The organism is Klebsiella sp. M5al, assembly GCF_002090195.1.
Lineage (GTDB): Bacteria > Pseudomonadota > Gammaproteobacteria > Enterobacterales > Enterobacteriaceae > Klebsiella > Klebsiella grimontii.
This window is the reverse complement of the sequence record NZ_CP020657.1, coordinates 1,153,431-1,211,101: the sequence shown is the minus strand read 5'-3', so window position 1 is coordinate 1,211,101 and position 57,671 is coordinate 1,153,431. Positions and strand designations below refer to the sequence as shown.

50 protein-coding genes and 3 pseudogenes (2 of these 53 cut by a window edge) are annotated in these 57,671 nt (G+C 55.6%); 27 read left to right on the top strand and 26 right to left on the bottom strand.

Going from position 1 to position 57,671, the window contains the following annotated elements:
• Together fabF (BWI76_RS05755) and BWI76_RS05750 are read left to right on the top strand one after the other, a co-directional pair.
• Positions 1–783, top strand: partial view of a beta-ketoacyl-ACP synthase II gene (gene fabF / locus BWI76_RS05755; protein ID WP_049085663.1) — the 3' portion only. It extends 489 nt beyond the left edge of the window; only the last 783 of its 1,272 coding nucleotides appear in the window; the start codon falls outside the window, past its left edge; the stop codon is at positions 781–783.
• Positions 784–1,053: 270 nt separating this feature from the next.
• A complete protein-coding gene (locus BWI76_RS05750; RefSeq protein WP_064371563.1) occupies positions 1,054–1,749 on the top strand; it encodes a DJ-1/PfpI family protein in 696 nt (231 codons plus the stop codon).
• 72 nt (positions 1,750–1,821) lie between these two features.
• Here BWI76_RS05750 and BWI76_RS05745 read toward each other — a convergent pair whose 3' ends face one another.
• Both BWI76_RS05745 and BWI76_RS05735 read right to left on the bottom strand, forming a co-directional pair.
• Entirely contained in the window at positions 1,822–3,060 is a 1,239-nt protein-coding gene (locus BWI76_RS05745; protein ID WP_004132572.1) for an IS110 family transposase, read from the bottom strand.
• A 366-nt stretch (positions 3,061–3,426) separates the two neighbouring features.
• Entirely contained in the window at positions 3,427–3,795 is a 369-nt protein-coding gene (locus tag BWI76_RS05735; protein ID WP_004132581.1) for a winged helix-turn-helix transcriptional regulator, read from the bottom strand.
• A gap of 99 nt (positions 3,796–3,894) precedes the next feature.
• Between BWI76_RS05735 and BWI76_RS05730 the strand changes: the two genes are divergently transcribed.
• Positions 3,895–4,641 (top strand): NADPH-dependent F420 reductase, encoded by a 747-nt coding sequence (locus tag BWI76_RS05730; RefSeq protein ID WP_004132583.1) that lies wholly within the window; start codon positions 3,895–3,897, stop codon positions 4,639–4,641.
• A 453-nt stretch (positions 4,642–5,094) separates the two neighbouring features.
• On the opposite strand, the pseudogene fabF (BWI76_RS05725) reads toward BWI76_RS05730, so the two are convergent.
• From fabF (BWI76_RS05725) to BWI76_RS05710, 4 genes and pseudogenes are all read right to left on the bottom strand, one after another.
• Positions 5,095–6,381: pseudogene (gene fabF, locus BWI76_RS05725) on the bottom strand (beta-ketoacyl-ACP synthase II).
• Positions 6,382–6,462: 81 nt separating this feature from the next.
• Positions 6,463–9,552, bottom strand: a complete 3,090-nt coding sequence (locus BWI76_RS05720) for an efflux RND transporter permease subunit (protein WP_004132585.1) — start codon at positions 9,550–9,552, stop codon at positions 6,463–6,465.
• Positions 9,549–10,658: an efflux RND transporter periplasmic adaptor subunit gene (locus tag BWI76_RS05715; RefSeq protein ID WP_004132586.1), complete on the bottom strand. Its 1,110-nt coding sequence runs from the start codon at positions 10,656–10,658 to the stop codon at positions 9,549–9,551. The genes BWI76_RS05720 and BWI76_RS05715 overlap by 4 nt, the downstream gene beginning before the upstream one ends.
• Before the next feature lie 68 nt (positions 10,659–10,726).
• Complete coding sequence (locus BWI76_RS05710; RefSeq protein ID WP_004132587.1) at positions 10,727–11,347, bottom strand: TetR/AcrR family transcriptional regulator; 621 nt, start codon at positions 11,345–11,347, stop codon at positions 10,727–10,729.
• Positions 11,348–11,435: 88 nt separating this feature from the next.
• Here BWI76_RS05710 and BWI76_RS28410 point away from each other — a divergent pair.
• Positions 11,436–11,708 (top strand): annotated as a pseudogene (locus tag BWI76_RS28410) (TolC family protein); the annotation flags it as partial.
• Positions 11,709–11,812: 104 nt separating this feature from the next.
• On the top strand, positions 11,813–12,298 hold the full coding sequence (locus BWI76_RS05700) for an NAD(P)-binding domain-containing protein (protein WP_004132589.1): 486 nt from the start codon (positions 11,813–11,815) through the stop codon (positions 12,296–12,298).
• A gap of 165 nt (positions 12,299–12,463) precedes the next feature.
• On the opposite strand, the gene BWI76_RS05695 is transcribed toward BWI76_RS05700, so the two are convergent.
• The 4 genes from BWI76_RS05695 to BWI76_RS05680 all read right to left on the bottom strand — a co-directional run bounded on the left by BWI76_RS05695 (position 12,464) and on the right by BWI76_RS05680 (position 17,070).
• Complete coding sequence (locus BWI76_RS05695; protein ID WP_004132590.1) at positions 12,464–13,753, bottom strand: anaerobic C4-dicarboxylate transporter family protein; 1,290 nt, start codon at positions 13,751–13,753, stop codon at positions 12,464–12,466.
• Positions 13,754–13,865: 112 nt separating this feature from the next.
• A complete protein-coding gene (locus BWI76_RS05690; protein ID WP_004132591.1) occupies positions 13,866–14,714 on the bottom strand; it encodes a fumarylacetoacetate hydrolase family protein in 849 nt (282 codons plus the stop codon).
• A 143-nt stretch (positions 14,715–14,857) separates the two neighbouring features.
• A complete protein-coding gene (locus BWI76_RS05685) occupies positions 14,858–15,787 on the bottom strand; it encodes a dihydrodipicolinate synthase family protein (RefSeq protein WP_004129307.1) in 930 nt (309 codons plus the stop codon).
• Between the two features lie 251 nt (positions 15,788–16,038).
• Complete coding sequence (locus BWI76_RS05680; RefSeq protein ID WP_049085676.1) at positions 16,039–17,070, bottom strand: LacI family DNA-binding transcriptional regulator; 1,032 nt, start codon at positions 17,068–17,070, stop codon at positions 16,039–16,041.
• Between the two features lie 438 nt (positions 17,071–17,508).
• On the opposite strand from BWI76_RS05680, the gene BWI76_RS05675 reads away from it, so the two are divergent.
• Both BWI76_RS05675 and BWI76_RS05670 read left to right on the top strand, forming a co-directional pair.
• On the top strand, positions 17,509–18,906 hold the full coding sequence (locus tag BWI76_RS05675; RefSeq protein WP_004132593.1) for an MFS transporter: 1,398 nt from the start codon (positions 17,509–17,511) through the stop codon (positions 18,904–18,906).
• 123 nt (positions 18,907–19,029) lie between these two features.
• Positions 19,030–20,370, top strand: coding sequence for a carbohydrate porin (locus BWI76_RS05670; protein ID WP_049088521.1), 1,341 nt, complete (start codon positions 19,030–19,032; stop codon positions 20,368–20,370).
• Positions 20,371–20,473: 103 nt separating this feature from the next.
• Here the strand turns inward: BWI76_RS05670 and BWI76_RS28405 are convergent, their stop codons facing one another.
• The 4 genes and pseudogenes from BWI76_RS28405 to BWI76_RS05655 all read right to left on the bottom strand — a co-directional run bounded on the left by BWI76_RS28405 (position 20,474) and on the right by BWI76_RS05655 (position 22,939).
• A complete protein-coding gene (locus BWI76_RS28405) occupies positions 20,474–21,220 on the bottom strand; it encodes an SAM-dependent methyltransferase (protein ID WP_004132597.1) in 747 nt (248 codons plus the stop codon).
• A gap of 360 nt (positions 21,221–21,580) precedes the next feature.
• Positions 21,581–22,006 (bottom strand): annotated as a pseudogene (locus BWI76_RS28400) (class I SAM-dependent methyltransferase); the annotation flags it as partial.
• 113 nt (positions 22,007–22,119) lie between these two features.
• Complete coding sequence (locus BWI76_RS05660; RefSeq protein WP_004132606.1) at positions 22,120–22,671, bottom strand: GNAT family N-acetyltransferase; 552 nt, start codon at positions 22,669–22,671, stop codon at positions 22,120–22,122.
• Between the two features lie 10 nt (positions 22,672–22,681).
• Complete coding sequence (locus BWI76_RS05655) at positions 22,682–22,939, bottom strand: YjhX family toxin (RefSeq protein ID WP_004132607.1); 258 nt, start codon at positions 22,937–22,939, stop codon at positions 22,682–22,684.
• A 583-nt stretch (positions 22,940–23,522) separates the two neighbouring features.
• Between BWI76_RS05655 and uxuA the strand changes: the two genes are divergently transcribed.
• The 5 genes from uxuA to foxA all read left to right on the top strand — a co-directional run bounded on the left by uxuA (position 23,523) and on the right by foxA (position 30,549).
• Positions 23,523–24,707 (top strand): mannonate dehydratase, encoded by a 1,185-nt coding sequence (gene uxuA, locus BWI76_RS05650; protein WP_004132609.1) that lies wholly within the window; start codon positions 23,523–23,525, stop codon positions 24,705–24,707.
• A 76-nt stretch (positions 24,708–24,783) separates the two neighbouring features.
• A complete protein-coding gene (locus BWI76_RS05645; protein WP_004132611.1) occupies positions 24,784–26,259 on the top strand; it encodes a fructuronate reductase in 1,476 nt (491 codons plus the stop codon).
• Positions 26,260–26,395: 136 nt separating this feature from the next.
• On the top strand, positions 26,396–27,172 hold the full coding sequence (gene uxuR / locus BWI76_RS05640; RefSeq protein WP_004132612.1) for a Uxu operon transcriptional regulator: 777 nt from the start codon (positions 26,396–26,398) through the stop codon (positions 27,170–27,172).
• A 154-nt stretch (positions 27,173–27,326) separates the two neighbouring features.
• The gene (locus BWI76_RS05635) at positions 27,327–28,319 is read left to right on the top strand and encodes a helix-turn-helix transcriptional regulator (RefSeq protein WP_004132613.1); all 993 of its coding nucleotides are present in this window, start codon (positions 27,327–27,329) and stop codon (positions 28,317–28,319) included.
• Between the two features lie 121 nt (positions 28,320–28,440).
• Entirely contained in the window at positions 28,441–30,549 is a 2,109-nt protein-coding gene (foxA, locus tag BWI76_RS05630; RefSeq protein ID WP_098067474.1) for a ferrioxamine B receptor FoxA, read from the top strand.
• 40 nt (positions 30,550–30,589) lie between these two features.
• On the opposite strand, the gene BWI76_RS05625 is transcribed toward foxA, so the two are convergent.
• Entirely contained in the window at positions 30,590–30,841 is a 252-nt protein-coding gene (locus tag BWI76_RS05625; RefSeq protein WP_004133790.1) for a zinc ribbon domain-containing protein, read from the bottom strand.
• Positions 30,842–31,093: 252 nt separating this feature from the next.
• On the opposite strand from BWI76_RS05625, the gene gabD reads away from it, so the two are divergent.
• The 13 genes from gabD to BWI76_RS05560 all read left to right on the top strand — a co-directional run bounded on the left by gabD (position 31,094) and on the right by BWI76_RS05560 (position 46,440).
• A complete protein-coding gene (gene gabD, locus BWI76_RS05620) occupies positions 31,094–32,542 on the top strand; it encodes an NADP-dependent succinate-semialdehyde dehydrogenase (protein WP_004133793.1) in 1,449 nt (482 codons plus the stop codon).
• Positions 32,543–32,862: 320 nt separating this feature from the next.
• Entirely contained in the window at positions 32,863–34,266 is a 1,404-nt protein-coding gene (locus BWI76_RS05615; protein WP_004133794.1) for an undecaprenyl-phosphate glucose phosphotransferase, read from the top strand.
• Complete coding sequence (locus tag BWI76_RS05610; protein WP_004133795.1) at positions 34,256–35,542, top strand: outer membrane beta-barrel protein; 1,287 nt, start codon at positions 34,256–34,258, stop codon at positions 35,540–35,542. Before BWI76_RS05615 ends, BWI76_RS05610 begins: the two co-directional genes overlap by 11 nt.
• Entirely contained in the window at positions 35,539–36,093 is a 555-nt protein-coding gene (locus BWI76_RS05605) for a polysaccharide biosynthesis/export family protein (RefSeq protein ID WP_004133796.1), read from the top strand. Before BWI76_RS05610 ends, BWI76_RS05605 begins: the two co-directional genes overlap by 4 nt.
• Position 36,094: 1 nt before the next feature.
• Positions 36,095–38,182, top strand: a complete 2,088-nt coding sequence (locus BWI76_RS05600) for a GumC family protein (RefSeq protein WP_004133800.1) — start codon at positions 36,095–36,097, stop codon at positions 38,180–38,182.
• Positions 38,183–38,187: 5 nt separating this feature from the next.
• Positions 38,188–39,405 (top strand): capsular polysaccharide biosynthesis protein, encoded by a 1,218-nt coding sequence (locus BWI76_RS05595; RefSeq protein ID WP_004133805.1) that lies wholly within the window; start codon positions 38,188–38,190, stop codon positions 39,403–39,405.
• The gene (locus BWI76_RS05590) at positions 39,396–40,778 is read left to right on the top strand and encodes a hypothetical protein (RefSeq protein ID WP_004133807.1); all 1,383 of its coding nucleotides are present in this window, start codon (positions 39,396–39,398) and stop codon (positions 40,776–40,778) included. The genes BWI76_RS05595 and BWI76_RS05590 overlap by 10 nt, the downstream gene beginning before the upstream one ends.
• A complete protein-coding gene (locus BWI76_RS05585) occupies positions 40,771–41,796 on the top strand; it encodes a glycosyltransferase family 2 protein (protein WP_004133808.1) in 1,026 nt (341 codons plus the stop codon). Before BWI76_RS05590 ends, BWI76_RS05585 begins: the two co-directional genes overlap by 8 nt.
• On the top strand, positions 41,777–42,991 hold the full coding sequence (locus tag BWI76_RS05580; RefSeq protein WP_004133809.1) for a glycosyltransferase family 4 protein: 1,215 nt from the start codon (positions 41,777–41,779) through the stop codon (positions 42,989–42,991). The genes BWI76_RS05585 and BWI76_RS05580 overlap by 20 nt, the downstream gene beginning before the upstream one ends.
• Positions 42,988–44,103, top strand: a complete 1,116-nt coding sequence (locus BWI76_RS05575; protein WP_004133810.1) for a glycosyltransferase family 4 protein — start codon at positions 42,988–42,990, stop codon at positions 44,101–44,103. The genes BWI76_RS05580 and BWI76_RS05575 overlap by 4 nt, the downstream gene beginning before the upstream one ends.
• Positions 44,100–44,510, top strand: a complete 411-nt coding sequence (locus BWI76_RS05570; RefSeq protein WP_004133811.1) for a hypothetical protein — start codon at positions 44,100–44,102, stop codon at positions 44,508–44,510. Before BWI76_RS05575 ends, BWI76_RS05570 begins: the two co-directional genes overlap by 4 nt.
• Before the next feature lie 2 nt (positions 44,511–44,512).
• Positions 44,513–45,931: a DUF4832 domain-containing protein gene (locus BWI76_RS05565; protein ID WP_049088535.1), complete on the top strand. Its 1,419-nt coding sequence runs from the start codon at positions 44,513–44,515 to the stop codon at positions 45,929–45,931.
• 2 nt (positions 45,932–45,933) lie between these two features.
• Complete coding sequence (locus tag BWI76_RS05560; RefSeq protein WP_004133814.1) at positions 45,934–46,440, top strand: serine acetyltransferase; 507 nt, start codon at positions 45,934–45,936, stop codon at positions 46,438–46,440.
• A 76-nt stretch (positions 46,441–46,516) separates the two neighbouring features.
• On the opposite strand, the gene crl is transcribed toward BWI76_RS05560, so the two are convergent.
• From crl to gpt, 3 genes are all read right to left on the bottom strand, one after another.
• On the bottom strand, positions 46,517–46,915 hold the full coding sequence (gene crl / locus BWI76_RS05555; protein ID WP_004133815.1) for a sigma factor-binding protein Crl: 399 nt from the start codon (positions 46,913–46,915) through the stop codon (positions 46,517–46,519).
• A gap of 57 nt (positions 46,916–46,972) precedes the next feature.
• Complete coding sequence (frsA, locus tag BWI76_RS05550; protein WP_024359130.1) at positions 46,973–48,217, bottom strand: esterase FrsA; 1,245 nt, start codon at positions 48,215–48,217, stop codon at positions 46,973–46,975.
• A 106-nt stretch (positions 48,218–48,323) separates the two neighbouring features.
• The gene (gene gpt / locus BWI76_RS05545; protein WP_004129200.1) at positions 48,324–48,782 is read right to left on the bottom strand and encodes a xanthine phosphoribosyltransferase; all 459 of its coding nucleotides are present in this window, start codon (positions 48,780–48,782) and stop codon (positions 48,324–48,326) included.
• Positions 48,783–49,040: 258 nt separating this feature from the next.
• Here gpt and pepD point away from each other — a divergent pair, with 258 nt between their 5' ends.
• Complete coding sequence (gene pepD / locus BWI76_RS05540) at positions 49,041–50,498, top strand: cytosol nonspecific dipeptidase (RefSeq protein ID WP_024359131.1); 1,458 nt, start codon at positions 49,041–49,043, stop codon at positions 50,496–50,498.
• Between the two features lie 111 nt (positions 50,499–50,609).
• Here pepD and BWI76_RS05535 read toward each other — a convergent pair whose 3' ends face one another.
• Together BWI76_RS05535 and dinB are read right to left on the bottom strand one after the other, a co-directional pair.
• Positions 50,610–51,098, bottom strand: a complete 489-nt coding sequence (locus BWI76_RS05535) for a GNAT family N-acetyltransferase (protein ID WP_406565776.1) — start codon at positions 51,096–51,098, stop codon at positions 50,610–50,612.
• 5 nt (positions 51,099–51,103) lie between these two features.
• Positions 51,104–52,159: a DNA polymerase IV gene (gene dinB, locus BWI76_RS05530; protein WP_049086427.1), complete on the bottom strand. Its 1,056-nt coding sequence runs from the start codon at positions 52,157–52,159 to the stop codon at positions 51,104–51,106.
• A 159-nt stretch (positions 52,160–52,318) separates the two neighbouring features.
• Between dinB and BWI76_RS05525 the strand changes: the two genes are divergently transcribed.
• The gene (locus tag BWI76_RS05525; protein WP_064342200.1) at positions 52,319–53,176 is read left to right on the top strand and encodes a glycerophosphodiester phosphodiesterase family protein; all 858 of its coding nucleotides are present in this window, start codon (positions 52,319–52,321) and stop codon (positions 53,174–53,176) included.
• A gap of 32 nt (positions 53,177–53,208) precedes the next feature.
• On the opposite strand, the gene nqrM is transcribed toward BWI76_RS05525, so the two are convergent.
• The 6 genes in view from nqrM to BWI76_RS05495 are tightly spaced (at most 11 nt apart) and all read right to left on the bottom strand, a layout consistent with a single transcriptional unit that may run on beyond the window.
• Entirely contained in the window at positions 53,209–53,424 is a 216-nt protein-coding gene (gene nqrM, locus BWI76_RS05520; RefSeq protein WP_004133833.1) for a (Na+)-NQR maturation NqrM, read from the bottom strand.
• A 2-nt stretch (positions 53,425–53,426) separates the two neighbouring features.
• Positions 53,427–54,650, bottom strand: coding sequence for an NADH:ubiquinone reductase (Na(+)-transporting) subunit F (nqrF, locus tag BWI76_RS05515; protein WP_004133836.1), 1,224 nt, complete (start codon positions 54,648–54,650; stop codon positions 53,427–53,429).
• An 11-nt stretch (positions 54,651–54,661) separates the two neighbouring features.
• A complete protein-coding gene (gene nqrE, locus BWI76_RS05510) occupies positions 54,662–55,258 on the bottom strand; it encodes an NADH:ubiquinone reductase (Na(+)-transporting) subunit E (protein ID WP_024359136.1) in 597 nt (198 codons plus the stop codon).
• A 6-nt stretch (positions 55,259–55,264) separates the two neighbouring features.
• On the bottom strand, positions 55,265–55,903 hold the full coding sequence (locus tag BWI76_RS05505; RefSeq protein WP_004133840.1) for an NADH:ubiquinone reductase (Na(+)-transporting) subunit D: 639 nt from the start codon (positions 55,901–55,903) through the stop codon (positions 55,265–55,267).
• Complete coding sequence (locus BWI76_RS05500; RefSeq protein WP_004133842.1) at positions 55,896–56,690, bottom strand: Na(+)-translocating NADH-quinone reductase subunit C; 795 nt, start codon at positions 56,688–56,690, stop codon at positions 55,896–55,898. The genes BWI76_RS05505 and BWI76_RS05500 overlap by 8 nt, the downstream gene beginning before the upstream one ends.
• Positions 56,683–57,671: the 3' portion of an NADH:ubiquinone reductase (Na(+)-transporting) subunit B gene (locus BWI76_RS05495; protein WP_064371488.1), read on the bottom strand. 250 nt of this gene lie beyond the right edge of the window; the window shows 989 of its 1,239 coding nt (coding positions 251–1,239); its start codon lies beyond the right edge, outside the window; its stop codon occupies positions 56,683–56,685. Before BWI76_RS05495 ends, BWI76_RS05500 begins: the two co-directional genes overlap by 8 nt.

The following is a 57,671-nucleotide window of genomic DNA, read 5'->3' as shown; positions in this document are numbered from 1 at the left end:
TTCCGTGGCCCCATAGGCGCGCCGGTAACCGCCTGCGCGGCAGGCGCGCAGGCCATTGGCGATGCTGCACGGATGATCCACAGCGGCGAGGCAGATATCGCCCTCTGCGGTGGTGCAGAAGCGGCAATCCATCGTGTTAGTCTTGCCGGGTTTGCTGCAGCAAAGGCGCTTTCCAGCTCCTCCAACGACCATCCGGAAGCCGCTTCCCGCCCCTTTGACCGCGACCGCGATGGTTTTGTAATGGGAGAAGGTGCCGGGCTTATCGTGATTGAGTCGCTGGAGCACGCGCTAGCGCGAGGCGCCACGCCGCTGGCCGAGCTTGTCGGCTACGGCACCAGCGCTGATGCTTATCACTTGACCGCTGGCCCGGAAGATGGTGATGGCGCACGCCGGGCCATGGAAATGGCCATTCGTCAGGCGGGGATCTCAGCAGAAGAGATTGACCATATCAACGCTCACGCCACTTCGACTCAGGTTGGAGACAAAGGTGAACTTGCGGCGATTAAAAAACTGTTTGGCGCACATCCCGTCGCCATTACCTCGACGAAATCAGCAACCGGCCATCTATTAGGCGCAGCTGGCGGGATTGAGGCTATTTTCACCATTCAGGCGTTGCGCGACCAGATGGTGCCGCCGACGCTGAACCTGCATCACCCCGATGAAAACGCGGAAGGTCTGAACCTGGTGGCGCTAGTGGCCCGCCCACAGAAGATGCGTTATGCGCTTTCGAACGGTTTTGGTTTTGGCGGTGTCAACGCCAGCCTGCTGCTGAAACGCTGGTAATAATAGTTCAGCTCCCCCTCTGGAAAGGTCGGTGGGGGACTTCCACCAGAGCAAAATATTCAGTCACTGATTTCCAACTAATACTCAGAAATGTATCCTTGAGAAAACATAAAGAAGTTCGCCTGACCAACTGGCGACAGGTAGCTAAGATCATTTGATGAGTTACACTACGATCCCCTCGTCAAAACAGACAGGCATTCGTCCTGTCGAGACATGCTTCAGTGCATTGACAAACCTATTGAAACAATCATTTTTAGAGAAAGGACTTTTATGAGTCATTCCACAGATATATCAATCGGTCTACTCCTGTTCCCTGCTCTTACTCAGCTTGATTTGACTGGTCCATATGAAGTCTTTACACGGGCTCCAGATACAAAGGTTCATCTCATCTGGAAAAACCTGGACCTTGTGGTTTCAGATCGCGGTATGGCGATTCAACCAACCACCACATTCAATGCGTGTCCCGCACTGGATGTAATTTGTGTCCCCGGAGGGCCTGGCCAGATAAACCTGATGGAGGATGAAGAAGTCCTTTCGTTTATCCGGGCTCAAAGTAAACAAGCAAAGCTGATAACCTCTGTTTGCACCGGAGCGCTTGTGCTGGGCGCCGCAGGGCTTCTGGATGGATATAAAGCGACGACGCACTGGGCTTCACTGGGGCAGTTGGAGTTGTTGGGCGCAGAGCCGGTAAATGAGCGCGTAGTACGTGACCGCAACCGTATCACGGGCGCAGGAGTGACTTCAGGTATCGATTTTGCCCTCAATGTCGTATCAGAAATATTCGGATCTGATATTGCACAAAATATTCAGTTGCATATGGAATATGACCCAGCCCCTCCCTTTAACTGTGGCTCGCCCCGCTCCGCATCTGAAGAACGACTAAAAAAAGCCCAGCAACAAGTTGCGCCATTTATTGAAAAGAGACTGCAAGCTACGTTGAAAGCAGCAGCCAAACTTCATAAATAAGGGAGTAGCGAAAGGCGTTTCCCTTTTCATTTTCAACGTCTGCTTCACGCCCTGAGACATTCGACAAGCTTTTTATGGCTTCAGTAAGGGCGACTTTCGCGCTTCCAGTGCCAGCAAATATTTCGCTTCGTCGTACCGGGTTCTGGTCTTCCAGCAGCGGTAAATGATCCTTATCCATTTAAATGCCAGAGCCCGGAGCGCTGACTGATGAGATTTCCCTTTTTCTCGCTGGCCCTGGTAATAAAGTCTGGCCCAGTACGATGAGTTAACCGTCTTCGCAGTCCATTCCACGAATGTCTGTCGGACGAACTTCGCGCACTGCCAACGCCAGTGTACCCAGGATTTTTGACCACTTCGCTCGGTTACTGGTGCGATGCCAGCGTAGTTTTGAATTTCTTCGGCGCTGTTGAAGCGGTCGCGGTTATCACCCAGTGCTGCAAGCATCCGTGGGCCCATACACGGTCCCATTCCAGGAAGTGATTTGAACAGTTCTGCATCCGGAAGCGTATCGAATAAGGATTCAATACGTTCATCGTAGGTTCTGATTAGGTCGCCTGTCAGTTTGATTTGGGATGCTAGTGCTATTGCCATCAAGGCATTTGCCTCGATGACAGTTTTATCTGTGGTCAGGGGAATAGCGCTGGCAATACTTGCAACCCGCTGTTCGGTATATGCAACAGCAGGACCACCTTTAGCATTCATAAAATTACGGACAGTATCGCTGCGAGCCCGTTTGAGTTGTTGCAGACTCGGCCAGCGAATGATTAGCTCGCAGAACAGTGAGCTGTCCCGATGGGAGAACCATTCCAGGGGCTGAGGGTAATACTGCTTAAGCGTATTGATGAGCCGATTAACAAAACGACGCTTGTCTTCGACCAGCAGTCGGCGCTGCTCAACTAATTGCTGGAGTAATCGGATATCCGGATTGTCGGCTTCAATGGCTTTTATCTTGTGGGGATAACGTAGCATCAGGTCTAATGCCAGCTCAGCATCCTGCGGATCATCCTTCGCACCGCTGGGCCAGAAAGCCTGTCGGTAGCGGGCCAGTGACAACGCGTGTACTGGAAAAACAGTGACAAATGGGTACTTCTGGAGTGCATACACCACCGGGCCTTTCTTCAGCTCAACGGCAATAGCAATCCTGCCTTTCGCCCTCTGGTGTAACTCATTGAGCCAGATATCAAGTGCCTCAGGCGTATGTTCAATCACATGGAATATGCGATCACCGTTTTTAAACTGAACGCAGACATCGTGTTTTTTATCCGCCCAGTCCAAACCAACATGAGCAGCAAACTGATCTTTCGCAGTCATCACCAACTCCTTTTTATCGGGGATTGGTATGCATTCCACGCTCTTCGAAAGAAATATAGTCAGCAGTTTTTCTGCATGCCCTGAGTATTCGTTAGCGAACGTGGAGCACTTACTGGCTCGAAAGCAAAGCGGAAATCATCAAATCACATGATTCTGGCACAATATTCGTAACCAATAAGCGCATACCCTGAATCACTTAAAAGTGTAACTCTCAGGGTGTGAATGACTATATCTGGCACTAAGCTGACCATCTGACCGAGCTTGAGGTCCGCTAAGAGCAGACAGCGAACGTCGGTTATGACGAAACAAGTCTCGAAGATCATTGCGGAAAATATTAACAATTCGGGATATACCGGCCTGATTATCTCAACCAGGCTCAAGGCCAAGCGTTTCCCGACGCAGCAGGGCCCATTCAATCAATGCCGCCATAGATGGGCCCAGTGCTGTTCCCAGTTCCGTGAGGGAGTATTCAACACGAGGCGGGACTTCAGGATAAAGCGTCCGTAATATAATCCCATCTTTTTCCAGCTGCTTAAGCTGCTGTATAAGCATCTTTTGATTTACCCCCTCGATCCTACGTTCAAGCTCAGAAAAGCGCAGTGGAACTTTAGCGGCGAAAAGCTGGCATAAAATGATTGTTTTCCATTTACCTTCAATAATCTTCAGGGCTTCGCTGGTAACCTGCGCCCATACGAGCCGTTGTTCAGGTATATCACAACGCCAGTCTCTTTCCATACTTACCTCCAGTAAGCTACCCACTATTTTGTGTGTTCTTGTCGTTACCACAGTAAGGGATTAGTGTACCCCCTATTGCAAACGACTTCAGGAGTGAAGATGAGAATCGGCGTAATTGGTACAGGCAATATTGGCGGTACGCTTGCACGTAAGTTAAGCGAAGCTGGGCATGAGGTAAAAGTGGCAAATTCACGCGGTTTAGACGCGGTAAGGGAATTTGCCAGTGAAATTAACGCAGTGCCGGCGGACATATATGGTGCAGTGACTGACGTAGATGCCGTTATTCTGTCCATTCCATTCCCGGCGGTGAGTAGCCTGCCTGATGGGTTTTTCTCGGGTTTACCTCCACATGTCCCTGTCATTGATACGAGCAACTATTATCCAGGTCTGCGCGATCCGCAGATTGCTGCGCTGGATGAAGATCGGACGGAAAGCGAATGGGTTCAGGAGCAGATTGGGCATCCCGTTATCAAAGCCTTCAACAATATACTCGCCGACTCTCTGGCAGAACTGGGACTGCCTGAGGGGAGCCGCGGTCGCCTGGCAGTCGCAGTAGCAGGAGATCATCCAGCCGCAGCACAGGTCACGATGTCCCTGGTTAACGATACCGGCTTTGACCCCGTATTTTCCGGGTCTATCGCTGAATCATGGCGTCAGCAGCCGTGCACGCCATCCTATTGTTGTGACTGGGAGGCTGCCACCATGCTTCGCGCTTTCCCCCTGGCGAAAAAGGGAGAAGGACGGGCCCGTCTGCCTTTACTTTATGCCAGCTTCGGTAAGCTGGGTGAGGCGCCAACACACGAAGATATCATAGATAATAATCGAGCCATCAACTGGCCTGTATAACGTGGCTGCCGATGATGACGAAAGCGGTGCCTGCCTGAGCGGCGGCAAAATGCACATTCTTTAGAAGAATCGATGGTCAGAAGCTGGCTTAGCAATCCATTGCAAATCATTGTTGGAAAAGGTGAACCACGCTTTAAGATCGCCACTCGCCCTAAGAATGCCTGTTATACAGCAAATAAGACATTATTTGACTTTAGGGTTAACCGATATTTTTCTATAAAAAAAACCACTGCCAGTGGCGACAGTGGTTAATAGTACAGCTTTTATTATATTATGCAGAAATTAGCGTTGGGCACTGAGGCCCATATCTTTATTCAGGCGTTGATCTGTAGACGATACGGACAACAAAAAAATAAAGCTGAATTATGATGATAAGAACCAAATGGCCAAAATAAAAACGACTCCCCCGGGCTCTTATCAATAAACGCTTCATGATTAAGTCGTGGCACGCCATCACGTCGTTTCCCAGCGACGAAACAGAAGACTCGCATTGACGCCACCGAAACCAAAACCGTTTGATAATGCATAGGTTATAGCAGCAGGACGGGCCTTTAATGCGACAAGATCCAGGCCCTGCCCCGCCTCATCCGGATGATGCAGATTCAACGTCGGCGGTATAACCTGATCGCGTAAGGCAAGTACGGTAAATATGGCCTCAACACCCCCTGCGGCCCCCAGCAGATGGCCGGTGGCAGACTTTGTCGAACTAATAGCGACACCCAATCCCCCACCGAACACAGACCTGATGGCCGCCAGCTCGCCCTTGTCTCCAATCTGCGTAGAGGTGGCATGGGCGTTGATGTGCTGGATCTCATCGGCCTTCACCTGCGCCTGAGCCAAAGCCAGTTCAATTGCCCGACGTGCGCCGCTACCGTCTTCCGGCCCGGCGGTAAGATGCCATGCATCGGCGCTGGTGCCATATCCCACCAGTTCAGCCAGAGGGGTCGCGCCGCGCGCAAGCGCGTGCTCAAGAGATTCAATCACTAATAACCCGGCACCTTCCGCCATAACAAACCCGTCCCGATCGCGATCGAAGGGTCTTGACGCTTCAGCCGGGTTTTCCGAAAACCCGGTGGAGAGCGCACGCGCCGCGGCAAAGCACCCCAGGGTAACGCGATCGATTGCGGCCTCCGTCCCCCCACAAATAGCGATATCAGCTTCGCCGCCTCTGATAAGCCTGGCCGCATCGCCAATCGCCTGCACGCCAGCCGCACATGCTGTGATCGGCGCGCCAAGCGGCCCGCTGAAACCATGTCGGATCGAGATATGGCCTGCAGCCATATTGGCGAGAAAAGAGGGCGCAGTGAACGGCGATAGTCGCCGTGGGCCGCGCGTATCGGTAGTCCTTACCGCATCAGCAATCGCGCCAAACCCTCCCACACCGGATGCGATAATGGTTGCTGTGCGTTGCTGCGAGTCATCATCCACCGGGCGCCAGCCTGCCTGCGTCAGCGCTTCCTCGGCCGCCATGAGCGCAAACTCAATGAAACGGTCCATTTTCTTTCGCTCTTTTGTCGGTATAAACCGCTCCGGGTCATAGCCGGCTTCCGAATCTTCGACAACAGAAGGTACCAGGCCTGCGACAGCGACACCGGTTCCGTCGCTGACGTCTGGCGAAAGACGCCTTATCCCCGATTAGCCCTTAAGAAGCCTGCGCCAGGCTATCTCTGTATCGCATCCCAGAGGGCCGATCATGCCGCATCCGGTTACGACTATTCGCTTTCGCCTTTCGAGAGCCATCGTTAAATCCTCATCATTCGGGTCGATATTTTCAGGGCCGCCGGAACGTCGTCTGGCGACCCTTTCTTTAGTGCATCACGGTCAAACTGCAGCCTGCGGTTCCGCAGGTTTCTGCGTATCAGGACGTATTTTGAACCAGATGGCATACATGGCGGGCAGGAACACCAGCGTGATAATGGTGCCGCCAAACGTCCCGCCAATCAGCGTGTAGGCCAGCGTCCCCCAGAACACCGAGTGCGTCAGCGGGATAAACGCCAGTATGGCCGCCATCGCCGTCAGCAATACCGGTCTAGCCCGCTGCACCGTTGCCTCCACCACCGCATGGAAGGGTGCCAGCCCCTCCTGCTCGTTGTGATGGATCTGGCCTATCAGGATCAGGGTGTTGCGCATCAGAATGCCGGACAGCGCAATCAGCCCGACGAGGGTATTGATGCCAAAAGGCTGGTTGAAGAGCAGCAGCGTTGGCACCACCCCAATCAGCCCCAGCGGCGCGGTGAGGAAGACCATCACCATCGCCGCCATCGACCGCACCTGCAGGATGATAATCAACAGCGTCATGGCAATCATGATAGGGAACAGCGGCACCATCGCTTTGGTGGCTTTCCCGGACTCTTCGATCGAACCCGCCTGCTCGATGCGGTATCCGTCCGGCAGCGTATCGATGACCGGCTGCAGCGCCTTCGTGATGGCGGTAGAAACATCCGGCGGCTGCAGATTTTCGGCTATATCTCCCCTGACAGTTATGGTCGGAATACGATCGCGACGGCGCATAACCGGCTCTTCCATTTGCACCTCAATCTCGCCAATCTGAGACAGCGGAATGCGCTGCCCGGCAGCCCCCACCAGGGTAAAGCCGGCAATTTTTGCCGGGTCAAGCCGGATATCCCCCGCCGCGCGTCCCATGACCTGTACCGAACGGATATCTTCCCGTACCGAGGTGATCGGAATCCCTGAAAGCAGGAACTGAAGCTGCTGCGCGGCCGCATTCGAGGTCAGCCCCACCGCCTGCAGGCGATCCTGATTGAGCGTGAAGTGCAGCGCCGGTACTCGCGGCCCCCAATCGGTGTTGACGGTTCTCATCATTGGACTGGCCTGCATCACTTTTTCGACCTTATCTGCGATTTCGCGCAGCGTGGTAGGGTCAGGCCCCATGACGCGATAAGCCACCGGATAGGGTGAATAGGGTCCAAACACCAGCTGGGTCACGCGCACGCGCGCCTCGGGCGTCAGTCCACCGGCCACCGCTTCACGCAGTCTGAACTTAAGCGCCTCGCGGGCTTCCGGGTTGTCCGTCAGCACGACTATTTTCGCAAATGACGGGTCAGGCAGCTCGGGGGCCATGGCCAGAAAGAAACGCGGCGCCCCCTGCCCGATGTAGGAGGTGACGATTTTTGCCTCTTTCTGCTTTCTCAGCCAGGCTTCGATTTTCGCCGCGGTGGCATTGGTCTGCTCGATAGCGGTGCCATAGGGCATCTGCACTTCAACCAGCACCTCAGGACGGTCGGAGGTGGGGAAAAATTGTTTTTTCACCAGCCCCATGCCGAGTATCGCGACCGTAAAGACGGCAATCACGGTACCCGCTACGATCCACTTGCGCGCGATAACCCAGGCCAGCAACCGGCGAAAACGGTTGTAATGACGGGTGTTGTAAATCGCTGCGTGTCCCCCCTCTACCTTTTTGATATCGGGCAGCATCTTCACGCCCAGATAAGGCGTAAACACCACCGCGACAATCCAGGAGGCAATAAGGGCGATACCGACGATCCAGAACATGTTGCTGGTATATTCGCCGGCGGTGGACTGGGCAAAACCGTTAGGCATGAAACCAACGGCGGTGACCAGCGTACCGGCGAGCATCGGGGCGGCGGTGTGGCTCCAGGCATAGGCGGAGGCTTTGATGCGGTCGTAGCCCTCTTCCATTTTCACCACCATCATTTCGATGGCGATGATGGCATCATCGACCAGCAGCCCGAGCGCCAGGATCAGCGAGCCCAGGGTGATACGGTCAAAGTTTTTACCGGAAGCTTCCATCACCACGAAGACAATCGCCAGCGTTAACGGTACGGCAGCGGCGACCACTACGCCCACGCGCCACCCCATGCTGACGAAACAGACCACCATCACCACCAGCAGCGCGACAAAGAACTTGATCATAAACTCGTCAACGGCGGAGCTAATGTTGACCGACTGGTCGGTGACCTTGGTCAGGGTCATGCCGAGCGGCATACCCGCATTAATTTTGGCCGTTTCCGCATCCAGCGCCTTACCCAGATCCAGCCCGTTCCAGCCGTCCCGCATCACGATGCCCAGCAGCAGCGCCGTTTCCCCCTGGTTGCGGTTCTGGAAGGTTGCCGGATCTTCGTAGCCCCGCTCAACGGTCGCCACGTCCGATAGCTGCAGGGTCCGGCCCTGGACAACAATGGGGGTTTCGCGGATTTTCTCCAGTTTGTCAAAAGCGCCATCCAGGCGAATAAAGACCTGCGGTCCTTTAGTGTCAATCGATCCAGCGGGCGTCAGGACGTTCTGGCTGTTAAGGGCGGAGAAAATATCCTGAGGGGAAACGCCCAGCGTGGCCAGCCGGTCATGCGAGAACGAAACAAAGATGCGTTCGGCCTGTTCGCCGATAATATTGACCTTCTTCACCCCCGGCACGTGCAGAAGACGCTGACGCAGCGATTCCGCATCGCGAACCAGCAGCCGCTGTGGCTCTCCTTTCGCCTTCAGCGCAAAGAGCGCGAAGGTGACGTCGGAAAATTCGTCATTGAACATCGGTCCGATAACGCCTGCCGGCAGGTTTTTGGCCTCATCGCCGAGCTTCTTGCGCGCCTGATAGAACTCTTCCTGCACCTGTGAAGGCGGCGTGCTGTCCTGCAGTGACAGCATGGTATAAGCCAGACCGGGACGGGTGTAGGTTTCACTACGGTCATACCACTTGAGCTCCTGCATCCGCTTTTCAAGCGGTTCAGCAACCTGATCCTGCATCTCCTGCGCGGTAGCGCCCGGCCAGGCAGAAATAATCGTCATCTGCTTGACGGTAAACGGCGGGTCTTCCGCGCGCCCCAGTTCGAAAAACGACAGAACCCCGGCCACGGTAATCAGGATAATGAGGAACAGCGTGATGGAACGCTCGCGAACGGCCAGCGCTGAAAGATTGAATTTGCCGTCGCTCATGGCCGACTCCCGGCGACGCTGGCATCGTTCTGTACAGCCATGCGTACGGCCTCACCGTCATGCAGCAGATGCGCCCCGAGCGCGACCACCTTCTCGCCAGGCTGGAGATTACCGGATACCTGCGCCGCATCATCACTCAATCCCAGCACCTGAACGGACCGCCACGTCACTTTGGCTGGCTGACCTGAAATCTGCCAGACGCCCGGCCCTTTGCCCGGATCGTAGAGGGAGGCTAATGGCACCTGCATCACCTGGTTCGGTAATTTACCGTCTGCAATGTGCAGCGTCACGGTGGATCCCAGCGGCGCATTCGCCAGCGCCCCTTCAAGCACATATCTCGCCTCGAAGGTGCGGGTGACCGGATCGGCCGCATCGGAAAGGAGACGCAGTTTCGCCGGGACCGTCTGTTTACCGGTGCCGTACAACATGGCCTCGGCCTCGCTTGCGGGAGCCGGACGTAACGTTTCGGGTAACTGCACGCTGGCCTCACGCTGGCCCGCTCTGGCCAGACGAACCACCGGCTGACCGGCGCTAACCACCTGACCGGGTTCAGCCAGAGTCTCCATAACCACGCCGTCGGCGTCGGCCAGCAGCACCGTGTAGCCCGTGGCGTTTTGCGCCACATTCGCCTGGGCCTGAGCCGCATTGAGTTCAGCTTTGGCCGTATCGGCGGCCGCCTTAATCTGGTCGTAGGCCGATGCCGACACCGCCCCTGCCGCGACCAGACCGCGGTAACGCGCCTCATCCGCCGCAGCTTGTTTTGCGCGGGCCCGTGCGGCCGCGACAGCCTGTTGCTGAGCCTGCGCCTGCAGGCCGAGGTCCACGGGATCCAGACGCATCAACGGCTGGCCGCGCTTGACGTTCTGACCGGTATCGACCAGACGTTCAAGAATTTTGCCCTGCACTCTGAAACCGAGATCGCTTTGAACGCGGGCGACAACAACGCCGGTAAACGCGCGGGAGGCATCCATCGCACTCACTACGGTCGCAGACCTGACCAAAGGAGGCTGAGTGCGGGGATCGTCTGTGCCGGAAACGTCACCGCAGGCCGCGAGGGCAAACGGCAGCAGGCAAACGGCAAGAGGGGCTGATTTGAGCCTGAGCATGGAGTTCCTTAAACATTTTGACAGGACAGTTGAACCATACTCTTTCATGTGACCAATTAAGTCAATGGTCACTTTTGGATTGCTAAACTTCTGAGTATTAATGAGGAGAGCAGGACGGCCGCAGTGGGTGCGGTATCGAGGTTAAATTGCAGCTGTAACGGGCAAATATAAGGCTGCATGACCAGACAGATGGCATCAGCGGTCTCGTCCAGCGGGGTTTTGCGTTCAAACTCCCCCGCCTGCCGACCTTCCTGAATGATGTGCTGTATTAACTGACGCAGCTGCTGCTGATAGACGGCGGCGGAAGGCCAGCGCTCCCGGGAGGCAACGGCAGCAATGTCATAAAGCTTGCGATCGTGAAAGAACAGCTCGTTACCGGCTTCGATCAGCGCGTTCAATAACCGCCTCAGTTTTTCGGAGGCGGTAGGCGCATCGGCAATCGCGTCATTGACGACCTCAGAGATTTTCGCCAGCCTGTTAGCACAAATGACTTCTCCAATCGCCTGTTTTGAATCGAAAAATTTGTATATATAGGCTTTTGAAAAACCAATCGTTTTCGCCAGATCTGACACGGTGGTCTTCTCGTAGCCGAAATACCCGAAGTGCTCCGTAGCGGCTTCCACAATCCGATCGCGGACGCAATGGTCCGACGGTCCCCGTGAGGAGTGTGCATTTGTGTATTTTGTCATTTTTCCAGCTTAGCCCAGAAGGCCTCGATTGACAACTTGTGACCATTTGGTAATATAGTCACAAATCAAAGTTGACTCAAGGCACATCATGTTTCTCCTGCGTACTCTTGTCCTGGCCGTAACGGCTGGCTTACTGGCGGGCTGTGCCGTCGGGCCGGATTATCATCGTCCCGATGCACCGCTTTTGAAGCACTATCACTCTCAGCCTGCCGTCCAGCAAAGAAGCGCCTCGCGGATCGCCAGTTTTGATGTGTGGTGGGAAGGGTTTAACAACCCGATGTTGAGTTCATTGGTGTCTGACGCACTCGCGCAGAATCTGGATCTTGCTCAGGCAACCGCGCGGATGGCCCAGGCCCGCGCAGATCGCCTCTGTGGGGATGCCGGCCGACCTGCTTCGCCGGAGACCGGATATTATCGTGGCGGAGCGTCATCTCGCCGCCTCTCATGCACGTAACCGGGGGACGAATGAAAAGAATAGGCGTTCTGGGCGTGGATGCGTTAAGCGAAAAACTGATCGCAGGATTCTTTCAGGCGGAAACGGGCGCCCAGGTGTTTCTGTCCCCGGCAAACAGCGAACGGGCTCAAAGGCTGGCAAGGAAATTTCCCTGCTGGACCCTGGACAATCACCAGGCGGTCATTGATGAAGCGGATGTCATTATTATTAGCGTTAACCCTGATACTTTAAATGAACTCGCGCGCGGTGTGCGGTTACGCGATTCACACACCCTGATTTCGCTTGTACCAGGTATTCAGTCCCGAACCCTACTTGAGATATTCCAGCCTGCAAACTGCGTCAGATTACGCCTGGCATATAGTGATGGAATAAATCAATCCGCAGTCATCCTCACCGCAGCGGATGAAGAAATTCAGCGCCTGTTTGCTTCGTTAGGGCCGCTCTTAGTGGCGGCCGACGAATCGGATTTTGATTCAACAACCGAAGGCCCTGTCTGAGCGGTGATTTCTATTTGGTTTTACAACAATTCTGACCAGCACGGGAATGATAACTCCCTGAAAACGGCTCATCTGCCCCCTCGAATAAACGTGACAATTTTCGCCATGTTTTAGAGATAATCACCGGCCTGCTCCCCAACCTATCGCAGGCCGGATTGGCGTGATTCACCGAATCAAAAAAGCCAGCCCCGCGGCGAAGAGAATAGAAAGCAGCACCGATGCCAGGCCAGGCAGCAGAAAAGGATGATCGATAATATGTCGCCCCAGTTTGGTGGAGCCGGTATCGTCCAGCTCTACCGCTGCCAGTAACGTCGGGTAATTTGGCAAAATAAAAAGAGAAGCCGTAGCCGGAAAGCAGGCGACCAAAATAGCGGGAGCAACGCCCATGCTCAGCGCGGCAGGGAATAAAATTTTTGTTGAAGCCGCCTGCGAATACAAGAAACATGATGCCGCCATAATAATGAGCGCCAACATAATGGGCGAATCCAATAAATGTGACGAGACCGTGCTTTGCAGCCACTGTTGATTGCTGTCCATAAAGGTGGAACCCAGCCAGGCGACGCCAAGGATACAGATACAGGAGGTCATCCCGGTTTTAAACACCGAGCCGGACGGGACCTTGTGGACGTTAACCCGGCAGCACACCACAATCAGCAGCGCAACGCCCATCATCACCCCTACCCGCGCCTGCCCGCTGCTCATGACCGGATGGGCAATCAGCCCTAATTTTGGACTGGTGACAATCGCATAGGCCAGAACCGCAACCAGCCCAACGATAAAGATCAGCACCGAACGACCGGCATAGGGCGGGATAGCCCGCTCAGTCCGTGCCTTAACCTGAACCGGATTGTCACAGAGCCGATCCTGCTGGCGGATTCTGTCCCAGAACAGGTAAAAAAAGGAGGTGACCAGCAGCGCAAGAAAGGTGGACGGTATTGATACCGCGATGAGCTCAATATAGCCCCAGCCGTTATGCCCTTTTTCCAGTATCCCCGAGAAGAAAATCACCGCCGCGGAAATGGGCGACGCCACAATACCCAGCAAAGACGCGCTGACGGAGAGGGCAAGCGCGCGGGTGGGTTTTATATTGTTCTCTTTCGCCACGCCGACAATAACCGGCATACAGGCAAAGGAGACCTGCCCGGTGCTGGCCATCATAGTTAATAGCCATGTGGAAAGCGGCGCGGTGATGACTAACAGTCGCGGATAGCGGCGCAGCAGGCGCTCGGTGAGGTCAACAAGATATTCAATACCGCCGGCCTCCTGCATGGCGGCAATCGCCACGATCACCACCATGATAAACACGATAACCAGCATCGGCATATCGCCCGGCGTCGCGCCGAGCGCGCTGAGGACAATCACGCCGGCGCCGCCGGCAAACCCCACGCCGATCCCCCCAACCCGCATGCCGATGTACAGAAACAGCAGCACCACCAGAAACTGGACCAATATCATATATTGCCTCCACGGCTCCCTGTCCGGCATTAACCCTTCGCAAGATGACATGGCCGCCGGGCAAACGCGCGCTCACCATATCTTTGGATGTAACCTGCCGGTGAACGACAATTTATCGCGATACAGCGGCATCGCTGCACACGGTGTGAATCAGGCATCCGATCTGCTCAATCTCAACTTCCACCTTGTCCCCGGGCTGCATAAAGAGCGGCGGCGTACGTTTTTTTCCGATGCCTCCGGGCGTGCCGGTCAGAATGACATCTCCCGGAGAGAGCGCGCTGAAGGTGCTGATATACGCAATGAGTTCGGCAATTGAATACAACATGCTGCCCGTATTATCCTGCTGCACCGTCTGGCCATTGAGCCGGGTGGTAATATTCAGATTTTGCGGGTCGGGGATATCATCCGCCGTCACCAGCCAGGGGCCGAAGCCGCCCGTTGCTGGCCAGTTTTTCCCGCCGGTAAAGCAGGTATGCTGCCAGTCGCGCACCGAGCCATCCATATAGCAGCTGTAGCCGGCAACATACTGCAGCGCCTCCTGCTCAGGGATATTGCGCCCTCCACGGCCGATCACCAGCGCCATTTCGCCTTCATAGTCAAACTCATTGCTACGTTCCGGCTTGAGGAGTGGCGCCAGATGCCCGGTCTGCGAATCCGCAAAGCGGATGAATAGCACAGGATTCGCGGGCTTCTCGTTACCCACAACGTTTTTATCGCGATAATTCACGCCAGCGCAGATGATTTTTTTCGGTTCAGTAATGACCGGCAGGAAAGCGATCTCGTTGAAGGAATAATGCGTTTTCTTCGCGGACGGCGGTAGAGTATCAAGCAGATGAAGGTGCGGCAGAAATTCAAGCAGACTGCCATATTGAGGGAATAGCGCCTGCAGATCGATGACGCCATCGGCGGTCGCCAGACCATATTTATTTTTATCATTAACGCGAAAGCTTAATAGTTTCATAAATCACCTTGGGTAGAGACAGAGGTGAAAGCCCCGACGTGATGATGAAGAGAATGAAATAATACCGGGGCGAAGTAACCGATTATCCGCAATACAGTAAGGCCGATTTCTGCATTGCGGATTCACAACTGATTCAGAATGAATTAACGGACGCGGCCCAGCTCGGCGGCGCGCATGGCGTCGTGGATCTCTTTTTCAGCCCCATTCTCGAGCGGCAGCAGCGGAGAGCGAACGGTGGCATGTTCAAGGATCCCTCGCGCAACCAACGCATGCTTAAGGGCCACGGTACCTTCCATGTGAGAACCGCGGTGGTAGACGCTTTTGGTCACCGGCAGCAGTCGATCGTGCAGCTGACGCGCTTTAACGTAATCGCCCGCTTTACCCGCCTTAATCATTTCAATTAACGGCTCAGGTGCGATATTACCGTAGCCGACCAGGAAACCATCCACATCAAACGCGGTATGCAGCAGATACTCATCGTGGCAGCTTAAGATTTGCAGATCCGGACGCTCGCGACGAATCACCGGAATTTCAGTATCCCAGCGGCGCATATTACGTACGCCATTTTTCATGGCAAATACGCCCGGCTGCGCGGAGATATCCAGCAGGGTTTTCAGGTTGTAGGTGGCTTTAGTGACATCCGGATACTGGAAAAGAATCAGCGGCAGGCCGCTTTCTTCATACACCACGCGGTAGCGATCCTGGGGGGCGCCATCCTGATAGCCAAAACGCAGCCAACCGTGAGAAGGATAGAGCAAACCTGCGGATGCCCCGGCGGCAACGGCGCGCTTCGCCTCCAGCGCAGCCACTTCGGTCCCTTCCCCGGTGATACCGGCAATGATAGGAAGCTTATCATCCACCGACTTCACAAATGCGCGGATCACATTCGCCTGCTCTTCCTGGGTCAGAAAAGTCCCTTCCCCCGCGTGTCCCAGAACCACCAGACCTTTCACGCCGTCGATGCTGCCGAGCCAGTTACCGAGGCGCTGAATGGCATCATAGTCTACGCGTCCATCGCGAGTGAATGGCGTAACCGGAGCCGGAGTTAAACCTCTCAGATCGATGTTAATCATAAATATCCCCTTGATGAGTAAGCATTTGTTTGCGGTTAAGCGATGATTTGAAACGAAAGTGAAATCGTTTCTGCAATCGTTTTCACGTAATTGACATTGAACCTCAAAAATAAAACCGTCAACGCCGTGTTGGTTAAAAATGCAACGCAGATCACAAACTAAACAGCAATCTGCATCCGGGATGAGATCCGTTATACAAAATTCAACCCTCCCCGCTTTCTCCAGGAAAGCCGGGGAGGATCGCAGGCGGATTATTTACGTGGAGACGCGGTAGACTTACGGGGAATAAGGGAAGGCGTGGTAATCCGCATATTATTATTTATCTCTGGATTCAATAACATATCAACCGCATTGCTGGCGATATGCTCCAGCGGCGTTCTGACCGAAGTCAGCGCCACGGGCAGTCTGCTCACCAGCGGAATATCGTTGTATCCCACCAGCGAGAGATCTTCGCCAATCACCAGGCCCTGCTGGTGCGCGGCCGCCAGGACGCCAATCGCCAGTTCGTCATTGACGGCAAACAGCGCGCTTGGGCGGTGAGGCTGGCTGAGAATTTTCATTCCCTGCTGCTCTCCCGAGGCGATGTTAAAATCTGAATGGCAGCACCAGTCCGCTTCGATCCTGAGCCCGGCTTCCTGCATTGCCCGCTCAAAGCCCTTACGCCGGTTGCGCGCGTTGGAGGCAAAATCAGGGCCGCCAATCAGGCCAATATCGCGGTGACCTAAATCGATCAGGTGCCGGGTTGCCAGATAGCCGCCAAGCTCATCGTCGCCTACCGATGAGGGGCTAAAACCGTCGGTACGCAGCGCCAGTACGTGGGGAACATCCCGTTCACGCAGGGCTTGCGGCAACGGATCGTCCAGCCGGCAGGTGGACATGATCAGCCCATCCACGCGGCGATCCAGCAGCGACTCAACGGCGTTTTTCTCCTGCTCCTTGCTATCCCCGCAGGTCGCTACAATCGCGAAATACCCTCGTCTGGCCGCGGCCCGGGCTATCTCTTCGAAAAGCATGGCGGTGACGGCATCGGTTAGCCTGGGAACCAGGACGCCAAGCGTCCCGGTATCGCCGCGCCGCAGGCTGGAAGCAACATAGTCCCGACGGTAGCCCAGCTCTCGGGCAACCTGGCGAATTTTATCTGCCGAGGCGCTGCGCGAGGTGGGTAATCTTTCATCGAGTACCCGTGAAACGGTCGAGACGCTAACGCCCGCGGCGCGAGCAACATCCCGCATTGTCGCCAGCTTTTTTTCCGGCAAATCGTTCAGTTCACTTTCTTGATCCATCTGCTGCTCCAACTCATCAATGCGGGTAAAAATCCGTGTTGCCCGTTCAACGGATACCATCGTGCAAACCGTGGGGTTAAAGGATCTTACGTCAAACCTCGCCCGGACAAAAGGAATGGTGCTTCACTTTGCCTGGGTGCGCCCGGCAGGTCGTTCATTGACCCTTTTTATTCACTTTGCCCTGCGTTCACCGCTTCGTTTTTTTACCGGTTAGTTTTTTCAGATTGTGAACTGCTCGACAATTATACAACAGGCGCAATTGACTTAGCGGTGAATCCAGCAAAGGATTAACTGAAAGTGAAATCGATTGCAGTAACGTTACCACAAACGAATTCAGAGAGCATTATATGCAGCACGTCTTTGGATAAGGGTCCGTTGCCCTGTTGTTATTCAGAACCTTACGTGTATGCCCCAGACAACGTTTAACAGGGTAATACTATGTCAACTCAGGCCATTGCTTCAGATTACGCCGTTGCCAGCGGAACGGCGTCAACACCGGACGCGCTGCTGGCAAGACTGGAACGTCTGCCCATCACCCGGCGGCTGAAGGCGATCCGCGTTATCGTCGGCTTATCGACGTTTTTCGATGCCTATACCATTATTGCTATCGCTTTTGCGCTTCCCCAGCTCACCCAGGAGTGGGGCCTTACGCCGACGTTTGTCGGTCTTATTATTGCGGCCAGCTACGTGGGCCAGCTGTGCGGCGCGCTGTTTTTTGGTTCGCTGGCGGAAAAAATAGGCCGTATCGGCGTATTACGTATCACCATCATCATGTTCGTTCTGATGGATGCGGCGTGCCTTTTTGCCTGGAACGGCTGGTCAATTCTGATTATTCGCTTTTTACAGGGGGTGGGTATCGGTGCGGAGGTTCCCGTTGCCAGCGCCTATATCAACGAATTTGTCGGAGCAAAGAAGCGCGGGCGTTTCTTTTTGTTGTATGAGGTGATTTTCCCTATCGGCATGATGTTTGCGGGCCTGGTCGGGTATTTTCTTGTGCCTATCTATGGATGGAAGGTCATGTTTTTAATTGGCTTAGTTCCCTCAGCGCTGACCGTTCCACTGCGCTGGCTGATGCCTGAATCACCGCGCTGGTTGGCTGCAAAAGGTCGGCTGAAGGAAGCGGACAACGTCGTATCGACGCTGGAATCTGAGGTGATCAGGCGTGGGATGACGTTGCCCGAACCTGAAATAAAAGCCCCCGCGGTGCAAAAAGCGGCTCCGGAAGGGGTTAAGGCCCTCTTCGGCGGTATTTATAAATCCCGCACCTTTATGCTGTGGGGGCTGTGGCTGACGGTTTACAGCGTCAACAACGGAATGATCACCTGGTTCCCGACCCTTTACAAAACCTGGTTTAACCTCTCCCTCGATACCAGCCTGGCCTACGGCTGGATCACCTCCTCCTGCGGCGTCGTCGCTTCGGTGATCTGCGCCTTGCTGATCGACCGCGTCGGGCGCAAGCGCTGGTACACATGGGCCTTTTTACTGGCCGTCGTTCCGCTGATTGCGCTTTCTGTTCTGGGCGCAAAATCCGCCGTTGAAATTCTGATTCTGGGAAGCATGACCTACGCCATTCTTCAGACCATCGCCTTCTCGCTTTATCTCTATGCGGCTGAGCTTTATCCCACCCGGCTACGCGCCATTGGCACCGCGTACTCCAGCGCATGGCTACGCGCGGGGTCATCCATTGGCCCATTAATGGTCGGGTTTATCGTCAGCGGCTTCGGGATCCGTTTTGTGTTTGTCACTTTCGCGGTCATCGCGCTGATTGGCGGCTTGATTACGTGGATTTTTGCCATTGAAACCAAAGGGAAATCGTTAGAAGAGCTGTCGCCATAGACGGCCTGTGGCTCCGGGATTCGCGGAGCCACCTCTGACAGGAGGTCGGCGTAGTCGGCTGATTCAGCTGCGCCCTATCGGGAACACTTCATAGACCTGGCTCATCAACGGGCGGTGAAAAACATGAACACACTCATTAAAAGCGGCATGATGCTGCTGGCATTTCTCTATCCTTTACTGGCTCTGGCCAACGATACGCTTTTTTCTCCAACAGCAAAAAATATGACCGGAGAGTGGGGAGGCGTGCGGACGGATCTGCGTCAGCATGGCTATGATTTTACGCTGGAATATAGCGCGATGACGGCCACGAATATTTCCGGCGGTTACGATCGCGATAAAACCCTGCGCTACAGCGACCAGTATATTCTCGGCGTAGATATGGACCTGGAAAAGATTTTAGGTATTCGCGACGGTGAATTTAAAGCGTCGGTGAATAATCGTAACGGACGAGATCTGACTCAGGATCGGCTACAGGATCCGCGCGCGCCGGTAATAGGCTCCGGTGTCCAGAGTAACTACGGGCGGGGGCAAACATGGCACGCGACGCAGTTTTGGTTCAAAAAAAGCGGGTGGGAGAAGAAGCTGGATATCAAGGTGGGACTGATGCCGCCAGGAGAGGATTTTGATAATAACGGCTGCTTTTTTCAAAACCTGTCGCTGTGCGGTTCTTTAGCCGGACACGGCAGCGGCGTCTGGTATAACACCCCTATAGGCCAGTGGGGTGGCCGCGTCAAATACAGCCCTACCCCAGCGCTATACGTCCAGGCCGGGGCGTTTCAGTACAATCCTAACTACGCCACCCGCCACGGAAGCTTCGAGCTCGATGGAACCGGGCATCTGGGGTACATGTACCTTTTTGAGCTGGGATACTCACCCACCCTCGGCGCGGCAAAACTCCCCGGCATCTGGAAACTCGGGGGCTGGTATAACACGGCGGAGGCCAACGATGTGCTGGATGATGACAATGGCGACCCCTATGTCCTCACGCACCAGGCCGCCCGGCGACACGACGGCCGCTACGGAGGTTATCTCTATATCAGCCAGCAAATTACCCACTCGAGCAGCCATCAACAAAATGGCCTTAACCTTTTCGCGCATCTGGCAATGAACGATAAAGATACGGCGACAATGGACTATCAGATGCAGGCAGGCGCCATTTATAAAGGTCCTTTCGCCAGTCGTCCGCAGGACTTTATCAGCTTCGGCGTCAGTAAAATGCACGCCAACGACAGAGTCGCCCGTCGGGCGCAGCTCCTGAACCAGATGCGGGGGATCGAGGATTACGATAATCCCCTGTATGTCCCGGTTCGCAAAGCCGAGTACGCCGCAGAGCTGCATTATAGCTTCCGCGTTACGCCCTGGCTGACCGTGCGCCCTAACCTGCAGCTGCTGGCCCACCCGGGAGGAAGCGAGGAGATTAAAAACGCGTGGGTGATCGGCAATCAGGTGACCGTGAAATTCTGATAACACGGGCTGCCGCCGTCAGGCCTGACCCAAGGTGCCCTTTCCTGCGGTTCTGAATCCCCCTGACCCCGGCATAGCCTTGCGGCTATGCCGGGTATTTCAACTACCGCTTGATTAACGCAAACACACCCCAGCCAAAATACTCACGCGTCCAGGTGACATGGCGTTTTGGCGCCATCGTCAGCTCCGCCCTGACTTCTGACGCAAAGTCATCATCGGGGTTTTCCTCTAACCAACGGCGCAGGGTGAGCCATTTCGCCGCTTCGTAGCGGTCCCAACCTTCCTGGTCCGCCAGCACCATTTCGACGAGGTCATAGCCAAGCGCATCGTAAGAGGAGACCAGGTCGGGAAGCGTCAGAAAGTCGGCGAGCGAAGAGGCGCCACAGGCCTGTGCTATCTCTTCCGTTGCCGGAATCTTGCGCCAGTACGGTTCGCCAATCAGCAGCATACCGCCGGGTTTGAGGCTTTTGCTCAGCAGCGCGATAGTCCCGGCGACGCCGCCACCGATCCAGGTCGCACCAATGCAGGCGGCGATGTCGCATTTTTCCTCGGCGACGTACCCGGCAGCATCCTGATGAATAAAGGTTACGCTGTCGGCAACGCCGAGCTCTTCTGCCCGCCGCTGAGCCTGCTGGCTGAACAGCGCGCTCATATCAACGCCGATACCGCGGATGCCGTGATCGCGCGCCCAGGTACAGAGCATCTCCCCGGAACCGCTGCCGAGGTCGAGTAGGCGGGTTCCGGCCTTCATCCGCAGCACGCGGCCAAGGGCGGCGTATTTTTCCGGCGTAAATGGGTTATGGATGCGGTGAGCGCTTTCACTAATGGTGAAAATACGTGGGATATCCAATGGTTGAATTCCTTTTATGGGTGTTGCACAAAGAGAATCGGGAACGTTTTTTTCGGCCAGCAGCGCGTACAGCTTGCCGGCAAAGGTTTCGCTGACCGGCCATTCCGCCTCATCCGGGCGGGTAATGGTGGTCAAACCCGCCGTACGCAGCAGGTCGAGATAAGCGTCATCGCGCCATGCGGTCATCTGGCTGCCGAAGCGCGTCACCTTGCCGCTCTCTTCAATCGCCATAAACAGCGTGGAGCTGGTTTGCGCCGCCGGATCCCAGGCGTGCTCGGTCAGCAGCAGGTGCGGAACATCCAGAAACAGCCCCTGCGGACAGCGCTGCCAGCCGGGCTCGGCCATTCCCTGACGTTTAACTTCGGCATAGGTATGAACCTCGATGAGCAGCTTTCCCCACGGAACCAGCCACTGCGCGCAGCGGTTGACCAGCGAACGGGCCTCAGCCGCGCTGAACACATTCAGTTCACCGAAGGTCATCATGATGAAATCAAACGGTGTTTCCGGCGCGTAGTCGCGAACGTCCTGCTGGTGATAGGCAATATCAAGCCCGGCCGCCTGAGCCTGCTGGCGGGCCCAGGCGATCGACGCCGGTGAAAAATCCACGCCCGTACAGCAGAAGCCGCGCTCGGCCAGCAGGCGCGTGTAAAGACCCGGCCCGCAGCCGAGGTCGAGAATGCGGGCGCCGGCGGGCAGCTGTCCGGCAATCCACGCCACCTGTTGTTCGATAACCGCCCGCCTGCGGCTGGCCCAGTCGTGCTCCTGCGACAGATGGTTCTCTAGCATACGCTGGCTAAACGCCGGGTCATCCCAGGGGATTTTGCGCTCCCGGGATGACAACACGATATGCCTGGAACCTGTAATAATCGTGCCAATAGTCATCATCATTTCCTTATTGATTACTCGCGCCAGTGCTCGGGTTTCATTAACGCCCGGGCGCACTGTATTTGACCCGTTCGTCCCAGCGGCTGAGATGAAAGCGGCTGCAGCATCCAGCAGGCTTTGAGCGCCTCGGGAATGGGATAAGGCGCCGGATAGCCTTTATCTCCCGCGCATGGCTCAAACCCATGCCTGGGGTAGTAAGTGGCGTGGCCCAGAACAAATACCGTCTGGCTTCCCATGGCTTTCAACTGCTCAATGCCGTGACGGATAAGCCCTCCGCCAACGCCCGCGCCCTGGTATTCCGGCACCACCGCAAGGGGAGCAAGGATGTGCATCATCGGCGAGTCCGGCTCCCCTTTGAACGTCGCCCGGGTGAATAAAATATGCCCAACCGCCTTTCCGTTATGCCTGGCCAGCAGCGATAACGTCGGGCAGGCGCTCTCATCGTTGAGCAAATCGGCCACCAGCCTGGCCTCTTTGCTGTAGCCGAAAGCCCGGGTTTCGACATGGAGAATGTCATTGGTATCGCCTTCAGAGGCGACATGAAAAGTGAAGCTGTGGTTTGTCATCAGAGGCTCCTTAGCGATTATCCAGCTGTGCGCGGACATTATTCAGCCCGGTGGTATTGATGCGATAGGGCTGTCCGTTGACGGACTTAATCAGCTTTTTGGTTTTGAGTTTTTTGAAAACGGCGAGCGTGCAGTCGCTGAGCAGGAGCCCTTCGCGGCTGTAGCATTCAACAGAAGTGACGCGGCCTGATGCATCGCGAACGTGCGCGATCCGGCCACCTTTAGCGAGAACGTGTAAGGTACGTTGTTCCTGACGGGATAGATTCATACTGAAGAAACCTGTTCATCATCATGCGTAAAAACGAGCCAACACCCGCAGGTGTTCGCGTAAGGTTTAAGCGCAGCGATAACCAGTCCGGCCTGAAAAGGTCGGGAAGCTGATTATCTAATGATGACATTCTCCAGCATCAAAGCCTCGGTGAGAGTTGAAAAGGTATTTATCAGCGAAATGATAACACGCAGTTTTTATATGGAAATCGTTATAGTCAAAAAGTGTGATCTACGGCGAGTCCGCACGCTTTCTGGCGCTTATGGTCGACATGTTGACGCTATTGGTTAACCATTTATCAAGACGTGACGCACAGGGCCCTACGCTCTCCTGAGCGTCAGCAGAATCTACAGACGCTACTCAGCAGGTCTGAAATGATGTTGAGCCTTTCACTTATGCCATTAGCGAATCTCCATCACATTTTGGTTTACCAATTTACCTTTCATGGTTGACTTGTTCGACCAATTGGAGGAATTTATACGCCATATCGTCTGGTTTCTCCTCCGTTACGATGGTTGACCGGAACCGACGCTCCCATCAAAGCAGCGGCCTGAAGCAGGTCAACAACGTGAAGAGGTTAAGCATGGAACAGACATGGCGCTGGTATGGCCCTAACGATCCGGTCACTTTAGCTGACGTCCGTCAGGCGGGCGCGACCGGAGTGGTTACCGCCCTGCACCATATCCCGAACGGCGAAGTGTGGACGGTTGACGAGATCCTCAAGCGTAAAGCCATCGTGGAAGAAGCCGGCCTGGTATGGTCGGTGGTCGAAAGCGTACCGATTCACGAAGAGATCAAAACCCATACCGGCAACTACGCGCAGTGGATCGCTAACTATCAGCAGAGCCTGCGCAATCTGGCCCAGTGCGGTATTCGCACCGTGTGCTACAACTTTATGCCGGTCCTCGACTGGACCCGTACCGACCTTGAGTACGTCCTGCCGGATGGCTCCAAAGCCCTGCGCTTCGATCAGATTGAATTCGCCGCCTTTGAGCTGCATATCCTCAAGCGTCCGGGCGCGGAAGCGGACTACACCGCCGAAGAGGTCGCCCAGGCGAATCAGCGTTTCGCCGCCATGAGCGATGAAGATAAAGCGCGCCTGACCCGCAACATTATCGCCGGTCTGCCGGGCGCGGAAGAGGGTTATACCCTCGACCAGTTCCGCCAGCATCTGGCTACCTACAAAGATATCGATAAAGCCGCCCTGCGCGAGAATTTCGCTGTCTTCATGAAAGCGATTATTCCCGTCGCCGAAGAGGCTGGCGTGCGTATGGCGGTGCACCCGGACGATCCGCCGCGCCCGATTCTCGGCCTGCCGCGCATCGTCTCGACCATTGAAGATATGCAGTGGATGGTCGACACGGTAAACAGCATGGCGAACGGCTTTACCATGTGCACCGGCTCCTACGGGGTCCGCGCCGACAACGATCTGGTTGATATGATTAAACAGTTTGGGCCGCGCATTTACTTCACCCACCTGCGATCTACGCTGCGTGAAGAGAACCCGAAAACCTTCCACGAAGCCGCGCATCTGCACGGCGACGTGGACATGTACGAAGTGGTGAAAGCGATTGTCGAAGAAGAGCACCGCCGTAAAGCGGAAGGCAAAGAGGATCTTATTCCGATGCGTCCTGACCACGGCCACCAGATGCTCGACGACCTGAAAAAGAAAACCAACCCCGGCTATTCCGCGATTGGCCGCCTGAAAGGGCTGGCTGAGGTCCGCGGCGTCGAGCTGGCGATTCAGCGCGCTTTTTTTAGCCGCTAATTCCTGACTGGCGGGGCCGACAGCGCCCCGCCTTTATCCCTTCGGTCGCCCGTTGCGGCCCACCCTGGAGTTTGCTATGACTGCCACCCTTGCCGACAGCAACCTGCCGGTTACACGCCCTGCGTGGGATCGTTCTCGCCTGGAATCCCGCATCGTTCACCTGGGCTGCGGCGCGTTTCACCGCGCGCATCAGGCGCTTTACACCCATCATCTGCTGGAAACCAGCGATAGCGACTGGGGCATCTGCGAAGTCAACCTGATGCCGGGCAACGACCGCGTCCTGATTGAGAATCTGAAAAATCAGCAGCTGCTTTATACCGTGGCGGAGAAGGGCGCTGACAGCACCGAGCTGAAAATCATCGGTTCAATGAAAGAGGCGCTGCATCCGGAAATCGACGGCTGCGAGGGCATACTGCGCGCCATGACGCGCCCGCACACGGCCATCGTCTCTCTGACGGTAACGGAAAAAGGCTACTGCACCGATGCGGCCAGCGGTCAGCTCGATCTGAATAATCCGCTGATTCAACACGACCTCGCTAACCCGGCGACGCCGAAATCCGCCATAGGCTATATCGTCGAAGCGCTGCGCCTGCGCCGCGAAGAGGGGCTAAACGCCTTTACGGTGATGTCCTGCGATAACGTTCGCGAGAATGGCCACGTGGCGAAAGTGGCGGTGCTTGGCCTGGCCCAGGCGCGCGACCCGCAGCTGGCGGCGTGGATTGAAGCCCATGCTACCTTCCCGTGCACCATGGTTGATCGCATCGTGCCCGCGGCGACGCCCGAAACCCTGCAGGAGATTGCCGACCAGCTTGGCGTCTACGATCCGTGCGCCATCGCCTGCGAACCGTTCCGCCAGTGGGTGATTGAAGATAGCTTCGTCAACGGCCGCCCGGCGTGGGACAAAGTCGGCGCGCAGTTTGTTGAAGACGTGGTGCCGTTTGAAATGATGAAGCTGCGAATGCTCAACGGCAGCCACTCTTTCCTCGCGTATCTGGGCTATCTCGGCGGCTATGAAACCATCGCCGATACCATGACCAACCCGGCCTACCGCAAAGCGGCTTTGGCCCTGATGATGCAGGAGCAGGCGCCGACGCTGTCGATGCCGGAAGGTACCGATCTACAGGCTTACGCCACGCTGCTGATCGCCCGATTCAGCAACCCGTCCCTGCGTCATCGCACCTGGCAGATCGCCATGGACGGTAGCCAGAAGCTGCCGCAGCGTCTGCTGGATCCCATCCGTCTGCATTTGCAAAATGGCAGCGACTGGCGTCACCTGGCGCTCGGCGTGGCGGGCTGGATGCGCTACACCCTGGGGATCGATGAACAGGGGCAACCGATTGATGTCGTCGACCCGCTACAGGCGGAATTCCAACAGATCAACCAGCGTTATCAGGAAGCGGAACGCGTCCCGGCGCTGCTGGCCATAAGCGGAATTTTTGCCCACGATCTGCCGGACAATAGCGAATTTGTCAATGCGGTAACCCAGGCGTACCAACAGCTGCGCAAACGCGGCGCCCGCGAGTCCGTTGCGGCAGTCAGGGCCAGCCTGTAATCGCCCTCCTGTTACGGGTCAACTGAAGCATAATTTGGTTGACCCGTTTTGAGTATCCCCAGCCGAGAGAGATGCTAACCCTCCAGCCAAATGCTATAGTCAGCCACCGGGCTATCGCATCTCACAACATAACATCATGAAATCACAAACTTCTCAGCACAGACCCTATCAGGAAGTCGGCGCGTTGATCCGCGACCTGATCGTCAAGACGCCCTATCGCCCCGGCGATCGCTTACCGCCGGAGCGCGAGATCGCCGAGATGCTGGACGTCACCCGTACCGTGGTTCGTGAAGCGCTGATCATGCTGGAAATTAAAGGGCTGGTCGAAGTGCGCCGCGGCGCCGGGATCTACGTGCTCGATAACGCCGCCGGAGAAGGCGCGGCGGAGAGCGCGGACATGAACCACTGCAATGATGCCGGTCCGTTTGAACTGCTGCAGGCCCGCCAACTGCTGGAAAGCAATATCGCCGAGTTTGCCGCCCTGCAGGCGACCCGGGAAGATATCATCAAAATGCGCCAGGCCTTACAGCTTGAAGAGCGCGAGCTGGCCAGCAGCGCGCCGGGCGGCTCCGAAAGCGGCGATATGCAGTTTCACCTCGCCATCGCCGAAGCGACCCATAACAGTATGCTGGTAGAGCTGTTCCGCCAGTCATGGCAGTGGCGGGAGAATAATCCCATGTGGATCCAGCTGCACCGCCATCTCGGCGATACCCACTACCGCCAGGACTGGCTGGTGGATCATAAACGGATCCTCGCCGCCTTAATCAAAAAAGACGCCCGGGCGGCCAAGCTCGCCATGTGGCAGCATCTGGAAAACGTTAAACGGCGCCTGCTGGAGTTCTCCAACGTCGACGATATTTACTTCGACGGCTACCTGTTTGACTCCTGGCCGCTGGACAACGCGGACGCCTGACCCCTTCTGCAAACGCGCGGACATCGCCCGTCCGCGCGCCCCTTGCCGCTGCGCCGCAATCATTGATAATGATTCTCATTTTATTGTCGCTCTGCCCGCGCAATGGTAAAGTTACCCTATCTGATGACGCCCCCTTTCCGGTGCCGACAACCGCATGAACAAGACAACGACGCACGACGAACCCGCCCGCCAGGCGCCGAGAAAAACTTTCTCCGTCAGCGAGTTTATGGCGTTTGGTGAACGATACGGTATCGACTACCGCTTCCCGCTGCTGCGGCAAACGCCGGCCCCCTCGCACGCCAGCCCGGTACTGCGGGGAGAAGTGGAAGAGATGACGCTGCCCTGCGGAATGTGTGTGACCCATTCCGATGTTCAGGTGTTGCAGCCCTATGAGACCACCTCCCGCCACAGCAGCCCGCTCTATATGCTGGTGGTGCTGGAAGGCTGTGTCGCCCTGACCCTCAACGGGGAGCAGCACCTCGTCCGTTCCGGGATGGCGTTCACTTCGCGTCTTAGCGAACAACAGACGATGCGCGCCCGCCACGATGCCGACAGCCGGCTACGTACGCTCTCCCTCGGACTCTACCCGGACGGCGCGTGGCGCGACGGCCTGCTCGATTCATTGATGCGCGAATGGGAAAGATGCCAGACGCCAACGCTTATCTGGCAGATACCGGGGTTTCTGCTGAGCGGGCTGCAGTACGCACAGCAGAGTTCGCCTGGCCGCGTTTCCCGCCAGCTGATGCTGGAGGGGCTGATTCTTCAGCTGTTCGGTCACGGGCTGAGCGTATGCCAGGACGAAAGCGCGAAGCACGTCGCCCCGGCGGGCGGCGAGCGGCAGCGGCTGGAGAGGGTTCGCCGCCTGCTGGAGCAGTCGCCGGAAAATGACTATAGCCTCAATGAGCTGGCCCAGCGGGCGGCGATGAGCTCCAGCAGCTTGCGCAGCAAGTTTCGCCAGACATACGGCTGCTCGGTCTTCGACTACCTGCGCGACTGCCGCCTGGCGCGGGCAAGAGGCTATCTGCTGGAGGGTTATAGCGTACAGCAGGCGGCCTGGATGTCGGGCTATCAGCACGCCACCAACTTCTCTACGGCTTTTCGTCGGCGCTACGGCATCTCGCCCTGCGATGTGCAAAAGGTGGGCTAATCCATTTTTCCCTTTTTTGCGAAAAATAGTTAGCGGCTTTGGCAGCGCGCATACGTATCCTGGCATTGCGCATAGCTATAGAGAGCATCAAAAAGGTAATAATTCTTATTAACAATTAGAAATGCCTTTGGAGATGTTCATGTTTGCGAAAACTCGCCTGGCGCTACTGGTGGGATGGGTGACCGGCGGCGTCGCTTTCCCCCTGCTGGCCCAGGAAACAACTAAAAACGAAACCATCGTGGTCACTTCGCAGATGCAGAGCGGCGCGACCAAAATTGCCACGCCGGATATTGAGACGCCGCAGTCGGTGTCCATTATCACCCGCGAGCAGTTTGAAGAACAGGGCGCGATCAGCGTCCGCCAGGCCGTGAGCTATACCCCCGGGGTTTACAGCAACCAGATTGGCGCCTCCAACCGCTTTGACTATATCGTCCTGCGCGGCTTCTCCGACGGCAGCCTGGATAACGTCTATCTCGACGGCCTGAAAATGATGGGCGATACCAACTCGCACAGCTCGCTGGTGGTCGATCCGTGGTTCCTCGAAAATATCGAAGTGGTGCGCGGCCCGGCCTCGGTGCTGTACGGCCGCTCTTCGCCCGGCGGCATCGTCGCCCTCACCTCGCGTAAACCCTCATTCGATCCCGGCGGTGAAATCAAGCTGTTTGCCGGGAATAACAACCAGCGCGGGGCGGCGTTCGACGTCACCGGGGCGCTGGACGATAACGATCGCGTGGCGGCGCGCTTAAGCGGCATGACCCGCTATGCGGACTCGCAGTTTGATACCTTAAAAGAGCAGCGCTACGCGATCATGCCCAGCCTGACCTGGCGCATCACCGACCAGACGCGACTTGATTTAATGGCCTATCTACATCGCGATCCGGAGGGCGGCAGCCACTCGGGCCTCCCCTATGAAGGCACCGTGGTGCCGCACAACGGCAAGAAAATCGCGAATACCTTCTTCGAAGGCGAAGATGATTACGACAAGTACGATCGCCGCGAAAATATGGTCGGCTACAACTTCGAGCATATGTTTGATAACGGCTGGTCGGTGCGGCAGAAGCTGCGCTACCTGCATACCAAAGTTGAGCTGAATCAGGTGTATGCCGCGGGCTGGCTGAACGAAAGCGAGCTGAACCGCGGCTATTCCGGCTCGGACGAAAAGATGAACGCCATCACCCTTGATAACCAGCTCGACGGCAGCGTCGATACCTGGGCCGTCAACCATCGCCTGCTGATGGGGATCGACTATCAGGACCGCAGCAACGACACCACCGGCTACTATGGCGCATTCCCGGCTATCGACGCCTTTAATCCGGTCTACGGCGCGAAGCCGGATTACATCACCATGTACAGCCGCGAGAAGCACAAGCTGCGCCAGACCGGCTACTATCTGCAGGATCAGATGTCCTGGGAGCGCTGGCGCTTCACCCTCGGCGGGCGCTACGACCAGGTCAGCGTGTCGAATATCGATAAGCTCAATCAAACGCGCAGCGATCTGGATAAGAACAACTTCAGCACCCGCGCCGCGCTGCTGTATCTGTTCGACAACGGGTTTGCCCCGTACATCAGCTACTCTACCGCCTTTACGCCCACCAGCTTCGCCGATGAAAACGGCAACGTGCTCGATCCGATGAAAGGCAAGCAGTGGGAGGCCGGGCTGAAGTATGAGCCGGAAGGAATGAACAGCCAGTTCAGCGCCTCGGTATTCCGCATCAATCAGACCAATATCGCCACCAAAGAAGAACCGACCGATCCGTATCGTTCGATCGGCGAAATTGAGTCGAAAGGGGTGGAGCTGGAGGCGATCAGCCAGCTAACGGACAGCTTCCGCCTGCAGGCCGCCTATACCTATACCGACATTCGCTATAAGAAAAGCAGCCCGGAAGAGCAAGGCAAGCGCGCCGTCTACGCGCCGCGCAATCAGGCCAGCGCCTGGCTGAGCTACGATGTGAAAAGCGGTCCGCTGGATGGCCTGACGCTCGGTTCCGGCGTGCGCTACGTCAACGGCATTACCAGCGATCGCCTGAATACGCACACTCTGCCGTCCTATACGCTGGTGGATATGGCGATTGGCTATGACCTGTCGAAGGTGGGAATTAAAGGCCTCAGCGCCCAGCTGAACGTCAATAACCTGACCGACAAGAGCTACATTGCCGCCTGTAACTCGCTCTCCTACTGCTACTTTGGCGCGGAGCGCAGCATCGTCGGCAGCGTCTCCTGGAAGTTCTGATAACGTTAAAAAGCCCGGAGTTTTGGCTCCGGGCCGCCGGTTAATCTTCCGCTTTATGGGCCCACGCGGGCATGGCCGTTAAATAACGCATCGCCCGCTTGCGTGATTCCACGGGCCCGACCTTCTGCCAGGAATCGAGGTACTCGGCCAGGCCGGAAACGGCATCCTCCCAGGACTTAAGCTTCCCCTCGCTATCGCAGCACCAGGCGCAATAATCGTCGCTTGCGCTTTTCGCACCTTCGGCGGACATCGGCATTCCACAGGCCTGACAAAACCTTTCTTGCTGTGACATAGAGCGCTCCTTTCTTGCCAGTTGAGCATAAAAAATACCGCATTTTTTGCACAATAACGTACCGCCAGTTCAAATAACCGTAAATTAATGATGGTTATTGCGGCCGAAAAACGCCCGGCGCCCGGCTTCCTCAACGCGTTCGACTACACTAAACAGGGACAAATGTTTGACGCCGCTGGGTCTGCCGGGAGTATCAGTCCCCGCCGAGCCGGACGCATTCACTGCTAAAACAGATTAAGACAGGACGCAATCATGCAACTTAACGACCCTACCCTTTTTCGCCAGCAGGCAATGATTAATGGACGCTGGCGCGACGCCAGCGGCAAAGAGACTCTCGCGGTGACCAACCCCGCCAACGGCCAGCCGCTGGGCAACGTACCCAAAATGGGCGCCGGGGAAACCCGTGAAGCTATCGATGCCGCCGCCCGCGCGCTGCCCGCATGGCGCGCCCTTACCGCCAAAGAACGCTCCAGTATCCTGCGCCGCTGGTTTGAGCTGATGATGGAACATCAGGACGATTTGGCGCGCCTGATGACGCTGGAACAGGGGAAACCGCTGGCGGAAGCAAAAGGCGAAATTAGCTACGCCGCCTCCTTTATCGAGTGGTTTGCCGAAGAGGGCAAACGCATCTACGGCGACACCATTCCCGGCCATCAGGCCGATAAGCGGCTGCTGGTGATTAAGCAACCGATAGGCGTGACCGCCGCGATCACCCCGTGGAATTTCCCCTCGGCGATGATCACCCGCAAGGCGGGCCCGGCGCTGGCCGCAGGCTGCACGATGGTGCTCAAGCCCGCCAGCCAGACGCCGTTTTCCGCGCTGGCGCTGGCGGAGCTCGCCAACCGCGCCGGGATCCCCGAAGGGGTATTTAACGTCGTTACCGGTTCGGCCAGCGAGGTCGGCGGTGAGCTCACCGGCAACCCGTTAGTGCGCAAACTCTCCTTTACCGGCTCGACGGAAATTGGCCGCCAGCTGATGGAGCAGTGCGCGAAAGATATCAAGAAAGTCTCGCTGGAGCTGGGCGGCAATGCGCCGTTTATCGTTTTTGACGACGCCGATCTCGATAAAGCCGTCGAAGGCGCGTTGGCCTCCAAGTTTCGCAACGCCGGACAGACCTGCGTCTGCGCCAATCGCCTGTACGTCCAGGATAGCGTTTACGATCGCTTCGCCGAAAAGCTTCAGCAGGCGGTCAGTAAGCTGCAAATTGGCGATGGCCTGCAGCCGAACGTCACTATCGGGCCGCTGATTGACGAGAAAGCGATCGCTAAAGTGCAGGAGCATATCGCCGATGCGCTGGGCAAAGGCGCGCGGGTAGTAACCGGCGGGAAAGCCCATGAGCTGGGCGGTAATTTCTTTCAGCCAACGATTCTGGTGGACGTCCCCGGCGATGCGAAAGTGGCGAAAGAAGAGACCTTTGGCCCCCTCGCCCCGCTATTCCGCTTTAAAGATGAGGCAGATGTTATCGCTCAGGCCAACGACACCGAGTTCGGCCTCGCGGCCTATTTCTACGCCCGCGATCTGGGCCGCGTTTTTCGCGTCGGCGAGGCGCTGGAGTACGGCATTATCGGGATTAACACCGGCCTTATCTCCACCGAGGTCGCCCCCTTCGGCGGGGTTAAATCTTCCGGCCTGGGTCGGGAAGGGTCGAAGTATGGGATAGAGGATTACCTGGAAATCAAATACATGTGTATTGGGATTTAGCCGATGAACGCGCCAGCCCCCGCTGGCGCGGATGATTTCACCCGCGATCGCGGATCGGCCGGAACATGAAGCCCGCACGGCCGCCAGTTTGCCCACCGAGCCTCTGTTACTCTTAAATCCGGATCATCATTCATTATGCTTAATGGCAATGATAAAAAGTTATCGATTATCAGTCATGGACAGGTTCGACATAAGATTAATCGTAGGCTACAATAATCAACGCCAATCTAAAGCTTAATTTTTCAATAGATTCATAGACATAAATTCAGCTTTAAAGAAGGACAGGACATCATTTTATTGACTATAAAACGAGCAAAAAGATGACGGATAGTACCATTAAGATTTACAATGCCCGCTATAGCAAGCTGATGAAGCTAATGGATTTTTTTGCCGTCAACCTGTTTATTTTCGCTTATTTAAAATACTTTTTCGTCGAACCCTCAACGGCCTCTCTGTTCCTGGGAATAATATATTCACTGATTTTTATCCGGGCTAATGAACACTTTCAGTTATATTCCGGTCAGTTCAAGGGACAATATTTAAAAAAATTAACCAAGCTGTTCTTCAGCGTCTGTATTAGCGGACTGTTGTCATTTTTATTATTCGTAAGCGCCGAACTATTGCTGAACAATCACGCCAGCACAAACGCGGTGCGGTTGGCTGAAATAATTGTGCTGTGTTCGATGGCCATATTTATTAGCATGTTTCTTATTCGCGTTATCTCCAGCCGCTATTTTTTCAAATCCAGACTCAAGGTGGCTATTTTAGGCATAACGCCGGCCGGACTGGCCATCGAGCAGGCGCTGTTTAAGGAGTATACCCACGACGGGATAGACATTACCTTCTTTGAGGACCGCGCCGTTCAGCGCGACAGTCGCCTGCTCAGCATTGAGAAAAAAGGCAACTCAAGAGACCTGCTGGCGCTGGCGAAAGCCGGAGAAATCGATGAAGTCTATATTGCCCTGCCGATGGTCGCCCAGCAGCGTATCCGCCAGTTCCTGAACGAATTTTCCGACACCACCGTAGACGTATTCCTGGTGCCGGACCTCTTTTCCTACAGCTCACATATTTCTCAGCTGCGGATGTTCGGCAATATTCAGACCATCAGCATTTTTACGTCGCCATTTGAAGGCGAAGGCGCGGTGCTCAAGCGTATCGAAGATATCGTGCTTGGCGCTTTTTTTACCCTGGTCAGCCTGCCGGTGATGCTGGCGGTAGCGATCGGCATTAAGCTGACTTCGCCGGGCCCTGTTCTGTTTAAACAAAACCGTTACGGCCTGAACGGTAAACAGATCCCCGTCTGGAAGTTCAGAACCATGCGCGTAATGGAGAACAGCGCGGTAGTGACCCAGGCGACGCGTAACGATCCGCGCATTACCCGCTTTGGCGCTTTTTTACGCAAAACCTCGCTCGATGAACTGCCGCAGTTTTTTAACGTACTGCAGGGAACCATGTCGATAGTGGGTCCACGCCCTCACGCGGTGGCCCACAATGAGCAATATCGCCTGCTGGTGGAAAATTACATGATCCGCCATAAAGTGAAGCCCGGCATTACCGGCCTGGCGCAAATTCACGGCTTTCGCGGCGAAACCGACACGATTGATAAAATGGAAAAACGTATTCAGTACGATCTGGAATATATACAGTCGTGGTCGCTGCTGCTGGATATCAAAATCGTTTTTTTAACGTTTTTCCGCGGATTTGTGGGGAAAAATGCGTTCTGAACTCACTTTCCTCGCGGGTCTACTGGCGGTTCCTTACGCATGGGCGGACCTGCAGGCTAAACCACATACCGGTGTGGCTGGCATCGATTTCGAGAGCCAGGTGGGTTATGACGTAGGTTACAATGACAACGTGACCTGGCAACGCTACGGCGGCAATGAAATCGGCTCCGCTTATCAAGGTGTTAAGCCGATTTTCAAAGCCATCGGCGAGCGCTACGAAGACCGCTATTTACTGATGTACTCCGGCGATTACCGCCGCTACGCCAGCGATAGCGCAGATAACCGCGACAACCATTTTTTTATGTTTAACGGCAAGTGGCGCTTCGGCAGCATGCACGGGCTGTCGTTGGATCTCGATGAAACGTTTGGTCATGAAGAGCGCGGCCGCGATACCACTGAGGGGTTTCTCCCCGAGCAGTTTACAGAGTTTGGCATTAATCAGCCTATCGCCACGCGCTTCTTTAACAGCGAACTGCGCTATAGCTACGGCGCCCCGGAAGGGCGCGGCAAAGCAGAAGTCGCGCTCATGCACAAGCAGTTGCGCTTTCGCAATCTCGACAGCATCGAGGACGCCAGCGCCGACTTTCATTACTACATGCACGATCAGGAGTGGCATGAAAACAGCCTGGTCGCCGAGCTGTTTGATCAAAAAGCCAAAACGCTGCGCTATCGCTATAGTTTTATCACTAACCAGCGTCGCTATGAGCTCAACCCGTTAAAAGACAGTAATGAATACTATCTATTGGTCGGCATGAAAAACCGCCTTTCCGGCAAGACCGAGATCCACGGCAACGTTGCCTGGCTGTATAAAGATTTCATCCATAACCCCGACTCACAGGGGTTCAACGGCCTGAACTGGGATATTAACGCCGACTGGAAACCGCTTGAACAGATAAAGCTCAACTTACACAGTTCGCAGCGTATTAAAGATCCCACCGACTCCGGCGGCTATATTCTGGTATCAAATTTCGGTGTGGGGTATGAGCACCACTGGCTGGTCGACAGATTCTCCACTCTGGTTGATTACTCTTATATTACAGAGGATTACAAGCACCAGACCAACGGACGCAAAGATCAATCAAATCTCGTGTCGCTCACCTTCAACTACGACTACCGTCCATCCGTTAATTTTCAGCTGAAGCTGCAATGGAACACGATGCATTCTAATAAAGAAAAAGATGCCTTTTATATTGGCCCGGACTATGACCATGAGGTCGAGCGCACGCTGGGCTATAACGACTCGGCCATTATTTTTATGACGCAGGTACAAATATGATCCTTACCTATGGAAAACGGGCGATTATTCCTCTTCTGGCGCTATGGCTGGCGGGCTGTTCGGCTCCCCAGCAGACGATCCGAACGCCGCCGGACGCCGTTTATCATCTGGATCAGGGCGATGAGATCAATATCGCGGTTTCCGGCGAGCAGGATCTCACTATGCGCGTAAAAATCGATAATAGCGGCAGCGTTGATTATCCTTATATAGGCTCGCTGATGCTGAAAGGAAAAACGCCGGAACAGGTCGGCAACGAAATTGCCGATAAGCTGCGCGGTAGCTATCTACAGGCGCCAATGGTGACCGTGAGCATTGCCGAATACCGGAAGATTTATCTGTTAGGCGAAGTCAAAAAACCGGACGGCTACGCATGGGAACCCGGCTTAACGGCGGAAAAATCCATTGCGCTGGCCGGCGGGTTTACCGATCGCGCCGATCGCCACGACATCCGCATTCGCCAGTTTCGCGGCGGTAAACTGCTGGAAAACGTCGCCGCCGACTCTGCCGTACAGGCTGGGGATACCATTATCATTGGCATGAGTTTCTTCTGATATGGCAATTTCATTGGTTGAAAATGGAAAGAAGAAAGAAGGCTTTATCGACTTCACGCCTTATTTCAACAAAATTAAGCACAAGCTCATCTGGTGCCTGGTGGTGGTCGTGGTGGCGGCAGCGGCGTCATGGATCCTGACGCGCTTTATGTCATCCAGCTATACCGCAACCGCGACGGTGCTGTTTAAAGCGCAGCCGCAGGACGTCACTCCCCTGCCGCGGCTGGAAAACTACGATTCCACCCGCAGCGATTACTATGAAACCAAATATGCGCTGATGGGCTCACGCGTGGTGCTTGAGGCTGCAGTGAAGGCGATGAAGTTGGAACAAGACCCCGAGTTTAACGGCGGGGATAATCTTGATCTGGCCACGCGCGTCAATAACGCGGTTCGCGCACTGCAAAAAAACCTGACCATCTCCGGCGTGCGCACCACGCAGCTGGTTTCGGTTTCCATGGAAGCGAAATCGCCGCAAAAAGCCGCCGATATCGCCAACGGCGTGGCGCAGGCGTTTATCGATTACAGCCTGGCGCAGAAGCAAAAAACCTTGCTTCAGGCGCAGGGCTGGAACGAAAAAATGATGGACGATCTGCGCGCTAAGCTCGATCGCCAGAAAGCCGATATCGATGATTTTCTTAAACAGAACGGCCTGCTGACCTTCCGCAGCATGGATGGCTACGAGACCGAGCGGCTGGGCATCGTGATTAACCATCTTGCCGACGCCACCCAGCGCCGTCTGAAAGCGCAAACGGTATGGGATAAAGTGCGCCGTCAGCAGGGGAAACCGCCGGAAGCGATCATCTCGCTGCCGGAAATTTCCGGCCATCCGCAGATTCAGGATTTGCGCATCGCGCTAATCCAGACCCGGCGTAACCTGTCGGAAGCGGCGAAACACTACGGTCCTAAGCATCCGAAATATCTTCAGGCCCAGGCCCAGCTACAGGTCGTCAACGGGCAGATAGGCCAGGTGTTGGGCGAACTGCTTAACGGCTTACGCCAGCAGTATCAGATTGCGCTGGACGATGAGCAGCACTACCAGAAGATGCTCGACGACCAGAAAGCCGATTTCCAGGCGCTGGGGGCCAAGCGCGACAAATACAACACCATGATGACCGCGCTGAACAAAACCGAGGAGCTGTATAAATCGCTGTATCAGCGGGCGAATGAGCAGAAGCTTTCCGAAACTTTTTCGGTTCCTGACGAAGCGATCTACGATGCCGCCGTGCCGCCAAATCAGCCCTCTAAACCGCAGCGCGGTCTGCTTATCGTGATGGCGACCCTGATGGCGCTGGCGCTGTATATCATGTACCTGATTGTCAGCACCGCGCTCGACAAAACGGTGAACAGCATCAGCGAACTCAAAGCCAAAACGGGCCTTGATGCCAGCGGGGAGTTTCCGCTGCTGCCTCAGGCGAACAGCGCGCAGCTGACGTTCCAGAATCTGCTGTACGCCGATATGATCCACAGCCTGCGCCTGGCGCTGCTCGGCCAGACTGAGTCACGCGGTACGATACTGGTGACCTCGGCGCAGACCCATGCCGGCAGCAGCCTGATAGCTGAACTGTTGGCGTGGTCGGCCAGTAAGTCAGGCAAAACCTTGCTCATCGACCTGGATTATCTGGCCAACGCAGGGCTCTCCGCGCGCTATCCGCAGCATAAAACAGGGTTCAGCGCGCGTCTGGAAGACCGCTGCGCCACGCCGCAGGCGGTCGTTTCTCTGGCCGACAATCTTGATTTTATGCCGCGCGGCGAACTGAACGACTCGACGCTGCTGCTGTTAACCTCGCAACGGCTCCCGGCCCTGCTGACCACGCTGCGGCAGACCTACGATTCGCTCATTCTTAATGCGCCATCGCTCGGCCTCGCGCAGGACGGCCTGCTGCTGGCCCCGCACGTCGATATCTCCCTGCTGGTGGTGAAAGCCAGCGAGCAAGCGTCCCGCGTCCGCGACGCGCAAAGCCGTCTGCACGCCGCTGCGCCAACGCCTGTCGCCATCATGCTTAACCAGGTGAAAGAAGAGAACCTGGAGACTCAGGAAGGCAAACGCCTGCCGGAGCGCGGCATGGGTGAACTGATCTCACCGAAGTAGCGATCATGAATTTAATTAAGAGTATTTCATCCATCGCCAGCTCCTCGGTCCTCTCGCAGGCGATCGGCGCATTTTCCGTGTGGCTGATTTCCCATCGCTACGGCATGGCGGAAGTCGGGCACTACGCGATGATCTACAGCAACGTGCTGATTGGCGCGCAGGTTTGCACTTTTGCGTCGCAGCTGCTGATCCCGCGCCAGGAGGAGCATGAACTGGGGCAGAACGTGGTGTTTTGCCTGCTGCAAAGCCTGCTCCTGGCGCTGCCGTGGGCGGTCATCACCGGACTGATATTCCATCTCAATATCGCGTTTCTCTATCTGCTGACCTTCGGCTATGCGCTGGTTTTGATCGCCGAGAACCTCTCGCTGCGCGGCGGCAACTATCCGTTTCTCACCTTTCAGCGCATCGCCGTGTCGCTGGTGGTGGCGATAGCCCTGCTGGCGATGCCGAACGCCACCCTGTTCTATATTGCCTGGATGGTGGGCATTTTGCTGCTGCTCAGCCTGTGCCTGCTGCGTTTATTTCACTTCAGCACCCTGACGCCGGCGCATTTTTCTCCGCGCGCCAACGGCCTTTTCGCACGCCAGCACTGGCAGCATCTCAGCCGCGTCGGCAGCGCGGAAGTGCTGGCGATGGCCAGCAACAATCTGCCGACGATGCTGATTAACGTCTGGTTTTCACCGCTGGTCGCGGGTTATTTCTCGGTGGTGAGCCGCTTCTGCTTATCGCCGGTGATGATTGTCGGTAACGCGGTGCGCAATTCCATCTTTTCAAAATGGTCGATGGATTTTCGCAACAACACCTTTAACTATGCGGAATACAAAAAAATTCGCCTGCTGCTGTTGGCCGCGGCGCTGATCTGTATCCTTGGGATCTGGATTTTCTATCCGCTGGTTATGCGCCTGGGCTTCAGCCAGGAGTGGCTCAATTCGATCCCGACCTCACGCTATATGCTGCCTTATCTGTTCGCCGCCCTGGCCGTCAGTCCGCTGACCGTTATCGAGCTTATCTTTGGTTCTAAACGCTATTTTTTACGCATTCAGATAGAGCAGCTGCTGATCATTATCGCCGCTTTTATCGCGCTGCCTGAATTGGGCCAGAGCTATGAAATTGCCCTGCTGACCTTCTCTGTTCTTACCAGCATTCGCTATCTGTTCATTCTGTTGAAAATGAATAAGCGGGCGCTCCAGCTCTCCCGGCAGGAGCAGAAAATATGCAGCTAAACACCGGTCGCTATCTGGAAGCATTCGCGCTGACGACCATCGTCTTCTGCGGCACGGTGCAGTATTTCACCGGCGTTGTCGCCGTACTATGGCTTCCGTTTTTCATGGTGCTGGTAATGGTGGTTCTGCTGATGATGCAAAGCCGGCAGCAGCCTCTCGCGCTCAGCGCCCGCGAGAAGGTGGTGCTGGCGCTGTATCTGACTTTTATTATCCTTAGCCTCTGCGCCACCGTTTTACAATCCGGCATCGTCACCGCCATCGTCGGTTTTAAAAACGAACTGGCCCTGTCGCTGGTGATGTTTTGCATGCTGCTTGGTATGTTTCGCGAGTCGCAGCTGCATCGCCTGACTCAGCTTTTTTACTGGCTGTTCTACGTCCAGTTCCCGCTGGCTATCTATCAGGTGCTGGTAGTGGTGCCAAAACGCGTCGCCCTGCGCGGTGAGGATGAAAAGTGGGATTCGGTAGTCGGCACGTTTGGCGGCGACCCGATGGGCGGCGGCAATACCGCGGCCATGGGGATGTTCTGCCTGCTGATTATGCTGCTGAAGGTGTCCGAATTTAAGCACGGTATCTGTTCATTCAAATCGATGGCGGCGCATATCGTGCTGGCCTTTTTCCTCTGCGTGGTGGGCGAGGTAAAATTCGTGATTCTGCTGTCGCCGTTCTTACTGGCGCTGCTGTGGATCATGCCCGCTTACGTCAGCGGCATCAGCAAAGTCACCCTGCGCTCGTTGATGATAATCGCCGCCGGAATGGTGGTGTTAATTTTTGCCGCTATCACCATTCTCGCCTCCAACTACTCGTCGGCCTTTGGCGGGGATCCGACCAAAAGCGCGCTCTCGGTATTTATCGATTCCCTCGGTTATATTTTTGATACTAACTACATTATGGAAAGCGGCGAGCTTGGCCGGTTTACCACTATTTTCTTCTGGCTTAAGCATAACGAACTTTTTGGCCCCGGCGGAATGCTATTTGGCTACGGTCTGAACGCGACCAACAGCGGCAGTACCGTCTCCCCAGGCTATATTGGCGCCTGGTATCATCTGATACTCGATTCCACCGCGCTAAGCATGATGCTGTGGGAAGTCGGTATTATCGGCGTGATCTTATTTATCGCCATGATTGCTTCTATTCTTATCGGCATGCGGCCCAAAGAGACCTTTTCCCGCTACGATCTAAAGCGTGAAGATTTACAGCTGCTCAGCTCCGCGCCTGCATTTTACGTCTTTGCCATCGGCTGTTTACTCAGCCTTCCCTACAGTCAGATCCTGATGATCATTCCCATGCTACAGTTTTTATTATGGCTGGCCCTCGGGGCGCTCATTGTCATTCATCGTTCCGTCCGTCTGAACTCCGGTACCCAATATGAATAAAACGCCATCAATTACCGTCAGCATTAAAACCCTCAACGAAGCGCAGGGGATTGAAAAAACGATCGACAGCGTCCGCAAGCAATTGCAGCCTTACCCGCATCAAATTATCGTCGCCGATAGCCTCTCCACCGACAACACCCGGGAGCTGGCCATCGCCAAAGACGCGATGGTGGTCTGCCTTGATAATGCGAAAGATCGCTGCTGCGGCGTGGGCCACCAGCTGGGCTGGTTATTCAGCGAAGGGGACTATCTGCTGCTGCTGGACGGCGATATGGAGCTGGAGCCGGGTTTTCTCGACACCGCCGTCGCCTTTCTCGAAGAACATCCCGAATACGCTGGCGTGGCGGGCAGCGTCGAGATGGATGATGCCGCTAACTATGAATTTAAATCGCGCAAGCAGCGCCTGCATCTTATTTATCCGCAGGGTGATACCGACCATCTTGGCGGCGGCGGACTCTATCGCCGCTCGGCAATCGAGAAAATTGGCTATCTGACTAACCTTAATCTCCACGGCTATGAAGAAGCCGAATTGGGGATCCGCTTGCAGGCCGCGGGCTATAAACTCCACCGCCTCGCCGCGCCCTATTTTAGCCATGCTTCCTATACCATGCCGACGTTTAGAATGTTGACCTATCGCTGGAAGAACGGTTTTTTATGGGCGCCCGGTGAGCTATTACGCAACTGCTGGGGGAAAAACCATTTTCCTGCCGCGCTTAAGATTGTTCGCAACGAACTGATATTCACGCTGTATATCCTGGTATTGATTATTTGCCTGCTGTCGTTAAATCCCGGTTTGATTATTATCGCCCTGCTTCCGCTGCTGGCGTTTATCGCCCTGAAGGCGATTAAAAATAAGTCGCTGCGGGACGGCGTACAGAGCGTTATCAACTTATCGTTATTTTCCGCAGGTATGGTGCGAGGCCTCATGAACTCCGTTCGCGATCCGATGAAACAACCCGCCGTGACCGTCTCCAACCCAAAACATATCCAGACAGAACATGAAAATATTATTCGTTAACAAATTCTTTTTTATTAAGGGCGGAGCGGAAACCGTATTTTTCCAGGAGCGAGACGCTATGCTGCAAGCGGGCTATCAGGTTGTCGACTTCAGCATGCAGCATGCAGAAAATAAACCCTCGCCCTGGGAAAGCTTCTTCGTACACAACGTGGACTACCATCAAAACCACGGGCTGACGGGCAAGCTCAAAGCGGGTATCGACTTTATCTACAACGCGGAGGCCTGCAGCAAGCTCAATACGCTGCTGCTGGCGCAGCGCCCGGATATTGTGCACTTTCATAATATTTACCATCAGCTGACGCCGGCGCTGATCGGCGTCGCCAAACGCTTTGGCTGCAAAACCGTGCTGACCGCGCACGATTATAAAATCGTCTGCCCATCGTACACCATGCTGCGCGATGGCCACGTTTGCGATGACTGTCTTACTGGTTCGGTGAGCAACGCCTTCCGCCATCGTTGCCAGCAGGGCGACACCTTTAAAAGCCTGCTGCTGTCGCTTGAGGCCTACTGGCAAAAGTTCGCGCAAAATTACGCCATGCTCGATTGCATCATCGCTCCCAGCGAATTTATGCGTCAGACGCTGCTGCGTAAATTACCCCGGTCACGGATCGAGACGATCGTCAACGGTATTGATGCCAGCGCCACGATCCCGGGCGATACGGCGGGCGATTATTTCCTCTATATCGGCCGCTTGAGCCGTGAGAAAGGCGTCGCTACCCTGGCGCTGGCGCAGCAAAAAATGCAGCAGCCCATGCCGCTGAAAATCGTCGGCGATGGCCCTCTCGGCAACGACCTGCGCGCCCGCTTTAGCGGTCCGGAATTTCTCGGCTATATGCGCCACGGAGAAGCGCTCAACGCGTTGATTCGCGGCGCGCGGGCGGTGATCGTCCCTTCCGAATATTATGAAAACTGCTCGATGTCGGTACTGGAGGCGATGGCGTTCGGTCGCCCCGTCGTCGGCGGCAATATCGGCGGCATTCCGGAGCAAATCCGCGATGGCATTGATGGCTATCTGGTGGAACCCGGGGATGCCGACGCGCTGGCGCGCATCATGGATGGCCTGGCCGCCAATCCGCAGCAGGCGCGGGAAATGGGCATCAACGCGCGCCAGCGTTTAGAAGAGAAATACGATCTCGCCCGGCATATGCAGGTTCTGCAGGAACTCTATCAGCAGCTTGTGGGGGAAGCGAAATGAAGCTCAAAGTGACGGTGCTTGGCACCCGCGGTATTCCGAATGTCCAGGGCGGCGTTGAGACCCATTGCCAGAATCTCTATCCGGAAATCTATCAACAGAATCACGCCGATATCTGCGTCATTGCCCGCTCACCGTACGTTGACTACCGCCGCAGCGAATATAAAGGCGTGCGGTTAAAAAGCCTGTGGGCGCCTAAAAGCCGCAAGTTCGAAGCCATTATTCACTCAACGCTGGCAGCCTTCAGCACCCTGTTTGACGGCTCAAATGTGGTTCACGTTCATGCGGTCGGCCCTGGCCTGGTGGTCCCTCTGCTGCGCCTGCTCGGCAAGCGCGTCGTTTTTACCCACCACGGCCCGGACTACGATCGCCAGAAGTGGGGCAAAATGGCGAAAGAGATGCTGCGTCTTGGTGAGAAATGGGCGGTGAAATATGCCAATGAAGTTATTGTTATCTCGGAAGTGATTAATACGCTGATTAAAACCAAACACGGCCGTACCAACGCTAACGTGATCTATAACGGCGTGCGCCAACCGCCGCTTCCCGCCGAAGAGACGCGACAGGCCACGCTGAATCAGTATTCGCTGAAAGCCGGGCAATACATTGTCGCCGTCGCCCGTTTTGTCGAAGAAAAAGGGCTGCACGATCTGCTTGCCGCCTACAAAGCCTCGAACTGTTCGCTGCCGCTGGTGCTGATTGGCGATGCCGATCATCCGGATGAGTATAGCGAGCGGCTGAAGAAACAGGCGGCCGCTACCCCGGGAGCGATCATGACCGGTTTTATTAGCGGCGATCCGCTGCATACCTTGTTCTCACAGGCCGGGCTTTTTGTTCTTCCGTCTTACCACGAAGGGCTGCCCATTGCCCTGCTGGAGGCCATGTCCTGGTCCTTACCGGTTATCGTCAGCGATATCCCCGCCAACCTGGAGATCGGCCTGCCTGCGGAGGTTTATTTTCCGACGGGCAATGTCGCCGCGCTAGCGCAAAAGCTCCAGTCCTGGCGCGGCGAGGAGACCGTGGATTACAGCCAGTTAATGCCCAAATACCGCTGGCCGGACATTGCAGCGAAAACGGCTCAGGTCTACCAGCGATTAACGAACAAGAGTCAACCGTGACAAAATCAACATCCGACCTGGTCATTGAGCGCTTTTATTCCGCGCTTGATGCGGAAACAGAAAGTTCATTAACGCCGGAGCAGAAACGCGGTATCGAACAGGCGCTGGTGAGATCGAGCCTGGCGTCGCGCCATCGTATCGACTTTCGCCATAGCTTTCCGTTTCTGCATCGTCGATATTTTGTAGTCTTTTTATGCGGTCGCGATCTGCGCAAAATCCCGCGGGAAAGTACGCTGCTCGGGCGTCTATTTTCCACCCTGGCGATTACGTTTGCCGTGCTGTTCGCCATTCTTGCCGTGCTGCTGGCGCTCTATATGCTGAAATCCGCGCTGGGAATCGATGTGTTTAAGAACTTTCACGTCGGTATCTGGACATGGTTTGTGAACCTCCACGATAAAGTGAATTAACGATGAGCTCTTTTTCGCCGCGCCGCGCCGCGCTCTGTTTGGCGCTCCTGCTGGCCGGAATCATTCCGTCTGCGGCGGTACTGGCTGAACGTACGGTTATCACCCCGCCGGCCTTCACCGGTCTGTTAACGAACCCAGGGATCGGCGTGGCCAGTTTCCACGATGGTTATGGCCAGAAGCCCTCTCTGCAAGAGTATCCGAACACCGGGTTTGAATACGATCGCTTTTACTGGAGCGATCTGGAGCCTGAAGAAGGCGTCTATAATTTTGCGCCGATCGATCATGCCTTCAGCGTCGCCGCTCAGCATCAGCCGGCGATGAACGTCGGATTGCGTATTATGGCGCTCGATGAACCGCAATCGGGCTCGAAAATCCCCGCCTGGCTTATCAAAAAAGGCATTCAGGGACAATGGGTCGAAAATGGCAAAACCTTTGTCCCGGATCTCAGCGATCCGACTTTTATCGCCTATGCGCAAAAGCTGCTTAACGCCCTCGGCGCGCGTTATGACGGTAATCCGGAGCTGGCGTTTGTCGATATCGGCATGGTGGGTTCGTGGGGTGAATGGCATAACTCCAATTTCCCTGACGTCGCGCCGTTGATGGAAAAGTACACTCCGCAACAGCTCAATCGCTACGTTGATATGCACTTCAGCAGTTTCCCTAAAACGCCCAAAATCATGTTGATCAGCGGCGGCGACTCGCTGGCCTGGGCCAGCCAAAAAGGCGCCGGATGGCGCGCGGACTGCTGGGGAGACTGGCATAACTTTTCCCCGGAGTGGAGCCATATGCGCGATGACTATCCTCAACGCCTGGCCGCCGCGCAGGCGGCGTGGGGCGGGTTTAATGACGGCTGGCAGCACGCTCCCGTGAGCCTCGAGATTTGCGGCTATATGGCGGAATGGGAAAGCGTGCAGCATTACACTCGCGAAGAGGTCCAGGCAAGCTTCGACTGGGCATTAGCGCAGCACGCCAGTACCCTGAATCTGAAATCGCGACCGGTGCCGGCGGCGTATCGCGATATCGTTGATAATGCGTTATTGCGCATCGGCTATCGCTACCGGGTGAGCCAGCTGGAATTTGATACGCCCGTACGTAGCGGCATGCCGCTTACGCTGAATGTCACCTGGCGTAACGACGGCGTCGCCCCGGCCTATCTCCCCTGGCTTGTACAATGGCGGATAGTCAATGCGGCGGGCGATACCGTTACGCAAATCAAAACGGCGGATGACGTTCGCCAGTGGCTGCCCGGAGCTCATCAAAGCCGCGCTACGCTAGCGCTGCCTGCCGGGCTGCCTGACGGTCAATACCGCCTGCAGGCGGCCCTGGCCAATCATCAGGGGCAACCGCGTATTCAACTCGCTAACGAAGGTCAAACCGGTGACGGATGGTATTCACTGGCTTCGTTTAACCTTAAGGAATAATCATGTTTGAGGCTATCAGACAGGTCGGCCAGGAGATCAAATCCTGCGGCGGCATAAAAGCGAAAATCGCGGTTCTGCTCTATCGTCTGGCGACGCTCTATCGCAGCCGTAATCCTCTGTGGAAGATCTGCGGGATCCCCTTCGTTATTCTCAATATCGTGATTAACGAGTGTTTATTTTGCATTGAGCTGCCGTGGCGAGCGCGCATTGGCTATGGGCTGAAGCTGTATCATCCGCACTGCATTGTGATTAACCGGGGAACGATCATCGGGCAAAACTGCACTTTGCGCCAGGGCGTCACTATTGGCAGCGTGACCGATAGTCAGGGCCGGGAAAGCGCTAGCCCGCGAATTGGCGATAACGTGGAATTTGGCGCCCACGCCGTGGTGATTGGCGCGGTCACGCTAGGCGACAATGTCAAAGTCGGCGCGGGCACGGTGGTAACCAAAGATCTGGCCGCCGGCATGATTGCCGTCGGTCAGCCATACCGGGTATTAAACGGCGATTAGCGTAGGTTTGCCTGGGGACAAAACCCACGCTGATAGAAACGCGGGTTTTAACGCGGGATAGCAAAATGACCGGAACTTAGGCCCTCAGCTTAACCGGTTCGCTGAAATCATCGGCGGGCTCCAGCTTAAGGCTGAAGGTCGCCAGTAACGCTTCGGCTCGTTGGTGAAAATCGCGTAGCGTCTTTTCGAGCTTTTCCGTGACTTCAGGATCGTCAATCGCGACCGGACGCCAGTCGCCTTCTTTATCGAACAATCCAAACTGATAGCTATAGGTGAAGCGCGAAGCCTGCGCTTCCATCTCCATCCACCATCCCCAGAACTCGCGTTTTTCAGGCGCTGGTTTTACGTTGACGCAAACTGCCAGGCAATCGAAAAAGAAGCGGTTGTCTTCACATTGCTCCTCACGGATGTAAGGGCCAAGCGCCGTGAATTTCTTAATCAGCTTACTCTTCAGGTGTCCACTCGGTAACGTCATTGCGATCTCCTTTAGTGATGCTATGACGTTACCAAATCAATAGAATTTAGCAATATATTAACTAAATCTATGGCTAATCCAGCGGGCGATCTGCCGCAGGGCGTGATCGAAATTACGGTAGACCGGATTGAACGGGATCTCCAGCAGCTTGCCGTCGGAGGAGGAGGAAGTGATTAAACGCGACTCCTCTTCCGGACTGAACGGATCGTCTTTCCAGAAACCGGAGAGCATCGGCGTAGGGCAGCGACGCCCCAGCAGACCCTGAACCTTCAGGGAATAGCGGTTAAGCTCAACCCGCAGCGCTTCGTCGGAGGCGTCATGCATACCCAGACGCGACGCCAGAACGTCGAGATACATTTCCGGCACCCGTCCCTGATGCAGCGGGTCCACCAGCAGTCCGTGCACCACCGGCCCCAGACAGGCCACCGCCTTCAGGCGCTGGGGTTCAAGATAGCCCAGCCGGACGGCGATGTTCGCGCCGAAGCGGAAACCAAAGGCGGCCACCCGGGTATGGTCAACCCAGGGAACATTAGACAGATGCTGCAGCACATACTGGTGCAGCATGCTGGTATCCTGGGTCAGCTTGCATTTTGAAGAGAAACCGATGGAAGGCATATCGACCGTCAGCATAGCGATGCCCAGGGGCGCAAAATAGTTCTCATACAGGTTGTAATAATCGGTCTGTAGCGCGTCAAGCCCGCCGCACATCAGCACCGTCGGGAACGGCCCATCGCCCGGCGGCATATGTAAGAAACCGGTGATCGGCGCGGCGCCGGGGATGGCGAACTCCAGCTCTCGCAGTTTGCCGGGCAAGCGCTGGGCGGCTTCTTCATAGGCCCGGTATGCCAGCACCTGCGCCTGTTCCGCCAGCTCATCGCCCTTGATATGCGGATAGGCGGCAATGCTGTAAAGGTTTGCCGCATGGAGCCAGTGACGACCGCTAACCAGAAGATTCTCTTCCTGACCGGCCTTTTGCTGCCAGTCCATCGCCTGTTTGGCCCATTCAAAGATCCAGTTGCCGCCGCGATAGCCCACGACCGTATCGTAAAGCTCGGGGTCGGTCCGCTCCGCATCGCTCATGACGATACGCGCCTGCACGTCGAGGATTTCCTGTGGCGTCACGCCACGCCAGATCCACATCAGGCGGTTAATCAATCGGTACCAGTGATCAACGTGATTGCCGCTAAGCGCGGACTGGATCGGTTGTTGCGCTCCGGTGTTAAACCGACGCACCAGCGTAGAGGTTTCCGGATGTTTGAATCGGGGTTTAAACAACGTTTCGCTAAGGTTAGCCTGGGACATGTGCCGCCTCCATCATGTTGCCACTCAAGCTATTGTAACCTGCGTCAGGGTAAAAAAAACCACGCCCGGCAAAACCGGGCGTGGTAATTAGCATTTATGCGGGAAATTAACGGCCTGCGATAGGCGGTACGAATACCACGCCCATATCCCACGGCTGTTCAATCCAGGTATCTTGGGGAATATCAACGACATAATCATCAACCAGCGGGCGACCTGCCGGTTTGGCGAAGATGGTGACAAAATGTGCTTTAGGATACATTTCGCGGATGGCAACGGCGGTACCGCCGGTATCAACGAGATCGTCGATCACGATAAAGCCTTCGCCATCGCCTTCCGCACGTTTCAGCACGGTCAGTTCACGCTGATTATCGTGGTCATAGCTTGAGATGCAAACGGTATCAACATGACGAATACCCAGTTCACGCGCCAGTAATGCTCCCGGTACCAGACCGCCACGGCTAACGGCAATAATGCCTTTCCACTGTTCAACCGGCAGCAGACGGGTTGCCAGTTTGCGGGCGTGAATCTGCAACATGTCCCAGGTGACGACGTATTTTTCGCTCATGTGAAGTGTCCCAGCCTGTGTAATACGGCTTAAATAATGTTCGAGGGGGAAAATGGTTGCGCGAGATTATAGAGATCTGACGCGCTAAAAACCAGCGTTAAGCGGCCCCCGCGACTCTTTTTACGTGGTTTACACTACCAGAGTACACGGAAAGTGGTATTCTCAACCCCATCGCGCAAGCCCGGGCTTGTAGTGTATTTGATTGCTAACCCCTCGATCTGCAAACGACTTTTGCAGGTGATTGTAAGGAGACTTATCGTGTCTGAACTGTCTCAATTATCCCCGCAGCCGCTGTGGGATATTTTTGCCAAAATCTGCTCTATTCCTCACCCCTCCTATCACGAAGAACAGCTCGCTGAGCACATTATGGGCTGGGCAAAAGAAAAAGGCTTACACGCGGAACGCGACCAGGTTGGCAACATTCTGATTCGTAAAAGCGCGACTGCCGGTATGGAAAACCGTAAACCGGTGGTGCTGCAGGCGCACCTCGATATGGTGCCGCAGAAAAACAACGATACCGTTCACGACTTCGCTAAAGATCCTATTCAGCCGTATATCGACGGCGAGTGGGTTAAAGCGCGCGGCACCACCCTGGGCGCCGATAACGGTATCGGCATGGCCTCCGCATTGGCGGTGCTGGCCGACGACAACGTTGTTCACGGCCCGCTGGAAGTGCTGCTGACCATGACGGAAGAAGCCGGAATGGACGGCGCGTTTGGCCTGCAGGCTAACTGGCTGCAGGCGGACATCCTGATCAACACCGACTCCGAAGAAGAGGGTGAGATTTATATGGGCTGCGCCGGCGGGATCGACTTCACCTCTGACCTCGCGCTGACCCGTGAAGCCGTTCCGGCCGGTTTCCAGAGCTTTAAGCTGACCCTGAAAGGGCTGAAGGGCGGCCACTCCGGCGGCGAGATCCACGTTGGTTTAGGCAATGCCAACAAGCTTCTGGCACGCTTCCTCGCGGGCCATGCTGAAGAGCTGGATCTGCGCCTGGTCGATTTCAACGGCGGCACCCTGCGCAACGCTATTCCCCGCGAGGCGTTCGCTACTGTCGCCGTGGCCGCGAACAAAGTGGATACGCTGAAAGCGCTGGCTAATGAGTACCAGGCGATCCTGAAAAACGAGCTGGCGGCCAAAGAGAAAAACCTGACAGTACTGCTGGAATCGGTTGCGAACGACCAGCCTGCGCTGACGGCCCAATCTCGTGACACCTTTGTACGCCTGCTTAACGCCACGCCGAACGGCGTCATCCGCAACTCTGATGTGGCAAAAGGCGTGGTGGAAACCTCGCTGAACGTCGGCGTGGTGACCATGACCAGCGATAACGTGCAGATTCACTGCCTGATTCGCTCGCTGATCGACAGCGGTAAAGATTATGTCGTCAGCATGCTGGATTCTCTGGGCAAGCTGGCCGGCGCGAAAACCGAAGCGAAAGGCGCCTATCCTGGCTGGCAGCCGGACGCCAGCTCGCCGGTGATGCATCTGGTGCGTGAAACCTATCAGCGTCTGTTCAACAAGACGCCGAATATCCAGATTATCCACGCGGGCCTGGAGTGCGGTCTGTTCAAAAAACCGTATCCGGACCTGGACATGGTTTCTATCGGGCCAACCATTACCGGCCCCCACTCCCCGGACGAGCAGGTTCACATTGAAAGCGTTGGCCAGTACTGGACGCTGCTGACCGAGCTGCTGAAATCCATTCCGGCGAAGTAAGACAATTAAGGCCCACACCGCGAGGCGCGGGCCTTTTCTTTATAAGATGACCGTTCGAAAAGCCCGCTTTACCGATTGCGTATACCGGCCACGCGCATTTACCGCCTTGAGTCATTGCAAGAAAGGCCTGCAAAGTGCGTTCTGAGTATTTAGCGCATCGATTTCCCGCCGCATCCGGTAATTAAGAAACCGCTCACCGCGCGCTTCAACCTGCTGTTGCTCAATTACGCTAAAACCGTGGCGTTCAAAAAAGGGCTTTGCCGTAATGCTGGCTTCTACCGTTAACACGCGTTCAGGCCGCCGTATAAACAATGCGTTGAGCAATGCGCTGGCTATTCCCTGGCGGCTATAGTCGGGAGAGACAAACAGCAAATCAATATAGTCATCCACGGTGGTAATAAACCCGACCGGCGATGCCTCTTTTACCGCGACCAGTACCCGTGAAGCCGCTATTTTTTGCCGCCAGCGGGCTTCATCAACCTGAGCCCAGGCGGCAATTTGCCGGGGAGAATAATCGGCGCTGGCCATCTCTTTAATCGCCCGCAAAAAAATCGCGCATAGCGTGGCAAAATCACGCTCTTCATACGGTCTTATTTTCAGCATTGTTATAACCCCAGAACCAATTGTCGCTCCAGCTGCGGATCGAGCAGCGTCACGTGCAGCCCCACCAGCCTGACTCCCCGACCTCCGCGCCGCTCGTTCCAGGCTTTATGGGCAGTGGTGATCAAATCATCTTTATTCAATCGGGGCCAGACATGCTCCTGAGTCGTGAGTTGGAAATCATTAAACTTCAGCTTGACCCCCTGCCGGGCGATCAGTAAATCCGGTTTAACCTTCGCCAGGCGCCGTTCCAGTTCCGGATAGAGATTCTCAATAATCGACTCACACTCCGCCCATTCGTGGATATCCTCTACCAGGGTTCGCTCAACGCCCACCGATTTGCGCTGGCGCTCGCTGCTGATTTCTCGTTCATCAATTCCCTGGCTGCGCTCCCATAGTATCCGCCCGAATTTACCAAAGCGCTTGAGCAACATCGCCAGATCGCTGTTCTGCACATCTGCACAGGTCCTCAGCCCCATGCTTTCGAGCTTCGCGGCGGAAACTTTGCCGACGCCCGGGATCTTCGCTAGCGGCAACGTTTTGACAAACTCCGCGACCTGGTGCGGCGCAATCACAAACTGGCCGTTGGGTTTATTCAGGTCCGAGGCGATTTTTGCGAGAAACTTTACTGGCGCAATGCCTGCGGAGGCGGTCAAATTTAGCTCACGATGGATGGTCTCGCGGATCTCCTGCGCCATCAGCGTCGCTGACCCCTGACAATGAACGCTGTCGCTAACGTCCAGATAGGCTTCGTCCAGCGATAAAGGCTCGATTAGCGAGGTATAGCGGGAAAAAATCTCCCGGATATGGTTCGACGCCTCTTTATAAGCATCAAAGCGGCCGGGAAGCAGCGTCAGGTGAGGACAAAGCTTGAGCGCTGTGGCGGTGGGCATGGCGCTACGCACGCCGAATTTACGCGCCGGATAGTTGGCCGTACTGATCACACCGCGCTGCACCCGGCTACCGCCAATGGCGATAGGGATGTCGCGCAGTGCCGGGTTGTCCCGCATCTCCACCGCCGCGAAGAAGCAGTCCATATCAACGTGGATGATCTTACGCATAGCCAAACCTTAGACTGTACATGCGTACAGTATAGCAAAAGTCGGCGAAATTTAATCTTTTAAAAACCCTCGCCATAAAAAACGTGCTACAACATAAAAGTGCAACAAATATGATTTATTTTTCATATGGTTATATTAATGAACAGGGTGAATGTAATCATGAAATCAATACTTACTGCGCTTGGTTTGCTTATTGCCAGCAGCGCCTGCGCTGCGCCGCAGCTCATTGCTCATCGGGGAGGCACCGGCGATGCGCCGGAAAACACCCTTCCGGCGATAAAACTGGCGCTGGAGAATAAGGCCGAGGCGATTTGGATAACGGTACAATTAAGCCATGATGGCGTTCCGGTCTTATATCGCCCGAGCGATTTATCCGCCCTGACTGACCATACCGGGAAGGTCTCAAGCTTTAGCGCTGCCGAACTGGCCCGCATGGACGCGGGATGGAAATGGGGCGGTGAAACTCACCCCTGGCGCGGAAAAAATGCCACCATTCCAACGCTGCAATCAGTGCTGGAGCAATGGCCGCAGACCTTCTTTTACATCGATATTAAATCGCCTGATGCCGACCCGGCAATGATGGCTTCGCGTCTTAGTGAAGTATTGCAAACAACCCATAGCCTCTCGCGCGTACGCGTTTATTCCACCGAAGACCGCTATATCGCGGCGCTACCGGAATCTATTCCCCATTTCGTCAGCCGGGGCGAAACGCGAACGAAGCTGGCTAATATTTCCCTTAGCCACCAGTGCCAGCCAACCACGCAGCCGGGCGATGACTACTGGTACGGTCTGGAGCTGAAACGCAAGGTAGAAATCGTGGAGAAGTTCACCCTCGGCGAAGGCGTGTCGCCAGCCACCCTCACCTGGGATAAAGAAGCCATGGACTGTTTCCGCTCTCAGGGCAAAGCCCATATTGTCTTCTTCGGCATTAATAGCGCCGATGATTTTCGTAAGGCAAGCGAGCTGGGAGCCGATGGCGTGATGGTAGACTCGCCGGCGAAAGCGAAAACCTGGTAAATCGTAAAAGGCCGCGATAAGCGGCCTGCTGTTTAAATGATGCGATCCCGTTTGCGCTGCGCTTCGCGAGCCATGCGTTTTTTACGCGCATCGCAAGGTTCAGGACAGTCGCAGACCTTTTCCAGACCCAGCGATGAGATCCCGCCGCAGCTGCCCTGAAGAGTTTTGCGCTTGATCAGGTACCCTAGCGACATTCCCAGAATAACCAGCGCGAAAATCACGAAGGTCGCGACAAATACCGTCAGCATCATCAGCCTCCAAAATCGTCCAGCATGATGTTTTCATCCTCAACGCCGAGATCTTTAAGCATTTTGATAACCGCGGCGTTCATCACCGGCGGCCCACACATGTAAAACTCACAATCTTCCGGCGCCGGGTGATCGCGCAGATAGTTTTCACACAGGACGTTATGAATGAAGCCAGTATGGCCGGTCCAGTTATCTTCCGGCTGCGGATCGGAGAGCGCCACGTGGAAGGTAAAGTTCGGGTTTTCCCGTGCCAGCTGTTCAAACTCGTCATCATAGAACATTTCTCGCAGAGACCGCGCACCGTACCAGAAACTGATTTTACGTGAGCTGTGTAGCCGCTTAAGCTGGTCGAAAATATGCGAGCGCATCGGCGCCATCCCCGCCCCGCCGCCGATAAACACCATCTCCGCCTGCGTTTCTTTGGCAAAGAACTCCCCAAACGGCCCGGAAATCGTCACTTTATCGCCAGGCTTCAGCGACCAGATATACGAGGACATAATCCCCGGCGGCGCATCAGGCACCTGCGGCGGCGGCGTGGCAATACGCACGTTGAGCATAATGATGCCCTTCTCTTCCGGATAGTTAGCCATGGAGTAGGCGCGTAACGTGGGCTCTTTCACGTCAGAGACATAGCGGAAAAGATTAAATTTATCCCAGTCGCCGCGATACTCGTCCGGAACGTCAAAGTCGGCATAGGCGACTTTGTGCGATGGACACTCGATCTGAATATACCCGCCGGCGCGGAACGGAACCGCGTCACCGTCAGGCACGCGCAGCTTCAGCTCCTTGATGAAAGTGGCCTTGTTATCGTTCGAGATAACTTCACACTCCCACTTCTTAACGCCAAAAATCTCCTCTGGCAGCTCGATTTTCATGTTCTGCTTCACCGCGACCTGGCAGGCCAGGCGGCAGCCCTCTCTCGCCTCACGCTTAGTGATATGAGAGAGTTCGGTAGGCAGGATATCACCGCCACCCTCTTTCACCGTCACCCGGCACTGGCCGCAGGAGCCCCCGCCGCCGCAGGCCGACGAAACGAAGATACCGTTGCTGGAGAGCGTATTCAGCAGCTTGTCGCCCGCCGGAGTACGAATCTGTTTATCCGCCTCATTATTGATTTCAATGACCACGTCGCCCGCATTCACCAGCTTCGAACGCGCGGCCAGTATCAGCCCCGATAGCACCAGGACGATCAGCGTGAACATCACTACGCCAAGAATAATTTCCATACTTTCCGCCCTTATAGCTGCACACCGGAGAATGACATAAAGCCCAGCGCCATCAGACCTGTGGTAATAAAGGTGATCCCTAACCCACGCAGACCCGCGGGCACGTTTGCGTATTTCATTTTTTCACGGATACCCGCCATCGCCACAATTGCCAGCAGCCAGCCGATGCCGGAACCAAAGCCGTAAACGATCGACTCGCTGAAGTTATAGTCACGCTGCACCATGAAGGAGACACCGCCAAAAATCGCACAGTTGACGGCAATCAGCGGCAGGAAGATCCCCAGAGCGTTATAGAGCGTCGGGAAGTACTTATCGAGGATCATCTCGAGGATCTGAACCAGCGCGGCAATAACGCCAATGAAGGTAATAAAGTTCAGAAAGCTCAGATCAACGCCTTCCACCAGCGCGCCGTCGCGCAGCACCAGGTTGTAAACCAGATTGTTAATGGGTACCGCCAGCCCAAGCACGACCGTTACCGCAACGCCGAGCCCGAAAGCGGTCGACACTTTTTTCGATACCGCGAGGAAGGTACACATCCCAAGAAAGAAGGCCAGCGCCATGTTTTCAACAAACACGGCGCGGACAAACAGGCTAATGTAATGAGCCATAATCGGTTACTCCTTTTCCTGCTGTTCAGGCTTCCAGCTACGCACCGCCCAAATCAACAAACCGATAATGAAGAACGCACTCGGCGCCAGAAGAAACAGGCCATTTGGCTGATACCAGCCGCCGTTCTGCACCGTTTCCAGCACCGTGATGCCAAACAGTTTGCCGCTGCCAATGAGCTCGCGCAGAAAGCCGACAAGCAACAGGATCGCGCCGTATCCTAGACCGTTGCCAATACCGTCCATAAAGCTTGCCAACGGCGGCGACTTCATGGCATAGGCTTCCGCCCGCCCCATTACGATACAGTTGGTAATGATAAGGCCGACGAATACCGATAGCTGTTTGGAGGTTTCATAAGCAAAAGCGCGCAGCAGTTGGTCAACGACAATAACCAGCGAAGCGATAATCGCCATCTGCACAATGATGCGCACGCTATTCGGAATGTGGTGGCGGATCATGGAGATAAACATGCTGGAGAAAGCCGTAACCAGCGTCACCGCGATGGTCATCACAAAAGCCGTCTCCAGCTTGGTGGTCACCGCCAGCGCGGAGCAGACGCCCAGGACCTGCAGCGTGATAGGGTTATTAGCGATAAGCGGCCCCACCAGCACGCGCTTCATTTCTTTCATGTCGCCTAAATCAGCCATTATTCAGCCCCCCTTCACGTACCTTATGCAGGAATGGACCAAAGCCCAGTTCGCCCATCCAGAAATCAAAACTATGCTGCACACCGTTGGAAGTCAGCGTCGCGCCCGACAGGCCATCCACGGCGTGCAGGTCGCCCGGACGCGCGCCGCCTTTAACGATTCTCAGCGCAGGCATACCTTTATCATCAAGCACTTGTTTACCGATAAACTGCTGGCGCCAGTTGGGGTTTTCGATTTCCCCGCCCAGCCCCGGCGTTTCGCCGTGATCGTAATAGGTGATCCCTTTGAGCGTACGGCCATCGGTTTCCAGCGCAATAAAGGCGTACATCACCGACCACAGGCCGTTACCGTAAATGGGCAGGACGATTTCCTGAATCTGCTGCTTTTCATCGCGCACCAGATAAATTTCGGCAATATTACTGCGGCGTTTGATGCCGGCCGGGTCCTGACTGGCGTCCAGCTGTAGGCTTTGCTGGGGATCTTTCAGAGCCTGGGCCTGATTAAACTTGCCGGGATCTTTATCCAGCAGCTCGCCGCTGGCTAAATCGACTAATCGCGGAGAGATACGGGCCTTAAAAATATCAGCCACATCCTCTGCGCTCATCCCCTGCTTCATCAGACCGGCAACCGCCAGGATATTGCGCTGTTTATCGAGAGCGCGCTGCTCCTGCTGGCGCGATTTTAGCCCCACCGCAGAACCGGCGACCACGATTGAGCAGACCAGACAAAGCACCAGCACCACCAGCAGCGTTTTGCCGATGCTATCGTTACTTTTATTCTCAGCCACGCGACTTCCTCCGCTTAATATTGGCCCGCACCACCAGATAATCGAACAGCGGCGCGAAGAGGTTGGCGAAGAGGATCGCCAGCATCATCCCTTCCGGATAGGCCGGGTTGACCACGCGAATCAGGACGCACATCACGCCGATCAGCAGGCCATAGCTCCATTTACCTTTATCCGTAAACGACGCGGACACCGGGTCCGTCGCCATAAACATCATGCCGAAGGCGAAACCGCCGAGCACCAGATGCCAGTACCACGGCATGGCAAACATCGGGTTGGTATCAGAGCCAATGAAATTAAACAGCATCGCGGTAGCCACCATACCGATGAAAACCCCGGCGACGATGCGCCATGAGGCCACGCGACCAAAGATAATGATTGCCCCGCCGATCAGAATCATCAGCGTCGAGACTTCGCCAATCGAGCCCGGAATCTTGCCGAGGAAGGCATCCATCCAGCTTACCGGCAGACCGGTAGCGACGTTCACCAGCGATTCACCGCCGCCGCTGGCCCACTGGGATAGCGGCGTCGCGCCGGAGAAGCCATCCGCCGCAGTCCACACCAGGTCGCCGGAAATTTGCGCCGGCCAGGCAAAGAATAAGAACGCGCGCCCCGCCAGCGCCGGGTTGAGAAAGTTTCGCCCGGTTCCGCCAAAAATCTCCTTGGCCATGACGACACCGAAGGTGATCCCAAACGCGGCCTGCCATAGCGGCAAAGTGGGCGGTACGATCAGCGCAAACAGAATAGAGGTAACGAAAAAGCCCTCGTTAACCTCGTGTTTACGCACGATAGCAAACAGCACTTCCCAGAACCCACCAACAAGAAACACGGTGATGTAGACAGGCAGGAAAAATACCGCCCCCAGGGTCATCATACTGAGCCAGCCGGCATCAGCGGTGAAGTTTACCCCCAGCCACTGGGCAATGCTGTAGTGCCAGTTCCCGGCGATGACCTGCTGCAGCTGTTCAGCGCTATATAATTTAG

Bases quoted from the DNA above. Each gene is read 5' to 3' on its own strand.
- BWI76_RS05750 (WP_064371563.1), top strand. From the start codon at position 1,054: ATGAGTCATTCCACAGATATATCAATCGGTCTACTCCTGTTCCCTGCT.
- BWI76_RS05745 (WP_004132572.1), bottom strand. From the start codon at position 3,060: ATGACTGCGAAAGATCAGTTTGCTGCTCATGTTGGTTTGGACTGGGCG.
- BWI76_RS05735 (WP_004132581.1), bottom strand. From the start codon at position 3,795: ATGGAAAGAGACTGGCGTTGTGATATACCTGAACAACGGCTCGTATGG.
- BWI76_RS05730 (WP_004132583.1), top strand. From the start codon at position 3,895: ATGAGAATCGGCGTAATTGGTACAGGCAATATTGGCGGTACGCTTGCA.
- BWI76_RS05720 (WP_004132585.1), bottom strand. From the start codon at position 9,552: ATGAGCGACGGCAAATTCAATCTTTCAGCGCTGGCCGTTCGCGAGCGT.
- BWI76_RS05715 (WP_004132586.1), bottom strand. From the start codon at position 10,658: ATGCTCAGGCTCAAATCAGCCCCTCTTGCCGTTTGCCTGCTGCCGTTT.
- BWI76_RS05710 (WP_004132587.1), bottom strand. From the start codon at position 11,347: ATGACAAAATACACAAATGCACACTCCTCACGGGGACCGTCGGACCAT.
- BWI76_RS05700 (WP_004132589.1), top strand. From the start codon at position 11,813: ATGAAAAGAATAGGCGTTCTGGGCGTGGATGCGTTAAGCGAAAAACTG.
- BWI76_RS05695 (WP_004132590.1), bottom strand. From the start codon at position 13,753: ATGATATTGGTCCAGTTTCTGGTGGTGCTGCTGTTTCTGTACATCGGC.
- BWI76_RS05690 (WP_004132591.1), bottom strand. From the start codon at position 14,714: ATGAAACTATTAAGCTTTCGCGTTAATGATAAAAATAAATATGGTCTG.
- BWI76_RS05685 (WP_004129307.1), bottom strand. From the start codon at position 15,787: ATGATTAACATCGATCTGAGAGGTTTAACTCCGGCTCCGGTTACGCCA.
- BWI76_RS05680 (WP_049085676.1), bottom strand. From the start codon at position 17,070: ATGGATCAAGAAAGTGAACTGAACGATTTGCCGGAAAAAAAGCTGGCG.
- BWI76_RS05675 (WP_004132593.1), top strand. From the start codon at position 17,509: ATGTCAACTCAGGCCATTGCTTCAGATTACGCCGTTGCCAGCGGAACG.
- BWI76_RS05670 (WP_049088521.1), top strand. From the start codon at position 19,030: ATGAACACACTCATTAAAAGCGGCATGATGCTGCTGGCATTTCTCTAT.
- BWI76_RS05660 (WP_004132606.1), bottom strand. From the start codon at position 22,671: ATGACAAACCACAGCTTCACTTTTCATGTCGCCTCTGAAGGCGATACC.
- BWI76_RS05655 (WP_004132607.1), bottom strand. From the start codon at position 22,939: ATGAATCTATCCCGTCAGGAACAACGTACCTTACACGTTCTCGCTAAA.
- uxuA (WP_004132609.1), top strand. From the start codon at position 23,523: ATGGAACAGACATGGCGCTGGTATGGCCCTAACGATCCGGTCACTTTA.
- BWI76_RS05645 (WP_004132611.1), top strand. From the start codon at position 24,784: ATGACTGCCACCCTTGCCGACAGCAACCTGCCGGTTACACGCCCTGCG.
- uxuR (WP_004132612.1), top strand. From the start codon at position 26,396: ATGAAATCACAAACTTCTCAGCACAGACCCTATCAGGAAGTCGGCGCG.
- BWI76_RS05635 (WP_004132613.1), top strand. From the start codon at position 27,327: ATGAACAAGACAACGACGCACGACGAACCCGCCCGCCAGGCGCCGAGA.
- foxA (WP_098067474.1), top strand. From the start codon at position 28,441: ATGCCTTTGGAGATGTTCATGTTTGCGAAAACTCGCCTGGCGCTACTG.
- BWI76_RS05625 (WP_004133790.1), bottom strand. From the start codon at position 30,841: ATGTCACAGCAAGAAAGGTTTTGTCAGGCCTGTGGAATGCCGATGTCC.
- gabD (WP_004133793.1), top strand. From the start codon at position 31,094: ATGCAACTTAACGACCCTACCCTTTTTCGCCAGCAGGCAATGATTAAT.
- BWI76_RS05615 (WP_004133794.1), top strand. From the start codon at position 32,863: ATGACGGATAGTACCATTAAGATTTACAATGCCCGCTATAGCAAGCTG.
- BWI76_RS05610 (WP_004133795.1), top strand. From the start codon at position 34,256: ATGCGTTCTGAACTCACTTTCCTCGCGGGTCTACTGGCGGTTCCTTAC.
- BWI76_RS05605 (WP_004133796.1), top strand. From the start codon at position 35,539: ATGATCCTTACCTATGGAAAACGGGCGATTATTCCTCTTCTGGCGCTA.
- BWI76_RS05600 (WP_004133800.1), top strand. From the start codon at position 36,095: ATGGCAATTTCATTGGTTGAAAATGGAAAGAAGAAAGAAGGCTTTATC.
- BWI76_RS05595 (WP_004133805.1), top strand. From the start codon at position 38,188: ATGAATTTAATTAAGAGTATTTCATCCATCGCCAGCTCCTCGGTCCTC.
- BWI76_RS05590 (WP_004133807.1), top strand. From the start codon at position 39,396: ATGCAGCTAAACACCGGTCGCTATCTGGAAGCATTCGCGCTGACGACC.
- BWI76_RS05585 (WP_004133808.1), top strand. From the start codon at position 40,771: ATGAATAAAACGCCATCAATTACCGTCAGCATTAAAACCCTCAACGAA.
- BWI76_RS05580 (WP_004133809.1), top strand. From the start codon at position 41,777: ATGAAAATATTATTCGTTAACAAATTCTTTTTTATTAAGGGCGGAGCG.
- BWI76_RS05575 (WP_004133810.1), top strand. From the start codon at position 42,988: ATGAAGCTCAAAGTGACGGTGCTTGGCACCCGCGGTATTCCGAATGTC.
- BWI76_RS05565 (WP_049088535.1), top strand. From the start codon at position 44,513: ATGAGCTCTTTTTCGCCGCGCCGCGCCGCGCTCTGTTTGGCGCTCCTG.
- BWI76_RS05560 (WP_004133814.1), top strand. From the start codon at position 45,934: ATGTTTGAGGCTATCAGACAGGTCGGCCAGGAGATCAAATCCTGCGGC.
- crl (WP_004133815.1), bottom strand. From the start codon at position 46,915: ATGACGTTACCGAGTGGACACCTGAAGAGTAAGCTGATTAAGAAATTC.
- frsA (WP_024359130.1), bottom strand. From the start codon at position 48,217: ATGTCCCAGGCTAACCTTAGCGAAACGTTGTTTAAACCCCGATTCAAA.
- gpt (WP_004129200.1), bottom strand. From the start codon at position 48,782: ATGAGCGAAAAATACGTCGTCACCTGGGACATGTTGCAGATTCACGCC.
- dinB (WP_049086427.1), bottom strand. From the start codon at position 52,159: ATGCGTAAGATCATCCACGTTGATATGGACTGCTTCTTCGCGGCGGTG.
- BWI76_RS05525 (WP_064342200.1), top strand. From the start codon at position 52,319: ATGAAATCAATACTTACTGCGCTTGGTTTGCTTATTGCCAGCAGCGCC.
- nqrM (WP_004133833.1), bottom strand. From the start codon at position 53,424: ATGCTGACGGTATTTGTCGCGACCTTCGTGATTTTCGCGCTGGTTATT.
- nqrF (WP_004133836.1), bottom strand. From the start codon at position 54,650: ATGGAAATTATTCTTGGCGTAGTGATGTTCACGCTGATCGTCCTGGTG.
- nqrE (WP_024359136.1), bottom strand. From the start codon at position 55,258: ATGGCTCATTACATTAGCCTGTTTGTCCGCGCCGTGTTTGTTGAAAAC.
- BWI76_RS05505 (WP_004133840.1), bottom strand. From the start codon at position 55,903: ATGGCTGATTTAGGCGACATGAAAGAAATGAAGCGCGTGCTGGTGGGG.